The sequence below is a fragment of the Amycolatopsis acidiphila genome (assembly GCF_021391495.1).
GTDB classification, from domain to species: domain Bacteria; phylum Actinomycetota; class Actinomycetes; order Mycobacteriales; family Pseudonocardiaceae; genus Amycolatopsis_E; species Amycolatopsis_E acidiphila.
Map to the genome: position 1 here is coordinate 1,011,797 of NZ_CP090063.1, position 57,671 is coordinate 1,069,467.

The window sequence follows — 57,671 nt, forward strand, 5'->3', positions numbered from 1 at the left end:
TCGCGATCCACTGTGGACCGTCAGGAGACCCTGCGCACCAATCCGGAACGCCTCCTCGCCCGCTGGCCGGAGGCCCAGGTCGTGCTGCTCGACCCCAGGGCCCGCACGCCCGTCCGCGAGGGCGAGAACGTGCTCGCCACGCGGAAGGCGCTGACCTTCGGCGACACCCCGCCGGACGACGCGGTGTTCCTCGGCGAGTGGCAGGGCGCCGACTACTGGTCGCTGCCCGGCGAGCCCGCGGGGGAGCCGGAGCTGCTGGAGGCCGGCGGCAGCTGGGGCTTCACCGAGGAGATCCCGCGGTACGACGGCGAGCTGTGGGTCGACCTGCGTGCGTACGGCGACAAGCTCGACGACACCTCGGCGGGCCTGTTCACCACGGCCCAGGCATTGCGCAACTGGCACCGGGCGGCGCGGTTCTGCGCCCGGGACGGCAGCGCGACCCGGCGGGTTCAGTTCGGCTGGGCCAGCCGGTGCGAAGCGAAGGGGCACGAGGAGTACCCCCGGACCGACCCGGCGATCATCTGTCTCGTGCACGACGAGGTCGGGGTCAACGGAGAGCACGTTCTCCTGGCACGTCAACCGGTCTGGCCGAAGGGCCGGTACTCCGTGCTCGCCGGGTTCGTGGAGGCCGGGGAGTCGCTCGAAGGCTGCGTGACGCGCGAGATCCGCGAGGAGGTCGGCGCCGAGGTGCGCGACGTGCGGTACCTCGGCAGCCAGCCGTGGCCGTTCCCGCGCTCGATCATGCTCGGCTTCGCCGCGCGGGCCGACGCGTCGCGGCCGCTGCGCCCGGCGGACGGCGAGATCGAGGAAGCGCTGTGGGTGTCCCGCGCCGACGTGCGGGCGGCGTTCGCGAACGAGGGCGGGCCGACCCCGATCGGCGACGGCGCGGCGACCATGATGCTGCCCGGCAACTCCTCGATCGCGCGGGTCATGCTCGAAGCCTGGGCGCACGCGGAGTCCGGGGCGTGACGTGCGGCTGGTGAACGACGGCCTGGCGTTCCTGCTGGAGCTGCTCGCGCTGGCCGCGCTGGCCTACTGGGGTTTCACCACCGGCGACGGGATCGCGCTGAAGCTCGTGCTGGGCATCGGCGCGCCCGTGCTGGCGGCGGTCGTGTGGGGGCTGTTCGCGGCGCCACGCGCCACGTTCGGGCTGCCGCGGGTCGCCGTGGTGGTGGTGAAGGTGCTCTGGTTCGGGGCGGCGGTCACCGCGTTGTGCGTGACCGGGCATCCCGTGCTGGGCGCGGCCCTGGCCGTCCTCGCCGTCGCGAACCTGGGTTACGCGACGGCGAAGAAGATGGCGACAGCCTGAGCCGAGGATGCGCAGCTAGAAGATCGCGCCCAGTGGCAGCAGCAGGGCGATCGCCACCACGGAGATCACCGTCTCCATCAGCGACCAGCTCTTGATCGTCTGCCCGACCGAGAGCCCGAAGTACTCCTTCACCAGCCAGAACCCGGCGTCGTTGACGTGCGAGAAGAACAGCGAGCCCGCCCCGATCGCGAGCACCAGCAACGCCGAGTGCGTCGGGTCGAGGGTCGCCGCCAGCGGCGACACGATGCCGGCCGCGGACACGGTGGCGACCGTCGCCGAACCGGTCGCCAGCCGGATCGCGACCGCGACCAGCCAGCCGAGCAGCAGCGCCGGAATCGACGCGCCGGTGGCCAGCTGCGTGATGACGTCGCCGACCCCGGCGTCCACGAGGGTCTGCTTGAACCCGCCTCCCGCGGCGACGATCAGGATGATCCCGGCGATCGGACCGAGCGAGTCGCCCACCGTCGAGGACAGCCGGTCCCGGGTGAACCCGGCCGCACGGCCGAGCGTGAACATGCCCAGCAGCACCGTCAGCAGGAGCGCGACCAGCGGGTCACCGACGAAGTCGAGCACCCGGCGCACCTCGTTGCCGCTGGCGGCGAGGAGGTCGGAAAGCGCTTTCGCGAGCATCAGCACGACCGGCAGCAGCACCGTGCACAGGGTCGCCGCGAAGCTCGGGCGACGAACCTCGTTCTCGTCCTCCTCGTCGCGCGCGGGCACGAGGCGCTCGGGCGGCGCCGCGTCCGGCAACAGGCGGGCGGCGACCATGCCGAACAGCGGGCCGGCGATGATCACCGTGGGGATCGCGACGAGCAGGCCGAACGCGAGCACGATGCCGACATTGGCGTTCAGCGCGCCCGCCGCCGCGAGCGGGCCTGGGTGCGGCGGCACCAGGCCGTGCAGCACCGAAAGCCCGGCCAGCGCGGGAATCCCGATGAGCATCAGCGGCCGCCCTGTCCGCTTGACGACCAGCAGCACGATCGGGATCAGCAGCACCAGCCCGATCTCGAAGAACATCGGCAGCCCGATCAGCGCGGCCACGAGCGCCATGGCCCACGGCAGCGTGCGGCGCCCGGCCCTGGACACGATGGTGTCCACGATCTGTTCCGCACCACCGGAATCGGCGAGCAGCTTGCCGATCATCGCGCCGAGCGCGATGAGCACGCCCACCGAGGCGACCGTCGAGCCGACCCCGCTGGAGAAGCTCTTCAGCAGCTTGTCGACCGGCATGCCCGCGATGAGCCCGAGCGCGCCGGAGCCGAGGATCAGGGCGAGGAACGCGTGCAGCTTGAACTTGCTGATCAGCACCACGATCAGCGCGATCGCGACCAGCGTCGCGACGATCAACCGGGTGTCGTGCCCGGTCCATCCGGCGGCCAGGGTGGTCACTTCGGCTCCTTTGCCAGTGCGTCGAGGGCGGCGCGCACGATGTCCGCGGGCACCTCGGTGATGTCGGCGACGAGACCGGGCTCGTCGGTTTCCAGTGGTTCGAGGTCGGCGAGCTGGGAGCCCAGCAGGGACACCGGCATGAAGTGCCCCGACCGGCTCTTCATGCGTTCGGCGATCAGCTCCCGCGGCCCGTCGAGATGGAGGAACCAGACGTCGCCGCCGGTGCGCAGCACGTCGCGGTAGCGGCGCTTGAGCGCGGAGGAGGAGACGACCCCGCCGGTGTCCTGGTGCTCCCGGACCCAGTCCGCGATGGCGTGCAGCCACGGCCGGCGGTCCTCGTCGGTCAGGGGATGGCCGGCGGACATCTTCTCGATGTTCGCCTTCGGATGGAAGGCGTCGGCCTCGGCGTAGTCGACGCCGAGCCGCCGGGCCAGGTCGTTGCCGACCGTCGTCTTCCCGGACCCGGCCACGCCCATCACGACGATGACGGTCATCTCGCCCTCCGACTCCCTTGTCCCTCGCAGTAGTGCACACCAAAAGTACTACTTAATCAAGCGACAAGTACTACTTAATCGAAACAGGGGTATACGGTCACGAGCGTGGTTGATGGCAGGCACGCTCGCGTGCTCGACGAACTGGGTACCGCGATCGCTTCGGGGCGAATCCCGGCCGGCACCGTACTGCGGCTCGAACAGCTGCAGGACGAGTACGGCGCCTCCCGCACCGTCGCCAGAGAGGTCGTCCGCGCGCTCGAGGTCATGCGCCTGACCAGCAGCAAGCGCCGCGTCGGGATCACCGTGCGGGACGCGGCCGAGTGGAACCACTTCGACCCGCGCCTGATCGGCTGGCAGCTCGGCGGCGACTGCCGCGAGCAGGCGCTGCGGATGCTGATGGAGCTCCGCTGGGCCGTCGAACCCACGGCCGCGCGCTTCGCCGCGCTGCGCGCGAGCCCCGAGGACCGCGGGCGGCTGCGCGCGCTGGCCAGCCGGCTGGAGACCACGGCCAGGGCGAAGGACCTCGGCACGTTCCTCGAGCACGACATCGCCTTCCACCACATCGTGCTGGCCGCGTCCGGGAACCCGATGTTCTGCCAGCTCTCCGACGTCGTCGCCCAGGTCCTCACCGGCCGCACCGAGCACGGGCTGATGCCGCCGGAACCCCAGCCCGGGGCCGTCGCGATGCACGTCGAGGTCGCGCTGGCCGTGGACGCGGGCGACGCCGGGCGGGCCGAGCACGCGATGCGCGGCATCATGGAGCAGGCGCGCGACGAGGTCGCCGAGCAGTTCGAGTAACGTCGGCCCCCGAAAGTCGACTACGGGGGGCACGAGTGAGTGCGGCGCGGGCGATCGGGCTGCTGCTGGGGGCGGCCGCCGACGGGGTGATCGGGCGAGGCGAACCGGTGGCACTCCTCACGGGCGCGGCTCGGGCGCTCGAACGGAGGCTTCCGGGCGTGGCCGGTACCGGCGGCCTGGTCGGCGGGCTCGTCGTCGCCGGTGTCGTCGCCGAGCGGGTGAGCCGGCGCAGTCCCGTCATGCAGGCGATCGGCACCGCCGTCGCGACCTGGGCGGTGCTCGGCGGAGCCGGGCTCGCCGAGAGCGGCACGGCGCTGGCACGCGACCTCGAAGAGGGCGAACTGGACGCGGCCCGCGGCACGCTCGCCGCGCTCGACACCCGCAGCACCGCCGGGCTCGACGTCATCGGCCTGTCCCGCGCGTCGGTCGAATCGGTCGCCCGGCACACCTCGGACTCGGTCGTCGGGCCGCTGTTCTGGGGTGCCGTCGCCGGGATCCCCGGTCTCGTCGGCGCGCGGGCGCTCAGCCTGCTCCGCGGCTCGGAGCTCACCCGGCGGCTCGACGACCTCGTCAACCTCGCGCCAACGCGGTTCGCCGCGGCGCTGACCGTCACGAGCGCGCCGGTCGTCGGCGGCTCCGCGCGGGGCGCCTGGCGGGCCTGGCAGCGCGACACCGTGGCGCATCCGAGCCCGAACGCGGGCCGGATCGAGGCTGCCTTCGCGGGTGCGCTGGAGATCCGCCTCGGCGGCCGGACGGTGTATCCACACGGGATCGAGGAACGGCCGGTGCTCGGGGACGGGCGCAATCCCGACGCCGGGCACGTGACGCGGGCGGTCGAGCTGTCGCGGGTGGTGGGCTGGCTGACCGCGGTCAGTTCCGCTGTGCTGGCGCTTCTGTCCGGTCTTCGTCGCCGCCCATAGCGGCGTCGGCTTCGTCCTCTTCGTCCTCGGCCAGGATCTGCGCGACGGACTTCCGCTTCCGCGCCTTCTTCTCCTTCTGCCGCTCGCCCATCTCCGCGAGCACGCCACCGGGCTTGAGCTCGCGGATCGTGAAGTACGCGAGGCCGCCCAGCGCCATCACGCCGAACGCGATCCACTGCAGCGCGTAGGAGAAGAACGGGCCGGAGTCGAGCTGCGGCAACGGAAGCGCGTTGAGCACGCCGGGTGTGTTCTGGTCCAGCTGGAAGTAGCCGGGCCGGATGTCCAGCCCGCTTGCGCGGGCGACGACCCGGGAGTCGACGTCGTAGCTCTGCAGCTTGCCGCCGGTGGAGGCATCGGCGAACGCGTCGCGGTGCTTGCCGTCGGTCTCGTCCTGCCGGACCCTGGCCACCACCTCGACCGGCCCGGCGGGCGGCGCCGCGTACGGGGGCACCGCGTTGTGCTCGCCGGGCTGGACGTACCCGCGGTCGATCAGCACGACCTGGCCGGTGGTGGTGCGCATCGGGGTGAGCACCTCGTAGGCGGGCTCGCCGAGGACGGTGCGCAGCCGGGCGACGACCTCGTTCTGCGGCAGGTAGGTGCCGGTGATCGTGACCCGCGTCCACTCGGTGTGCTCGTTGGGCGCGACGCCGGGCGCGAGGACGCTGTCGAGCGGCTTCGGCTCGGCCGTCATGGACGCCTGCACGGCGTCGTTCTGGGCCACCCGCTCGGAGTTGCGGCTGAACTGCCACGGCGAGAGCAGCCAGAAACAGGCGAAAGCGAAAACCAGCACACCGCCGACCAACGCGAGCCAGCTGGGCCGGAGCAAGAACTTCCACCGCACGCATCCACGGTAGCCCGCCGCGCTCAGCGCAGGGTCGCCCGGGCCGCCGTGAGCGCCTGGCGGGCGTATCCGCCGCCGAACACCGCCGCGTGCATGAGCAGCGGAAACAGCTGGTGCAGCGGCACCCGGTCGCGCCAGCCGTCGGCCAGCGGGGCGCCCTCGTCCCGCGCGCCCTCGGCGTACCCGCCGAGGATGTGGCTCAGCTGCGAGGTGCCGAACAGCTGCAGCATGGCGAGGTCCCCTTCGCGGTGCCCGCCGTGCGCCGCCGGGTCGATCAGCCACACCCCGTCGCTCGCCCAGTGCACGTTGCCGCTCCAGGCGTCGCCGTGCACGCGGGCGGGCGGTTCCGGCGGCCCGCCGACCTCGCCCAGCCGGTCGCACAACTGCTCGAACAGCTGCGCCTCGTCCTTGCTGAACAGCTGCTGGTCCACGCAGTCGCGCAGGTACGGCAGGATCCGGTGCTGCGCGTAGAAGGACGGCCAGTCGGGGCCGACCTCGTTGCGCATCGGCGCGACGCCCATCCACGCGTCGGCCGGACCGCCGGGCGGCGGACTGCCGTACCCGTCGGCACCCCGCAGGTGCAGCTTCGCGAGCCTGCGGCCGAAGGTCTCCCCGGCCTCGGGGGAGGGCGAGGCGGGCGGGATGAACTGCATGACCAGCCACTCGTCGTCGTACCCGTGCACCTGCGGCAACGGCACGTCGCCCGACTCGGCGAGCCACCGCAGCCCGGCGGCCTCGGCCGCGGTCGCACGCGGGCCGACGCCCTGCTTGGCGATCACGGCCTCGCCGCCGTCGAGGCTGACCAGGAAGATCGAGCCGCCCCACTGGCGGATCCCGGTGATCTCCCCGCCGCGCAACCGCTCGACGGCTTCGCGGGCATTCACGGCCGGACCTGCGCGAGCAGACCCGGCATCGGGCGTTGCGGGCGGAACACCGGCGCCGCGATGGGTGCGCGGCACGTGTTGCCGCAGCACACGAAGCAGATGTGACTGATCACCCGTGCAGTGTGCCCAGGCCCCTTCGCGTCCAATCGAGCAGGCCGGGCATGGTGCGCTCGATCATGGCGAGCGCGTCCTCGAAGCCGTCTTCGCCGCCGTAGTACGGGTCCGGCACCTCCGCGCCTTCCGGGGCCGACGGGTCGAACTCGCGCAACAGGCGCACGCGCGACGGGTCGTCGATCTTGCGGCGCAGATCGCGCAGGTGCCCGGCGTCGGCGGCGAGCAGCAGGTCCGCGCCGAGGTGCTCCCCGTCGATCTGGGCGGCGACGTGCTTCCCGTCGTAGCCGTGCTGCTCCAGCGTCGCGAGCGCGCGGGCGTCGGCGGGCTCGCCGACGTGCCACGGCCCGATCCCGGCGCTGCTCACCCGTACCTGCCCGGCGAGGCCGTCGCGGCGCAGGTGCTCGCGGAACACGACGGCGGCCATGGGGGAGCGGCAGATGTTGCCGGAACAGACGAAGCAGACGTGCAGGGCAGGTTCGGTCACGCCCGCCAGTGTGCCGCGTCCGTTTCGCGCCGGCCGTGCGACGTGCCCGCACGCTGTTGACCCGGCGCGCCGCGCTGGTGCGAAGATCCCCGTATGCCCGCACTTTCGCAGATCATCGCCGTGATCGAGGACGCCTACCCGCCGGAGCTCGCCGAGAGCTGGGACGCGGTCGGGCTCGTCTGCGGTGACCCGGCGGAGGACGTGGACCGGGTACTGGTGTGCGTGGATCCTGTCGGGGCGACCGTCGACGAGGCGATCGAGCGCGGCGCCCAGCTGGTCGTCGCGCACCATCCGCTGCTGTTGCGCGGGGTGCACGGGGTCGCGGCGGACACGACCAAGGGCCGCCTGGTGCACCGGCTCATCCGCGCCGGGATCGCCCTCTACTGCGCGCACACCAACGCCGACTCCGCCGACCCCGGCGTCTCGGACGCGCTCGCCGGGGCGATCGGGCTGCGCGTGCTGCGCCCGCTGGACCCGAAGGGCGAGACCACCGGGATCGGCCGGATCGGCGAGCTGCCCGAGCCGGAGCCGTTCGCCGTGTTCGTCCAGCGGGTCGCGGAGGCCCTGCCGGAGACCGAGCCGGGCGTGCTCGGCGCCGGGGACCCGGACCGTCCGATCAGGACAGTCGCGGTGTCCGGCGGCGCGGGTGACGGCTACCTCGCGGCGGTCACCGAAGCGGGGGTGGACGCCTACGTGACCGCGGACCTGCGCCATCACCCCGCCGGCGAGCACCTCGAAGCCGGCGGGCCCGCCCTGGTCGGCGTGACGCACTGGGCGAGCGAATGGCCGTGGTGCGAGCAAGCCTCGGCGGTTCTGCGGAAGGCCTTTGCGGGTAACGTCGACATCCACGTGTCCACCCGTCGCACGGATCCGTGGACCATCCGAACCTCAAGGGAGCGCAACCAGTGAAGGCAGACCCCGCCGTCCAGCGTCAGCTGCTCGACCTCGCGAAGGTGGACGCCGAGCTGTCGCGTGTCGAGCACCGCCGCCGCACGCTGCCCGAGCTGGCCCAGATCGACGAGGCCGAGAAGCTGGTCCGCAACCTGCGGGACAAGCTCGTCTCGACCGAGGCCGCGGCATCGGACCTCGACCGCGAGATAGCGCGGCAGGAGAAGGAGATCGAGTCGGTCCGCGCCCGCGAGGAGCGCGACCGCAAGCTCCTGGAGTCCGGCTCGGTGCAGGCCAAGCAGATGAACGACATCCAGCACGAGCTGGAGACGCTCGCCCGCCGCCAGGCCGCACTCGAGGACGACCTGCTGGAGCTGATGGAGCGCCGGGAGGCGCTGGGGATGGACGCCCAGCGCACCGGTGCCGAGGTCGACAAGGCCGAGCAGGAGCTGGCCGACGCGCAGCGCCGCCGGGACGAGAGCTTCGCCGACTTCGACACCACGCAGGCCCGCCGCGAGGAGGACAGGGCCAAGCTGCTGCCGCGCTTCCCCGAGCCCCTGCTGAAGCTGTACGAGCGGGTGCGCGCGCACAAGGGCATCGGCGCGGCGCTGCTGCGGTCCCGCCGCTGCGGTGCCTGCCAGCTCGACATCGACCGCAACGCGATCTCGGAGATCAAGTCCGCCCCGGAGGACGCCGTCATCCAGTGCGAGAACTGTGGCGCGATCCTCGTGCGCACCCTGGAGTCGGGCCTGTGAAGGTGATCGTCGAGGCCGACGGCGGTTCGCGGGGCAACCCGGGGCCCGGCGGGTACGGCGCGGTGGTCAAGGACGCCGAGTCGGGCTCGGTCCTCGCGGAGCGCAAGGAAGGGCTCGGGGTCACGACGAACAACGTGGCCGAGTACACCGGCCTCGTCGCGGGGCTGACCGCGGCGGCCGAGCTCGGTGCGTCCACTGTGGACGTCCGGATGGACTCGAAGCTCGTCGTCGAGCAGATGTCCGGCCGGTGGAAGGTCAAGCACGCCGCGCTGCAGCCGCTCGCGGAGCAGGCGCGCGAGCTGGCGTCCCGGTTCGAGCGCGTGCGCTACGAGTGGATCCCGCGCGCCCAGAACTCCCATGCCGACCGGCTGGCGAACGAGGCGATGGACGAGCAGGCCGCGCCCGCGCCCAGCTCGCCCGCCCGGTGGACCGGTGCCCGCGGCAAGCCGACCAGGCTGTTGCTGCTGCGCCACGGCCAGACCGAGATGTCGGTCGACCGGCGCTACTCCGGGCGCGGCGACGTGCCGCTGACCGAGCTGGGCCGTCAGCAGGCGGCCGCCGCGGCGAAGCGGCTGGCCGCGATGCCGGAGGTCGTGGTCGGCGGCGAGCCCGCGCCGGTGATCGCCTCGCCGCTGACGCGGACGAAGCAGACCGCGCAGGCGGTGGCGGACGCGATCGGCGCGCGGCTGGAGACCAGCCAGGGTTTGCTGGAGACCGACTTCGGCCAGTGGGAGGGCCTGACCTTCGCCGAGGCCGCCGAGCGGGATCCGGAGCTGCACGGGCGGTGGATCCGCGACGTGTCCGTGCCGCCGCCGGGCGGGGAGAGCTTCGAGCTGGTGCACCGTCGCGTGCTGAAGGTGCGTGACGAGCTGGTCGAGACCTACGCCGGGCGGACGGTGGTGGTGGTCAGCCACGTGACGCCGATCAAGTCGCTGCTGAGGCTGGGCCTGGACGCCGGGCCGTCCCTGCTGTTCCGGCTGCACCTGGACCTGGCGAGCCTGTCGGTCGTGGAGTTCTACCCGGACGGCAACGCCTCGGTGCGGCTCGTCAACGACACCTGCCACCTGGGGTAGCTCACAGCACCAGCCACAACGCCACCACGGAGGCGGCCAGCGTCACCGGGACGGTGAGGGCGCCGAGGCGCAGGAAGTCGCGCCAGCGCGGAGGCTCGCCCGCGCCCGTCAGGACCCGGCGCCACAGCAGGGTCGCCAGCGAACCCAGGTAGGTGGCGTTCGGGCCGAGGTTCACCCCCAGCAGCACCGCCAGCAGCGTCCCCGCCGCGGGATGCGGGCCCAGCACCGACAACAGCAGCAGCGTGGCCGGGAGGTTGTTGACCAGGTTCGCCAGCACGGCGGCGAGCAGCGCGGTCAGCAGCAGCTCCGGCAGGCTCGTGCCGTCCGGCAGCAACGCCCGCAGCGGCTCGCCGAGCAGGTGCCGCGAAACCGCCTCCACCACGACCGCGAGCCCGAGCACGAACAGGCACAGCAGCGGGTTCGCCTCGACGATGAGGGTCCGCACCCGCACGCGCCGCGCCGAGAGGGCCCGCGCGGCGAGCACCACCGCCGCGATCGCCGCGATCACCACCGGTTCGACGTGCACCAGCGGCGCCACCCCGAACCCGGCCAGGGTCACCCCCAGCACCACCAGCGCGAACACCGGGGTCGGCGGGATCTCCCCGGCCTCGGCGCCGGCTCGCCCGCGCAGGTCGCGCGCGAAGAACCGCAGGAACACCCCCAGCTCGACGGCGATCGTCACGAGCCACGGCAACGCCATCAACGCCGTGAACCCCACGAAGCTCAGCCCGGACGCGGAGAACGCGAGCAGGTTCGTCAGGTTCGACACGGGCAGCAGCGTGGACGCCGAGTTCGACAGGTGCGCACATGCGTAGAGATGCGGCCGCGGCGGCAGCTCCAGCCGTTTCGCCGTCAGGAACACGACCGGCGTCAGCAGCACGACCGTCGCATCGAGGCTCAGCACCGCGGTGGTCGCGGCGGCCGCCGCGAAGGTCAGCACCAGCAGCCGTCGCGGCCGGCCCCGGCTGGCTACCGCCAGCCGGGCGCCGAGCCAGGAGAACACGCCGTCGAGGTCGGCCAGGTGGGCGAGCAGCAGGATCGCGGCGAGGAAGCCGAGCGTCGGCAGGATGGTGCGGGCCTGCTGCCAGGCGTCCGGTACGGAGAGCCAGCCCGCGAGCAGGACGATCGCCGCCGCGGGCAGGGCGAGCGTCGCCTCGGGCAGCCCGCGCGGGCGCGCGGTGGCGAACGCCAGCACGGCGACCAGGAGCCCCAGACTCCCGCCCGCCGCCAGCACGCGCCCACGCTAACCGACACGCCTGCCGGGCCGCCGGGTGAACCGTCTACCCTGGTCGGGCGGACGAGTTGGCCGGGCGGCCGCGAGGGCGCGAGCCTTCGAGGAAAGTCCGGACTCCGCAGGGCAGGGTGGTTGCTAACGGCAACCCGGGGCGACCCGCGGGACAGTGCCACAGAAAACAGACCGCCCCAGCTCCGCCGGTGCCTCTGGCGCCGGCGGGCGCGCTTGGGGTAAGGGTGAAACGGTGGTGTAAGAGACCACCAGCATCCCGGGCGACCGGGGTGGCTCGGTAAACCCCACCCGGAGCAAGGCCAAGAGGGCACCTGCACGGTGCCTGCGCAGGCGTTCGAGGGCTGCCCGCCCGATGCCTGCGGGTAGGCCGCTCGAGCCTGCCGGCAACGGCAGGCCTAGATGGATGGCCGCCACCGCGCCTCGGCGCGGGACAGGATCCGGCTTACAAGCCAACTCGTCCGCCTTCATGAACCGCGAAAGGCGGCTCCGCCACTGCACGGCATCGCCTAAGGTGACGGGCGTGGAGAGCGAAGAAGCCCGCGCGCTGGCGTTCAAGTGCCACCGCGTCCTCGACCCGCTGCATTCGGCGATCTATTTCGCCCCGCAGGCCGACGAGCGGCTCGCCACCACCGGGCTCCGCCCGGGGCGGATGACGTACTTCGCCAGCCGTTCGGCGCCGATGGGCGCGGTCACCGCCGGCACGGTCGCCGCCACCTTCTACAACTTCAACCCCACCCTCGTCGCGAAGCACATCCCGCGCGCCTGGACACTCGCCACCCCGGCCGAGGTGCTCGACGCGCGCCTGGAAGCGGCCGACACCGTGCTGCGCCGCCTGCTCGGCGACGCGGTGTCGTCCACCGAGCTCGCCGAGGCAGCCGAACTCGCCCGCGAAGCCAGTGACGCCTGCACGCCGGAGGGGCGCCCGCTCTACGCCGCGCACGCCGGCCTCGACTGGCCGTCCGAACCGCATCTCGTGCTCTGGCACGCGGTCACGCTGCTGCGGGAGTACCGCGGTGACGGGCACATCGCCGCGCTCGTGGTCAACGGCGTCGGCGGGCTCGAAGCGCTGATCACCCACACCGCCACCGGTAAGGGCTTTCTCCCCGCCGCCGCGAAGGCCACCCGGGGCTGGTCCGACGAAGAGTGGGACGAGGCCTGCACGCGGCTGCGGGCCGACGGCGTGCTCGACGCCGAGGGCGGCCTGACCGAGCAGGGACGCGCCCTGCGGGAGCGCGTCGAGGACCAGACCAACGCGGCGGCGTGCGCGCCCTGGCGGCATCTCGGCGCGGAGAAGGCGGCCCGGCTGCACGAGCTGGGCCGCGGGCTGAGCCGGGCGGCCGTTGCCGCCGGCGCGTTTCCGGGCTCCGGGGTCTTCGCCGCGCCGCGTGGCTGAGATGCACGGAAAGTGACGACGACGGGGATGCGTTCATGCGTCCGGTAACCGAGTCATGATCAACTATGCCGGGCGGCCGGTCATCGTCGGGTAGAACTCTTGCCTCCGAACGGGTCATGCCACACTATGACCGCCGGAAATCGAGCGGCGGTTCGACCAACCCAGAGTGAGCAGACCGCTCGCCGACGGGTGAGTTCGCACCCAAACTACGAAATACGGGTGGACGGGGTTAATCCTGAGCGGCCTTGCAACGATGATGGAGGGCGACGAGTTCAGGGAGAGTGGCCGTACTGTGCCTGGTGAGGATCGATTGCCTTTGACGGAGAGCACTTTGACCGTCACGGGTAGTCACGTCATGATGATGTAGACCAGACCGGACAAGCTCAGCCCCGTGGGCCCGCCCGGCGAGACCCACCCGACCACACTCCTCGCACCCGGGAGTACGCGATGACCATGATGACGCTTGTGCAGCACCTCGCACAGGGCGAGATCAAGACACGAGGCGTCCAGCAGTGGATGCTCGACAACGTTATCCCGCTGGTACTGCTGGCCGTCGCGTTGCTGCTGCTCTGGCTGGGCGGCGGTAAGGGCGACAACGCCGGTGTCATGCGCCGGCTGGCGGGCGTCGTGATCGCACTGGCGATCATCGGCCTGGCCGTCAGCGGGCTCGGCGTGAACGTCGGCGAATGGATCGCCGGCCTGTTCACGGGCTGACGGGGACCTCGTGCGGATTCGAACCGATGACGAGGTCTACCGGGTCGACGCGGTGTGGCTCGGCCCGCCGAAGGCGACGTTCCCCTGGCGCGCCCGGTACGTCGCGTGGGGTGTCGGCATCGCGGTCTTCCTGGTGGTGCTGACCGTCGAGCGGCAGCTCGGCGTCGGGTTCGGATTCTTCTCCACCGCGTGGGCGTTCATCGCCACGATCTTGATCACCAGGCTGATCACGAGAAAGATCAGTCACGAGCGCCCGCTCGGCGCGGTGTTCACGATGTGGCTACGGGAGCTGCACGCACCGCGGGAGAGACCACGCGGTGACGGTGGCGCCGTCACCGCCGCCAAGCTCCGGGTCCGCCCGCAGCGTCCGTTGCCCAGGAACAAACGCACTGACAGGTCCCGAGCACGCCGTGGCCGCGGCGCGGTCTCGGCGAGGAGGTAGCTGTTGTTCGGTCGCCGTAAGGACCGGGAGCACGACGCGGGCGGCGCCACCCAGTGGCAGCCGCAGTCCGGCCGTGGCGCGTCGACTGTCAGCCGGCCCCAGCCCAAGCAGAGCCGGCGGTTGCCGGGGGAGCAGGCGATCCCGAGCTACACCCCCTCGATTGCCGCCCGCAGTATCGACGGCCATCTGCTGCGCACGGGCCACGAGGTCTACGCCTGGTACCGGCTGGCGCCGCAGCGCTGGTCGTTCCGGTCCGACTCGCAGCGCCGAGACCTCATCGCCGCGATCGCCGGGCAGTACGCGGAGCTGCAGGGCCGCTGGCTGCACCTGCGCGTCACCACCCGCCCGTACCCGATCCGGATGTGGGCCGAGGCGCACGTGCACAACGCCGTGGGCCGTCCGCCGGACACCCCGGGCACGCTGTCGTTCGACGACTACCTGATCGGCGAGCAGCAGCAGCTCATGGGCCGTTCGATGGCGGAGAAAGAGGTCTACATCGGGGTCCAGGTGCAGACCCGCCGGATGGTGGACCGCGCGGTGGAGAGCGCCGCGCCGCTGTTGCGCAAGATCCTGCCCGAGGCGGTGGACGCGGAGCTGACCGCGCTGGACTCCGAGGTCGAGCACCTGGACCAGGTCATCGGCTCCTCCGGGCTGGAAGGCCGTCCGGCGCACGCCGAGGAGATGTCCTGGCTGATGCACCGGTCCTGCTCCCTCGGCCTGCCCGCGCCCCGCAACCTGCCCGCGGTGCCGGGCACGGAGTGGGAGCCGGAGGACCTGGCGAGCTTCACCGACGCCGCGGACTTCCACGCCGAGCCGTACGCGCCGACGCTGACCGTGCGCGGGCGCACGGGGTCGAACGCCGGGGTCAGCCGGCACGTCGCGGTGCTGACCGTCGGGCAGATGCACGGCCTGCAGATCCCCGAGGTCGACGACCCGTGGGTGCAGCACGCCGACCGGCTGCCGGCCGCGGTGGAGTGGTCCGCGCGGATCTACGTGCGGCGCCCCGAGGAAGTGGCCGGCGAGCTGCAACGGCAGATGAACAAGGTGCGCTCGCAGGTCAAGCACTACACCGACGAGCACGAGCTGGAGCCGCCGCAGTCGCTGGCGCGGCAGGCCTCGCGGGTGCTGGAGATCGACGACGAGATGACGTCCGGCTTCACCGCGCTGGCCACCCGGGTGCGCTCGTGGTGGCGGCTGGCGGTGTCCGGCCCGACCGAGCGCGACGCGCTGCGCCTGGCCCAGCAGCTGCTGGACCTGTACAAGCCGAAGATCGCGATCGAGCACCCCGAGGCGCAGTACGCGATGGCGCGGGAGTTCATCCCGGGCGAGCCGCTGGCCTCCTCGGCGTACATGCGCCGCGGGTCCGTGGTGTGGGCCGCGGCGGCGGTGCCGACGGCGACCGCGGAGGTCGGGGACAGGCGCGGCATCCTGCTCGGCGAGACCGTCACCGCGACGCGGCGCCCGGTCGCCTGGGACCCGTGGATGGCGCAGGAGATCCGCGACGGCTCCGGCCTGACGGCGATGGTCGCCGGCCTCGGTGGTGGCAAGTCCTTCCTCGGTGGCGGCATCGTCTACAAGACCCTGCGCGCCGGCGCGACCTGGACGCTGCTCGACCCGTCGGGCCCGCTGTCGAGGTTGTGCGACCTTCCGGAGATCAGGCCGTATGCGCGGCCCATCAACTTGCTCAATGCACAACCCGGCATCCTGAACCCGTACCGGGTGGTCGCCGAGCCCCTGCTCGAACACTTCCTGGACGAGGAGAACCCGGAGCGCGCGTGGCGGCGCGAGCGGGCGCTGGCCGGGGCCACCCGGCGGCGGCTCGTGCTCGACGTGCTGGCCGGGATCCTGCCGTACGAGGTCGCGCGGATGCCGCAGAGCCGGATCGTGCTGCTGCGGGCGGTGCGCGCGGTCGGCGGCCGCTACGACGCCGACCCGGGCCAGGTCATCGACGCGCTGCGGCGTGACTCCAGCGAGCACCACGAGCACGCCGTCGTCGTCGCGGACTTCCTCGACGAGATGCGCGAGCGGATGTCGCTGCTCATCCCGGAGAACGACGCGGACCCGTACTCCGAGACCCGGGACGACCGGCTCACGGTGCTCACCATGGCCGGGCTGACCCTGCCCAAGGACGGCGTCGGCCGCGAGCACTGGACCGACGCCGAGGCCCTCGGCGTCGAGATGCTGAACCTGGCCGCGTGGCTGACCCAGCGGTCGGTCTACGAGAAGCCGAAGGACCAGCGCAAGGGCGTCTGGATCGACGAGGCGTTCTTCCTGTCCGAGGTGCCGACCGGTCGGGTGCTGATGAACCGCTTCGCGCGTGACTCGCGCAAGTGGAACGTCCGGGTGCTGCTGTCCTCGCAGATCCCGGCGGACTTCCTGAAGATCCAGGGCTTCGTGGCGCTGCTGGACTCGGTGTTCGTCGGCCGCCTCGACGACGACGAGGCGCAGGCGGACGCGTTGCGGCTGCTCAAGGTGCCCGTCGGCGTCGGCTACGAGCAGGTCGTCGCGGCGCTGGGCCGTCGTCCCGGCGCGCACCGGGACGTCGAGCGCGACCGCGAGCCGCGCCAGTTCGTCTTCGGCGACGGCGCGGGCGGCGTGGAGCGCATCCGGGTCGACTTCTCCGGTCCGCATCTGGAACACCTCCGTGCCGCGATGGACACCACACCCGGTTCCAAGGACGCGCTGCCCGCGGACAACCGCGCGGCGCGCGAGGCCGAGCCCCAGCAGGCGCAGCACGTGCCGGTGCCGCCGCCGGACGACGAGCTGGAGCAGGACCTGGAGCTGGCGGCCGAGCGCGAGGTCGGGCTGACCGAGGAGCAGCTGCTCGCCGAGGAGGTCCCCGGCGGGAACGGCACCGAGCCGGACAACGAGCCCGCGACCGCAGGCAAGCGGGGCGGCCACGGCCGGGACGCGGCATGACGCTGCTGACTCTGGGACTCGTGCTGGCCCTGGCCGGGGGTTGGCACGCGTTCAAGGGGTTCGTCCGCCGGGGTGGCTTCCGCGGCAGGAGACCCGGCCGCTGGGCCACCATGTTCGCCGTGGGCCTGCTGCTCGGCCTGCAGGCCGTGGCGACCGCGCCGTCGGCTTCCGCCGCTGCCTGCGGTGAGGCGCCCACGCCGGAACGGCCGGGCTCGGGCATGGTCGGCGCGATCGACCCGCCGGCGACCCACGGCGAGAACGGCAGCGCGTACCTGGACTACAGCTACGCCGGGATGGTCTGGTACGTCTACCAGACCGACTGCGGCCCGCTGTCGGGCATCACGAGCCCCAACTCGACCATCGACACGTGGGCCGGCAACGAGATGTTCAACATCGGCAAGAACATCGTCGGTGCCACCAACTCGCTGCACTACACGGTCATGGAGGGCGGCCTGCTCAACCCGATCTACGGTGCGGTGAAGTCGGGTGCGGAGAAGGTCTACAACAACATCTACGCCCAGCTGTTCGGTCTCGCCGCGTTGCTGCTGGCGATCATGATGTTCCGCAACATCTGGCGCGGCGACCTGTCCGCGGTGTCCAAACGCGCGCTCTACGGGCTCGGCGCGGTGTGGCTGGCCGCGTCCTCGCTCGCGATGCTGCGGTACTTCGATCCCATCGACAAGGCGATCGTCCAGACCACCACGAACATCCAGGCCGGGTTCGTCGACGACTCGGGCAACCGGGTGGTCCGGGAGATCCTGCCGACGGAGCTGCACACCCAGGTCGTCTACGACAACTGGCTGCGTGGGGAGTTCGGCGCGCCCGACGCCGCGCAGGCGACGCAGTTCGGCAGGCCGCTGCTGGACGCGCAGGCGTTCACCTGGGACCAGATCCGCAACGGCGACGACGCCAACCAGGGCGTGGTGGACTCGAAGAAGGCCGCGTACAAGAACATCGCGGGCCAGCTGGGCACCGCGACGCCGTACTTCACCGGCGAGGGCGGCAGCCGGACCGGCGCCGGTTTCCTCGCCCTGCTGCAGAGCCTGGTCTACGCGCTGTTCCAGTTGCTGGCCAAGGCGTCCGTGCTGCTGGCGCAGGTGCTGATCCGGCTGTTCGCGCTGACCGCGCCGCTCATCGGCCTGGTCGCGTTGGTGCACCACGACATTCTCCGCCGGGTGGGCAAGGTGCTGGGCGGGGTCGCGTTCAACCTGATCGTGCTCGCGGTGCTGGCCGGGGTGCACGCGCTGTTGCTGCAGGCGATCTTCGCGGCGGGCAACTCGCTGTCGATGCTGACGCAGATGGTGATGGCGGGCCTGGTGACCGTGCTGCTGTTCCTGGTGGGGCGGCCGGTGCGGCGGCTGTGGCAGATGGTCGAGATGTCCGTGGGCATGGTCGGCTCCTCGATCCCCGCGCCCAGCGGCAGCATCTTCTCGCGGTTCCGCCGCAAGCAGGGGCCGACGCCGCAGGACGAGTTCTGGCAGGGCGTGCGCGACTCCGACGACAGCGACCTCGAGACGCGGGGTCCCATGGGCGCCACCGCGGGCGGTGGCCGCTACCGGCCGGAGGCCACGATCTTCGCCAACTCGCAGCGGCTCGACGGCGCCGGTTCGATGGCCGGGCGGCCCGCCGCGGCGTGGTCGGGCGCGCCCTGGCCGGGCGGGGGAGCGTTGCCCGGCAACGGAAGCCGCCGCGCGCTGCCGGCGGGTGGTGGTCCCGGCGTCCGGCCGGGCTACGCGCCCGCTGCCGGTGGTTCGGACGACTACGTCTACTCGGCCCCGCCGGGGACGATCCGCCGCGCCGACGCCGGCTGGATCCCGCCGCAGCCGCAGAGCCGCCGGGTCGACACCTCGCCGGTGTTCGACCGCGACATCGACCAGGCGGACTCGGTCCTCGTGCCCTCGCGGGTGCGTGCGACCCCGGCCGCCCCACGCGTGCCGAGCGTGTCGCCACCGCGGCGGGCGGAGCGTGAGCTGGTGGGGGGCAGGCCGGTGCACGTCATCTACCGGCCGTCCCGGGGCATCGAAGTGCGCGACACCGACGACGTGGTCCGGTGAGGTGAGCGATGCCGATCAGGACCAATCGCGGGCGGGCCGCGGTCTACCGCAGGCTGTGGGGTTTTCCGCTGCGCTCGCCGCGGCACCTCGCGGGCACGGCGATCGTGGTCGCCATCCTCGTGATCGCGATCGGGATCGTGGTGCCGCAGCTGCTGGGGCCGGGGCCGGGCAACCAGGTGACCCCGGCCCGCATTCCCGACGCGACGTCGTCGGCGGGGCAGCGCCCGGCCGGCGGTTCGTCGGTGCCGATGTCGACCCGGCTCACCGCGCCGCTGGTGCAGCCGACGTCCGCCGCGCCCGACCCGGAGGCGGTGAACGTCGCCAAGCTGTGGGCGCAGGCGTGGGTCAACCACCCGGCGGGCATCACGAACGCGCAGTGGCTGGATGCGTTGCGCCCGTACACCACCGACGAGTTCCTGCCGCAGATGTCCAGTGTGGACCCGGCGAACATCCCGGCGAGCCGGCTCACCGGTGATCCGACGGCCACCCAGTCCTACACCAGTTCCGTCCAGGTCCTCGTGCCCACCGACGGGCCGAAGCTCAGCATCACCGTGTCGCAGACCGCCGCCGGCTGGCGGGTGTCCGATTACGACCAGGCGAGCTGACGATGCGGGTCGGGCTGCTGGTCGGGGTGGTGATCGCCGCGCTGTTCGCGGCGGTGCTGACCACCGGGGTCGTGGCGAAGGTGGTCACCGACCAGCAGGCCGCGCAGGCACAGGCGGTGCAGAACCTCGGCTGCGACGCGGCGATCGGCCCGACGAACGCTGGGCAGGCGCAGAGCGCGCAGGGGCAGGCGGACAACCTCGACCCCGGACAGCGCCAGGTCGTGCAGCAGATCGTCGCCATCGGCAAGCAGCGCGGGCTCTCGCCGCGCGCCTGGCAGGTCGCGATCCAGGCCGGGATGACCGAGTCGGGGCTGCGCAACCTCGCCTACGGCGACCGCGACTCGCTCGGCATCTTCCAGATGCGCCCGTCGATGGGCTGGGGCAGCGTGGCCCAGCTGCAGGACACGGCGTACGAGATCAACAAGTTCTACGACGTGCTGCTCGCCGTGCCGAACTGGGACCAGCAGCGGCCCGGCTCGTCGGCGCAGGACGTCGAGCGCTCGGCGTTCCCGGACCGGTACCACCGCTGGGAGCCGATGGCGGCGTACCTGGTGGAGAACGTCGGCCAGGTGACCGACGTGATCGGCTGCGGCCGGAGCGCGGGGCTGGCGCTGCCGGCGAACCAGGCCGCGGCGACGGCGATCGCGTTCGCGCTGGGGGAGCAGGGGAAGCCGTACGTGTGGGGCGCCACCGGGCCGGACTCCTACGACTGTTCGGGGCTGATGCTGCGGGCGTACGAGGCCGCGGGCATCACGCTCGACCGGGTGTCGCAGGACCAGTACCACGACGGTGCCCTGTTGCCGGCCCGCACGGCACAGCCCGGTGACCTGTTGTTCTGGGCAACGGACCCGTCGAACCCGAACACGATTCACCATGTGGCGATGTACCTGGGCAATGGGAAGATAGTCGAGGCCCAGCAGACCGGCGTGCCGGTGCACGTGCGGTCGGTGTCGTTCGACGAGAACGAGCTCGTGCCGCAGGCCGTGCGGCCGGGTGTGTGACCAACGGAGAGTTCTGTGGCGAAGAAGTTCGGAAAACGGCGCAATCCCGGGAACGATCCGCGGGATCTCTTCGGGGCGCCGCCGCCACCCGCCCGGTCGGCCGCGCGCCCCGCGTCGAGCACCCCGCTGGCCGACTACCTGGCGCCGGACTGGCCAGGGGTGGACGAGAACTACGTCGTGCTGCCGCGTTCGCTCGCCGAGGGCATGTCGTTGCCGTGGCAGCAGCAGATGGCCGCGTTGCTCGGCCACTTCCACCAGGTGCACGGGAACCTGTCGTGGCCGGTGTACCGCGTGGTGCCCTCGCGGTACGAGAACCTGGTCGACCTGGACGAGGAGCAGCTGGCCGAGGCGGGCTACCTGGTCGAGATCGACGCGGACGGCGAGATGGTCTACCGCGAGCGCAGCGGCCGGAAGGTCGAGGACCCGGAGCACACGCGGGTGCTGGTGTCGGTGCTGGACCCGATCCCGCCACGCGGGGCCCGGCGCAGCGAGCCGGCCGAGCCCGCGCCGGAGCGGCCGCGTGCGGCGGCGATGAACATCCCCCCGGCCCCGGTCTGGCGCACGACGCCGACCACGCCGTCGGCGGAGGTGCCGCCGCTACCGGAGCCCGCGCGGAAGCAGCCTCCGGCCGCCACGGGTGCGGTGACCCGGCCGGCCCCCGACCGGCCGTGGGTGCCGCCGCTGGGCTTCGAGGGTGCGGAGCCGGTTCCTGCGGAGCGGCAGGACGCGACCGGCGAGGAGGTCCGCCCGCAGCCACCGGTGGAGCCGCCGGAGGGCGGGCAGCAGGCGCCGCCGAGTCCGCCCGCCGCCTGGGAAGGCGCCGAGCAGCCACCGGCCGAGCCACGGCCGGACGTGGACCACGCCGTTCCCGACGGTGTGGTCGAGGCCTGGACCACGCCGCCCGCGACCGAGGGCGCGGCTCAGCCGCCTGCCGAGCTTCCGGTGCCGACCCCGCCGCCCGCCGTCGACCAGGCCCCGCCGCCTGCCGCCGAGCAAGGGGCCGCACCGGCCGCCGAGTCCTGGGCCGAGCGGCCCGCGCCGCCTGCCGTCGAGCAGCCCGCCGAGTCGTGGAAGGACCGCGCCGCGCGGCTCGAGCCGCAGGACGACGCCGCCGAGGACCGGCCGGACTCCGACACCCCGCCACGCGGCATGCCCGCCGCGGACCGCGGCTGGTTCGACGAGTACCCCGAGGACGACTCGGTCCAGTTCGGCCCTACCGGGCAGCCGACGGAGCTTCCGTACCGCTATCGGCCCTGACCGGCTCCTCCGCGACGTACTTCCCGCCGCGCAGCCACGAAGCGATCGCCGCGACGAGGCAGGCCGCGATGGCGAACCCGAACGCCACGGTCAGTCCCGTCGCGAACGGGCCGGAGATCAGGTCCGGGAAGAACTCGCGCCCGGTGAGGAAGCCGGCGCGCGCGGGGGGAAGCTGGTGCAGCACACCCGGGTCGAGCAGGGTCTGCAGCGGGTTGTACCCCAGTAGCGACGCGAACAGCACCGAGACCGGGGGCAACGCCGCGAGCGCGGCCGCGCTCGAAGCGGGCACACCCTGTGCGACGAGCCCACCGGAGAGCGTCTGCGGCAGGCTGCGGGCGATCCCGGTGATCATCAGGCTGAAGAAGATGCCGATCGAGAGCACCATGGCCGAGTTCTGGAACGTCGTGCTGATGCCCGCGCCGACCCCGCGCCGGTGCGGCGGCAGGCTGTTCATGATCCCCGCCCGGTTCGGCGACGCGAACAGGCCCATGCCCAGCCCGTTGAGCAACAGCGCCAGCGCGAACTGCCAGTAGGCGAAGTTCACCGGCAGCGCCAGCAACCACAGGAAGCTCAGCGCGGCGATGATCATGCCGCCGGTCGCGAACGGCCGGGCGCCGAACCTGTCGGACAGCCAGCCCGACAGCGGACCGGCGACCAGGAAGCCGACCGTCACCGGCAGCATGTAGATCCCGGCCCACAGCGGGGTCGACTCGAAGCTGTAGCCGTGCCGGGGCAGCCAGATCCCCTGCAGCCAGATGATCAGGATGAACTGCAGCCCGCCGCGGCCGAGCGACGCGAGCAGGCTCGCGAGGTTGCCGGCGGTGAACGCGCGGATCCGGAACAGCCGTAGCCGGAACATCGGGTCCGGCACCTTCGTCTCGATGAAGCAGAAGATCCCCAGCACGACGAGCCCGCCGAACAGCGCCGCGAGCACCCACGGGTTGGTCCAGCCCATCGTGTGGCCGCCGTAGGGCTGGATGCCGTAGGTGATGCCGACGAGTACCGCGATGAGTCCGACGGCGAAGGTCAGGTTGCCCCACCAGTCCAGCTTCGCGGGGTTGCGGATGCCGGTGTCGTGCAGCTTCCAGTACGCCCAGATCGTGCCGAACACCCCGATCGGCACGGACACCAGGAACACCGTGTGCCATTCGACCGGCCCGAGCAGCCCGCCGAGCACGAGTCCGAGGAACGACCCGGCGATCCCCGCGACCTGGTTGAGCCCGAGTGCCAGCCCGCGCTGCTCGACGGGGAAGGCGTCGGTGATGATCGCGGTCGAGTTGGCCATCAGCAGCGCGCCGCCGACGCCCTGCAGGATCCGCATGATGATGAGCCACAGTGCGCCGGCGGTGCCGTGCAGCCAGGTCACCGACAGCAGGATCGAGAAGACGGTGAAGACCGCGAAGCCGGCGTTGTACATCCGCACACGCCCGTACATGTCGCCGAGACGGCCGAAGCTCACCACGAGCACGGCGGTGACCACGAGGTAGCCCATGATCAGCCACAGCAGCAGGCTCGTGTTGCCGGGCGCGAGCGGGTCGATCCGGACACCACGGAAGATGTCGGGCAGTGCGATCAGCAGAATGGAGGAGTTGATCGTCGCGATCAGCACGCCGAGGGTCGTGTTGGACAGCGCGATCCACTTGTAGCGAGGGTTCCGCACCGCGACGGCGGCCCGAGCCTGACGATCCACGCCTACCCACTCCCCATTGCTTTCATACCCTAACTAACTATATCTCCGCGGGAACGGCAGCGGGCGGGGGTGACGAAGGCGACGCGTGGGAACCGGCGACGCCGGTGCCCCGGCCGTGGTGGCCGGGGCACCGGTCGGGCGTCAGCAGTCGCGCAGTTCCGGGCTCTGGTTCCGGAGCTGACCGGCGGGGGAGACGAACTCCCGGTACACGTCGCTGTCGACGGCGGCCGGACGGAACGCCGCGACGCGGTGGCAGTTCTGGAAGGCCAGCTTCATGCCGAAGTGCCGCTCCAGGCCGCCGCGGATCGCATCGGAGGCCAGGGCCCGCAGCAGCTGTCCGCGCTCGGCCTCGCTCGGCGGCGGGGTGGCGTGGTCGGCGAAGCCGGTGCCGTCGGCAAGCCCGGCGGCCACCTCGCTGATCACCTGCCACGCGTACGGCAGCGAGCTCCGCACGCACGTCACGAACTCCGCGTCGGTCACCACACCGGACTCGGCGCGCTCCAGCAGGGCGGCGGGTACATCCAGGGACACTTTCTTCTCCTTCTCGTTCAGGCCCGCGCCAGTGCGGCCGGGCCGGGTACGAACTCCGGGTCCACCTGGGCGGCGAGGTCCTGGCCGGTCCGGTCGTTGCCCCACGAGCGCGCGTTGCGCAGGTGGAACTCGACGGCCTGCCGGTGGTACCGCGCCCAGTCCCGCCCCGCCGAGTCCACAGTGGACACCAGCTTCGCCAGCGCGTCGAGGTTGTGCGGCTCCAGGGCGTCGATCGAGCGGACCTGGCCACGCTCGGCCGCGCGAACGTGCCGGGAACCGGTCAGCCAGCACGACAGCGCGTCGCCGAGCTGGTCGCGCAGGAACGCGACGTCTTCGTCGTCGGTCACCTTGTTGCCCACCACCGCGAGCCGCACCCCGAAGTCGCGCGCGTAGTCCGCGTACTGCCGGTACACCCCCACGCTGCGCAACGTCGGCTCGCACACGAGGAACGTCACGTCGAAGCGGGTGAACAGGCCCGAGGCGAACGCGTCCGCTCCGGCGGTCATGTCCAGCACGACGTATTCGCCCGGCTCGTCGATCAGGTGGTTGAGCAGCAGCTCCGCCGCGCCGACCTTCGAGTGGTAGCAGGCGACGCCCAGGTCGTCCTCGGTGAACCGGCCGGTGACGCCCAGGCGCACGCCGCCGATCGTGCGGAAGCACGTCGCGAGCACCGGGTCGTCGTCGGCGAAGGGGCGCAGCAACCGCGAGCCGCGGCCGGGCGGGGTGGTCTTGATCATCGCGTCGGCACTCGCGATGCGCGGGTTGTCCCCGCGCAGGTGCTCCTTGATCAGTGGCAGGTGATCGCCGAGCGTCGGCAGCGCCATCGCCTCTTCCTCGCTCGCGCCCAGCGCGGCCGCCAGGTGCTGGTTGATGTCGGCGTCGATGGCCAGCACCGGTTTCCCGGACGCGACGAGGTGGGCGGCGAACAGGGAGGTCAGCGTGGTCTTCCCGCTGCCGCCCTTGCCGACGAAGGCGACCTTCACGGCGAGCTCCATTTCGGAAACGATATCGATTTTCATTACCGGTAGGGCAAGATACACCCGAGTGGCCCAGCCACGAACGAGGGATCAACAGGGCTCCGGGGCGTTAGGGTGAGTACGTGCCTCGTTTGGCGGCCGGTTCACACTCGGCGGACGGGGGCTTCGGTCACCTGCGCGCCGAATTCGAGCTGCCGGAGAGCTTCCGCGCGGAGGTGCTCGCCGAAGCCGAAGCAGCGGGGATGGACCCGCGCGAGGCCGACCGCGAGGACGCCACCGACCTGCCGTTCGTCACGATCGACCCGCCCGGCGCCAAGGACCTCGACCAGGCCATGGTCCTTTCCCGTCGTGGTGACGGGTTCCGCGTGCAGTACGCGATCGCCGACCTCGGCGCGTTCGTCACGCCGGGCGGTCCGGTGGACCGCGAGGCCCGCCGCCGCGGCCAGACGCTGTACCTGCCCGACGGCAACGTGCCGTTGCATCCGCCGGTGCTGTCCGAAGGCGCCGCGAGCCTGCTGCCCGGTGAGACGGTCCCGGCGGTGCTGTGGACGATCGACCTGGACTCGCGCGCCGAACCGGTCGCGACGAGGGTCCGCCGCGCGTTGGTCCGGTCCACCGAGCAGTTCGACTACGAGACCGTCCAGTTGGCACTGGCGGCGGGCACCGCGCATCCCTCTATCACGGCGTTGGCGGAGCTGGGAAGGCTGCGCCGCGAGCTGGCCGTGCGGCGCGGTGCGGTCGAGCTGCAGCTGCCGGAGCAGGCCATCAACGGCGACGCCGGCGACGGCTGGGCGCTCGGGATGCGGCCGCGCAACGAGGTGGACGCCTGGAACGCCGAGATCTCGCTGCTGACCGGGATGGCGGCCGCGTCGATCATGATCGAGGCCGGGGTCGGTGTGCTGCGCACGCTTCCCGACGCCGACGAGGACTCCATCGAGTGGTTGCGCCGGTCTGCGCAGGCGCTCGGGATCGACTGGCGGCCGGAGGTCTCGGTCTCGGAGCTGCTCGCCGGTCTCGACCCGGCGCTGCCCGAGTCGATGGCGCTCTACACCTGCACCACGAGATTGCTGCGGGGCGCCGGTTACACGTCCTTCGAAGGCCGGCTGCCCCCGTCGACGACACATGCGGGCATCGGCGCGCCCTACGCCCACGTGACCGCGCCGATTCGGCGGCTCGTGGACCGGTTCGCCGCCGAGGTCTGCCTCTCGGTGAGCGCCGACAGCGATGTCCCGGACTGGGTGCGTGCCGCGCTGCCCGAGCTGCCCGTGTTGATGAGCGCGTCGGACTCGCTCGCCGCGCGTGTCGAGCGAGCGTGCATCGACCAGGTCGAGGCGTGGATGCTGGCCGAGCGGATCGGCGGTACGTTCGAGGCGGTGGTGCTGCGTGCGGAGGAGGCCCGCGCGGAGATCCTGGTGGAGGACCCACCGGTGATGGGCAGATGCGTCGGCGCGAACCTGCCGGAGGGCGAGCGGATCACGGTCCGGCTCACGGCGGTGGACGTGGTGAAGCGGAAGGTGTCGTTCGAACGGGCGTGAACGTGGACAACTGGACCGAGGCGGAGCGCGAGCTGGCCGACCGGGTGCGCACCGGCCGCACGGTCGTGGTCAACGTGCGGAAGTCCGGGCCGCACAAGCATCTCGTGCCGTGGCTGGTCGAGCGCGGCCTGCTCACCTACATCGGCCACGCCGGCAACAGGCACTCCTGGCCGGAGTCGGAGTTCGCGAACCCCTTCGTCCGGGAGGCGAAGCTGGACCGGGACGCGATGGTCCGCCACTACCGCGAGTACCTCGAAGGCCGTGCCGACCTGCTCGCCCGGCTGCCGGAGCTCGACGGCCGCGCGCTCGGCTGCTGGTGCGCACCCCAGGCCTGTCACGGCGACGTACTGCTGGAGCACCTGAAATGACCCTGTTCGACGATCTCGGCGAGGACGTACCGTTGCGCGGCGTGCCACGAAGGGTGGTATCGCTCGTGCCTTCGCTGACCGAGGCGCTCGAGACCACGGTGCCCGGTGTCGTGGTCGGCGCGACGGACTACTGCACCCATCCCGCCACCCTGGACGTGCCGCGGGTCGGCGGCTCGAAGTACCCGAAGGTCGACCGCGTCCTCGACCTGCGCCCGGACCTCGTGCTGGCGAACTCCGAGGAGAACCGTCCCGAGGACGTGGAACGCCTGCGCGCCAACGGGTTTCCGGTGTGGGTGACCGAGGCGCCGGCGACGGTGCCACACGCGCTCGCGTCACTGCGGCGGGTGCTGACCCAGGCCTTCGAGGCCGACGAGCCCGAATGGCTCGTGCGGGCCGAGGAGCTGTGGCGGGAGATGCCGCCGGTCCGCAGGCGCGCAGTCGTGCCGGTGTGGCGCAAGCCGTGGGTGATCCTCGGCCGGGACACCTTCGGCGGCGACGTGCTGCGCCGGCTCGGAGTGTCCACTGTGTACGGCGGCCACGCGGACCGGTACCCGCGCCCGAAGCTCGACGAGCTGCGATCGTGGTTCGCCGAGGGCCTTGCGGACCTGCTCGTGCTGCCCGACGAGCCGTACCTGTTCACGGCCGAGGACGGTCCCGAGGCCTTCCCCGGCGTCGCGCACGTGCTCGTGTCCGGACGGTATCTGACCTGGTACGGGCCGTCCCTTGTGGAAGCCCACCGGGAGCTCGGCCGGTTGCGGTGATCAGCAGGGCGATCGTCGAGTCGCCGCAGCGGCGTTCGGCGGCGCGCACGGACCCACGGGCCCGGTACCTGGTGCAACGGCTGTCGGGCGGCACTGCCGGCGGCGGCCGGCTCTGACCCTGCCCCGCGCCGCGGACGGCTTTGCCGTCCGTTCATTTTCGGTCCGGTACCTTCGTCTCCGGATTACCGCGTGGCGTCCAGGGAAAGGTCCTCAATGTCCGCTGTGACGTATTTCGAGGCGATTGTCGTCGGCGCCTTGCAAGGCGTGTCTGAATTGTTCCCGGTGTCCAGTCTTGGGCACAGCATACTGCTGCCTGCGTGGATCGGCGGGAAATGGGCCGACGACCTGAGCATGGGCAAGGACTCGCCCTACCTCGCGGTGCTCGTCGCGATGCACGTGGCCACGGCGATCGCGCTGGTGGTCTTCTTCTGGCGCGACTGGGTGCGCATCATCCGCGGCCTGTGGACCTCGATCCGGGACCGGGAGGTCGCCGACTCCGACCAGCGCCTCGCCTGGCTGCTCGTGCTCGCGACCATCCCCGTGGGCATCGGCGGCCTGCTGCTGGAGAGCGCACTGCGGAACTTCCTCGGCAAGCCCGTGCCCACGGCGATCTTCCTCGCGCTCAACGGTGTCGTGCTCCTGGCCGTCGAGCGGTTCAGCAAAGTCCGCAAGGAGCCCGCGGTGCCCGTCGCGGCCGAGCAGACCATCGACTTCTCCGCCGAGGTGACCATGCCGATGCGCGCGATCAGCGTCGAGGAGGCCTCCGACCGCAGGCTGTCGAAGCTCGGGGTCGGGGAGGCCGTGCTGATCGGCGCGGCCCAGATTCTGGCGCTGTTGCCGGGAATCAGCCGGTCCGGCATCACCATGGTCGCCGGTCTGCGCCGCGGGCTCGACCACGAGGACGCCGCCCGGTTCGCGTTTCTCCTTGCCACGCCGGTGATCCTGGCCGCAGGGGTGCTGAAGATGCCGTCGCTGTTCGCCCCGGAGAACAGCGCGTCGCTCGGGCCGGCGCTCGTCGGCAGCCTGGTCGCGGGAATTGCGGCGTATATCGCGGTGCGATTCCTGACCTCGTATTTCGAGACGCGTACGCTGACACCGTTCGCTGTCTACTGTGTGATCGCCGGAATCGGTAGTTTGGTGTATTTCTTGGCATGAATGTCCCACTTTCCTGGGGAAGAGTGTTCGGAGCCTGGACGCTCGACGTCCCGGCGGTGGTTTTCGTGCTGGTGCTCGGCGCCTGCTACCTGTTCGCGGCCCGGCGCGTGCCGGGCTGGCCGCGCGGGCGCACGGTGGCGTTCCTCGGCGGCCTCGCCACGATCCTGCTGCTGACCTGCTCGTTCCTCGGTGTGTACGACGACGTGCTGTTCTGGGTGCGGGCGGTGCAGGTCGTCGCGCTGCTGATGGTCACGCCGCTGCTGCTGGCGCTGGGCGCCCCGCTGACGCTCGTGCTGGCGACGGCGCCGTTCGCGGACCGCCTGCGTGCGCTCGGCCGCGGTGTCGTCGCGCGGACCCTGACCTTTCCGCTCGTGATCACCGTGTTGCTGATCGTTCCGCCGTTCCTGATCTATTTGACCCCGTTGTACGAACTCACCCTGCGGCATTCCGCGATCGACGAGATCGTCCGGTTCGGACTGGTCTGCTGCGGGTTCGGCTATTTCTGGACCCGGCTGCGCCTCGACCCGACCCCACGTGAGGACCACCACCTGGTGTCGTTCGCCATCAGCTTCGCCGAAGTCGTCGTCGACGCGGCGCTCGGCCTCGTCCTGTGGCTGGGGCCGTTGCGCGCCGCGGACTACTACCACGCGCTCGCCCGCGCCTGGGGCCCTGACCTGCGCACCGACCAGGTCGTCGGCGCCGGCATCCTGTGGATCGGCGGCGACCTGGCCGGCCTGCCGTTCGTCGGCGCGCTGTTCACCCGCTGGATGCGCGACGACGACCGGCAGGCCGAGCAGATCGACCGCGAGCTCGACGAGCAGGAGGACACGGGCGGCCTCTGGTGGGAGAACGACCCGCAGCTGGCGCAGCGTTTCAAGCGGAAATGACAGCTGCGCGAAGGGTGTCCGTCGAGGGTGGCGGTGGGGAAGTGACCGGCCTAATGGAAGGCGTGCTCCGGCGCGGGGAACTCGCCCCGCCTGACCTCGTCGGCGAACGCCGCCGCGGCCCCGGAGAGCGCGCCCGCCACGTCGGCGTAGCGCTTGACGAACCGCGGCGCCTTCCCGCGCCGCAACCCCGCCATGTCCTGCCACACCAGCACCTGCGCGTCGCAGTCCGGTCCGGCGCCGATGCCCACCGTGGGTATCTTCAGCTCGTGCGTGACCTGCTTCGCGACCTCGGCCGGCACCATCTCCATCACTACCGCGAACGCACCGGCCTCCTGCAGCGCGAGCGCGTCCGCGATCAGCGCCGCACCGGCTTCGCCGCGGCCCTGAACCCGGTAGCCGCCCAGGTTGTGCTCACTCTGCGGGGTGAACCCGATGTGTCCCATCACGGGGACACCGGCACCGGTCAGCGCCTCGACGTGCGGCGCGAACCGGCGGCCGCCCTCGAGCTTGATCGCGTGTGCCCGGCCCTCCTTCATGAACCGCACGGACGTGGCGAGCGCCTGCTCCGGCGAGAGCTGGTAGGAGCCGAACGGCAGGTCGGCGACCACGAGCGCCCGCTTGGCCGCCCGGGTCACCGCACGCACCAGGGGGAGCAGCTCGTCCACCGTCACCGGCAGCGAGGTGTCGTAGCCGAACACGTTGTTCGCGGCGGAGTCGCCGACGAGCAACACGGGAATGCCCGCCTCGTCGAAGAGTTCGGCGGTGTACATGTCGTAGGCGGTGAGCATCGGCCACGGCTCGCCGCGGTCCTTGAGCTGCTGCAGATGATGAATGCGCACCTTCTTCGCGGGCGCGGTGTGCTGCGGGCCGCTGCCGTAGGGCGCAGCCGTCTCACCAGTGGGGGTGGACATCGTCGTCGACCAACCTTCCCTCGAGGCCCTCGTCGGGTCCCCGGGTCGTGGATCTGGGAACACCAGCGTCGCACCGCGGGACCGGCCTGCCCAAGCGCCTGCGACGAGCTTCACACGAGGTGGTGAGCATGGTTCCGCGATGGCGGCGTAAGGCCGGTGGCGTGGTCGCGACGGTCGTCCAGTTGGGCGCGCTCATGTCGGTCGCCCTGCTGTTGTGGGGTGGTGACCACGGGTTCTACCGGTGGACGGTGGGGTTGTTCAGCCTGGTCAACATTCCGGCTGATGCGAACATCCTGATCGCGCTGGTGCTCGCCGTACTCGGCGGAGCGTTGCGGCGGCGCAAGCGGGCGGCGTTGGACACGTTGATTCTGTTCCAGTTCGGCGGTCTGCTGATGACGGTGGCGTTTGAGGCGACCTTGGTGTGGGCGCCGCAGGTGTTGGTCCGGGAGCGGCATCCGCATCTTCCGGTGGCGTTGTGGGCGTTGACCGGCGCCGAGGTGGTTTCGGTGGGGTTGATTGTGTTGTTGTTCGCGTTGCGGCCTGCTTTTCCGGCTCGGCTGGCACCCGGTGCGGGGCGGCATGCGCTGGTCATCGGCGTGTCCGGGATTGTGGGGGTGACTCTTGTCGGTTGGGGGTTGCTGGTGGTTTGGCCGGGCACGTTGGGTGGGCTGGGTGACAGCTTCGTGTGGGCGGCGAATCACGCGACTGGTGAGCTGGTGCAGTTGCGGCGGTTGGGTGTGCGGGAGGGTCCGGCGTGGATCGATCTGCTGTTGGATCTGGGTGGTGCCACGGTGGCGGTGACGACGTTATGGGTGTTCTTCCGGGGGGTGCGGAGTCGGCGGCGGCGCAGTGATGAGGAGGAGTTGAAGCTGCGGGTGCTGCTGGCCGGGCATGGTGAGGATGATTCGCTGGGGTACTTCGCCACCCGGCGGGACAAGAGTGTGATTTTCGCGCCGAACGGTCGTGCCGCGGTGACTTACCGGGTGCTTGCGGGTACGAGCATCGCGAGCGCGGATCCGATCGGGGATCCGCAGGCGTGGCCGCAGGCGATCGAGGCCTGGTTGGGTGAGGCGCATACCTATGGCTGGGCGCCTGGTGTGTTGGGTGCGAGCGAGCGTGGTGCGCGGGCGTATGCCAGGGCCGGGTTGAAGGCGCTGGAGCTGGGCGATGAGGCGGTGCTGGATGTGCGCGAGTTCAGCCTGTCGGGCCCGGAACGGCGGTCGGTTCGGCAGGCGGTCAGCCGTATCGAACGTGCCGGGTATACCGCGCGTGTGCGGCGGCACAGCGAGCTCACCTCGTCGGAAATGGACGGGCTGCTCGAGCGGGCGCAGCAGTGGCGGGGCGCGGAGACCGAACGTGGTTTCTCGATGGCGTTGTCGCGGCTGGGCGATCCGAGCGACGGTCGTTGTGTGATGGCTGAGGCGTACGACGCGTCGGGCGAGCTGCGGGGGTTGCTGTCGTTCGTGCCGTGGGGCCGGCGTGGGCTGTCGCTGGACCTGATGCGTCGTGACCGGGACGCCGAGAACGGGTTGAACGAGTACCTGGTCGCGCAGGTGGTGGCGCAGGCCGGGCGGTTCGGCGCGCAGCGGATCTCGTTGAATTTCGCCATGTTCCGTGCGGTGTTCGCGGCGGGGGAGCGCATCGGCGCAGGTCCGGTGCTGCGTTCGTGGCGCGCGGTGCTGGGGGTGGCGTCGCGGTTTTTCCAGCTGGAGTCGCTGTACCGGTCGAACGCGAAGTACGGCCCGGAGTGGGAGCCGCGTTTCCTCTGCTACACCTCGGCACGGCGGCTGGCCCGGATCGGCCTGGTCGCGGGTGCGCTGGAGGGCTTCCTCCCCTCGAGCTGGCGGTCTGCGCGGCGCGCGATCGCGGGCGGCGGTGTGAGCGAGGAGTTCCTCGCGCGGGTGCGGGAGATCGACGAGATCCGGACCGAGCCGCGGCCGGTGCGCCGTCCCGAGCAGGTGCGGGTGCGGATCGCGAAGCTGGACCGGTTGCGGGCGGCGGGGATCGACCCGTATCCGGCGGGGTTCGCCCGCGACACGACGCTGGCGCAGGTGGCCGCCGAGTTCGCGGGGCTGGCTCCCGATAGCAGGACCGGGCGCGAGGTGCGGGTCGCCGGCCGGGTGGTGGCGCTGCGTGACCTGGGCGGGGTGTGTTTCGCGCGGTTGCGGGACGTCAGCGGCGAGCTGCAGCTGATGCTGGGCGAGGACGAGCTGTGGCGCTGCGGGGTCGATCTCGGTGACCACGTGGGCGTGCGGGGTGAGGTGGTGACCTCCCGCCGCGGTGAGCTGTCGGTGCTGGTCGCCGGGTGGACCGTCACCGCGAAATGCCTGCATCCGTTGCCGGACAAGCGGAAGGGGCTCGCCGACCCGGAGACCCGGGTGCGCCGCCGCTACCTCGACCCGGACCTGCCGCAGTTGCTGCGGCTGCGCGCCACGGTGCTGCGCGCGCTGCGGGAACGCTTGCACGACAAGGACTTCCTCGAGGTCGAGACCCCGATGCTGCAGGCGGTGCACGGCGGTGCGAACGCGCGGCCGTTCGTCACCCACATCAACGCCTACGACATGCGGATGTACCTGCGGATCGCGCCGGAGCTGTACCTGAAACGGCTGTGCGTGGCGGGCATGGAGCGGGTCTTCGAGCTGAACCGCAACTTCCGCAACGAGGGCGTGGACGCGACACACAATCCGGAGTTCACGATGCTGGAGGCCTACCAGGCGTACGCCGACTACGACTGCATGCGGGTCCTGACCCGGGAGCTGGTGCAGCAGGCCGCGATCGCCGCGTACGGCGCCCCGGTGCTCCGCCGCCCGGATGGCGAGCACGACATCTCGGGCGACTGGCCGGTGGTGACCGTGCACGACGCGGTCGCCAAGGCCCTGGGGGAGCCGGTCACCCCGTCGACGACATCGGCCGAACTGCGCTCCTTCTGCGCGGCGGCGGGCGTCCCCTTCGCCGACGACGCCGGGCGGGGCGAGCTGGTCCTGGCCGCGTTCGACCAGCTCGTCGAGCCGGCCACGGTCGGCCCCACGTTCTACACCGACTACCCCAGGGACGTCTCGCCGCTGACCCGGGAACACCGCTGGGACCCGCGACTGGCCGAGCGCTGGGACCTGGTCGCCTTCGGCGCCGAAATCGGGACGGCATACACCGAGCTGACCGACCCGTTGGAGCAACGCCGCCGCCTGGAAACCCAGTCGCTGCGGGCCGCGAGCGGGGACGTCGAAGCAATGGAACTGGACGAGGACTTCCTGCAGGCGCTGGAACACGGCATGCCCCCAACCGGCGGCCTGGGCCTGGGCATCGACCGCGTACTCATGCTGCTCACCGGCGCCCCCATCCGCCACACCGTGCCCTTCCCCTTCACCCGCCCCCGCCGCTGAGCCGGGGCCGCCCTGACGGGCAACTTTCCTTGCCCCCCAACAAAATCCCAAAACTGTCAGTACCCGATGCGAGTATGTCCCCAACAACCGCATCCCCCGAAGGAGCACCAGATGTCCGGCAACGTCCGCCCCGTCCGCGACGAGCGCGACGGCCTGCTCGCCTTCCTCGCCCAGCAGCGCCACATCCTGCGCGTGGCCGCGCACGGCCTGACCGACGAGCAGGCCCGCCTCGTGCCCAGCCGCAGCGCGCTGAGCATCGGCGGCCTGCTCAAGCACGTCGCGAAGACCGAGTGCGGCTGGATGGACACCGTCCTGCAACGCAAACCTGCCGGCACAGTCGAGGAAAGAGCGAGCGCCTACCTGGAAGACTTCCGGTTCACCGAACAGGACACCCTGTCCGAGGTCATCGCCGAGTACGAGCAGGTCGGCCGCGAGACGGAGGAGATCATCTCCGGTATCCCGGACCTCGGCGCGCCCGTCCCCGTGCCGAAGGGCGTCCCGTGGTTCCCGTCGGACGTCGACGCCTGGTCGGTGCGCTGGGTGCTGTTGCACCTGATCCAGGAGACCGCCCGCCACGCCGGTCACGCGGACATCATCCGGGAGCACATCGACGGTGCGACGGCCTTCCCCCTCATGGCCGCGGCCGAGGGCTGGCCGGAGTCGCCGTGGATCAGGCCCTGGCAACCAGAACCGGTCTAGCAACGCGGACGTCAGCCGAGCCGGTCAGCGCTAGAAAAGCGTCGGCTCGTCCGGCTGCGCGCCTTCGATCACCAGCATCCTGCGCTTGGTCTCCACGCCGCCCGGCGCGGAGAACCCGACCATCCTGCCGTTGGCACCGAGCACCCGATGGCAGGGCACGACAATCGGAAAGGGGTTGCGTCCCAGGGCTTGTCCCACTGCCTGCGCCGAACCCGGCATGCCCAGCAGGTTCGCCACATCGCCGTAGGTGAGCGTCTTCCCGGGCAGGATCGCCCGCGCGACTTCGTAGACGCGGCGGTGGAAGTCCGGCACGCCGTTCAGGTCGAGCCGGATCTCCGCCAGGTCGCGCGACTCACCGTGCAACAACGCGACGATCTCGGCGATCGCCTGCTGGACATGCTCCGGCGGCTCTGTCTCGGTGGCTCCGGGAAAGTTCGCCAGCAACCGCGCGCGGGTGAGCCCGGCACTCCCGTCGGGCAGGCGCACGCTCACCACGCCGCGTTCGCTCCAGGCGATGCCGCAGTGTCCGATGGCGGTGGGGAACACCGCGAACCCTTGGGCGGTCATGGGCCCTCGATTCTCGGGCAGGAGCGGGTGAGTCCGGTAGTCCTGTCGGGCACGCTCACCACGCCGCGTTCGCAGTGTCCGATCGCGGTGGGGAACACCGCGAAGCCTTGGGCCGTCATGACCGCTCAATTCTCGGGCAAGAGGCAGAAGGGGTGGCCTTCGGGGTCGGTGAGCACGGTCCAGTCGCCGCCGTCCGGCTGGAACTCGGGCCTGGCCGCTCCGAGCGCCAGCAGTTCCTGAACGGCCGTCTCGACGTCGGCCACGCTGAAGTCGAGACGGACGTGCTTGCCGTCGTCGGGCCAACCCGGCGCGGGGTAGTTCTCGATCCGCTGGAAGCCCAGCTGGGTCGTTCCGTTGCCGCTCAGATAAGCGGTGTCCGCATCGCTGGAGGTGATGTCCCATCCGGTGACCTTCGAATAGAACCCGGCGAGCGTGCCCGGGTCGGCGCAGTCGATCACGACGGCGGAAAGTACGGCTGCCACGGCAACTCCTGGTTGTTGTGTTCGGCTTGGGTGACAGCCTGCCGTCCCCAGCGCGATGGGTATTGAAGATTCTTGCGGGCCCGGAATCGTCGTCCCCCTGGCGTAGCTTGCGCGGTATGCGTTGCGCCGTCGAGTTGGCTGCCCGGCCGGAGTTCGCCGTGCACACGGTGTCGTGCCGAGACGACCACCGGGGATGGTCCGCGCCCGAAGTCCGCACGCGCCACGGCCTGGTCCTGGTGCGCCGCGGTCGTTTCCGCCGCCGCGCGGCAGGCGTGAGCACCGACGTCGATCCGACCGTCGGCTACGTCAGCCTGCCCGGCGACGAGGAGCACTTCGCGCACCCCGCCGGCGGTGACGTCTGCACATCGATCAGCCTCAGCCCGCAACTGTGGCAATCGCTGACGCACGACCGCCCGCCGCCGAACCTCTACGTCGACGCGCGGCTCGACCTCGCCCACCGAAGGTTCTTGGCAGCGTCCGCAAGCGGCGATGTCGACTACGCGCTGGCGGAACAGCTGCTCGCCCTCGTAGCCACGGCGTTGCGCCGTCCAGAGACTGCGGGTCCGGGAACCGACGAGGCCCGCGCCACCACAGGGTTGAGCCGTCCCGGGACCGCCAGTCCGGGAACTGACCAGGCCCTCGCCGCCACGGCGTTGAGCCTCCCGGCGACCGCCAGTCCGGGAACTGACCGTGCCCTCGCCGTCCCAGCGCTGAGCTCTCCCGAGACCGGCAGCCCGGGAACTTACCGCGCCCTGGTCTCCGCGGCGCCGAGCCCCGAGACCGCGGGCCCAGGAACTGACCAGGCCCTCCCCTCCACAGCGCTGAGCCGTCCGGCGACACGAGGCCCGAGAACCGACAGCGTCCTCGTAGCCCAAGCCCGCGCCGCGATCCAGGCCGATCACCCGGCGTCGAGCGGCCTGTTCCCGCTCGCCGAGCTGTTGGCTGTCTCGCCGTACCGATTGAGCCGCGCTTTCTCTCGCGAGCTGGGGATCTCGCTGACCCGCTATCGCAACCGCGTGCGGGTGAGCCGCGCCCTCGACCGCCTCGAAGACGGCGAGCCGGACCTGGCGGGCCTGGCTGCGGACCTGGGCTTCGCCGACCAGGCCCACCTGACCCGGACGGTCCGCACCCACTGCGGCCACACCCCCGCGGCCCTCCGCCGCCTCCTCACGGGAGCGCCGTGAGGTGCGTCCCGGCCTGCGTGGCTCAGGACTGAACTTCCGGCGGGGCACGGGCTCAGCCCGCGCCCACCAGTTCGGCCGACTAAACCGTCGCCCCGGCAATCCCCACCACCCGCGACCCCACCGCGACCCGAGCCCGAGCCGCGCCACATCCGCGCCCGCGCCTCACCGGGACTCACCGAACCCGAGTCACACCCGACCCCGGCCCACCGAACTAAGCCGCACCCAGCTCTGACCCAGCGAGCCTTGCCTCATCGAGCCCGAGCCGCACCAACGTCCGCGACCCGAGCCTCGCCGAGACCCGCCCAGTGAGCTTCTGGCCACCAGGACCGGACTCAGCGAGTTCCGGCCTCGCCCTATCCCGAGCCGCCCACCGAACCGAATCACCGAGCTCCCGACCCAATGCGCCTCGGCCGCATCGAACACAGCCACCGGGCCCGAGCCTCGCCGAGCCCAACCCGCCGAGTTCAACCCAGCGCAACCGCGCCTCCCTGAGCCCCGGCCACCGAACCCGGCCAATCGCGACCTGGCTCACCGAGCCGCGGACCACCGAGCCCAACCGACCGAACCGTGCCACCGAGCCCGAGCCTCACCAAGTCCCGCCCACGAAGCCCGAGCCCCAGACCGCCGGGCCAACCCACCGAACCGGGCCACCAATTCCGAGCCCGGCCCACCGACCCCAGCCCCGCCGGGCGCGAGTCCCACTGGACGCGAGCCCCACCGACCCGAGCCCTGGACCGCCGAGCCCAACCGACCGAACCGTGCCACCGAGCCCGAGCCTCACCAAGTCCCGCCCACGAAGCCCGCGCCCCAGACCGCCGGGCCAACCCACCGAACCGGGCCACCAATTCCGAGCCCGGCCCACCGACCCCAGCCCCGCCGGGCGCGGGTCCCACTGGACGCGAGCCCCACCGACCCGAGCCCCAGACCGCCGAGCCCAACCCACCGGACCGGCCACCAGCCCGAGCCCCGGCCCAGCGCGCCCCAGCCCGCCGGACCGCGGGCCCCACCGCGCCCCAACCCCACCGGACCGCGGGCGCCACCGACCCAACCCCCAGCCCCGCCAAACCACGGGCCCACCGACCCGACCCCACCCAACCCCCCGAAAACCCTCAAACCTCAACCCCGCTGATCGCCCTCCCGCCAGCCGTTCGTGATGGGCAGCCGGCGGTCGCGGCCGAAGGCCTTGAACGTGATCTTCGTGCCGATCGGGTACTGGCGCCGCTTGTACTCCGCCCGGTCGACCATCCGGATCACCCGGTCGATCGTCTCCGCGTCGAAGCCCGCCGCGAGCAGGTCCGCGTACCCGCGGTCGCCCTCGACGTAGTCGTCGAGAATGTCGTCCAGCAGCGGGTAGTCCGGCAGCGAGTCGGTGTCCAGCTGCCCCGGGCGCAGCTCCGCCGACGGCGGCTTCGTGATCGAGTTCTCCGGGATCGGCGGCGTCTCGCCGCGCTTCTCCGCCTCCGCGTTGCGCCACCGCGCCAGCTCCCACACGTGCGTCTTGAACACGTCCTTGATCGGCGCGAACCCACCGACCGCGTCCCCGTAGATCGTCGAGTAGCCGACCGCCAGCTCGGTCTTGTTCCCCGTCGCCAGCACCAGGTGACCGTCCAAATTGGACAGCGTCATCAGCAGCATCCCGCGCACCCGCGCCTGGATGTTCTCCTCCGCGAGCCCGGTCCCCGCGAGCTTCAGCTGGTCGACGTACACCCGCACCATGTCCTCGACCGGCTCGGTCCGGAAGTGGCAGCCCAGCCGCCGCGCGAGCTCCGCCGCGTCCGACCGCGAGTGCTCCGACGAGTACGCGGACGGCATCGAGACGCCGTACACCGCGTCCGCCCCGAGCGCGTCCGCAGCGAGCGCCGCCGTGATCGCCGAGTCGATGCCGCCGGAGAACCCGAACGTCACCGACCGGAACCCGTTCTTCTGCACGTAGTCCCGCAGCCCCACGACCAGCGCCGACCACACCTCGGCCTCGTCGGACAGCGGCTCGCAGATCGGCGCCTCCGCGATCCGCTCGTACGCCGGCACCGGCTCGGTGCCCAGCGTCCGCCGGCGCACCGTCAGCCCGGAGAACGACCCCTCGGCGCTGTGCCCGCCCGCGGGCAGGTCGAGGTCGACCACCAGCAGGTGCTCGACGAACTGCGGCGCCCGCCCGAGCAGCTCACCGCCCGCGCCGACGACGATCGAGTCGCCGTCGAACACCAGGTCGTCCTGTCCGCCGACGAGGTTGGAGTACACCAGCGGCGCCTTCGCCTCGGCCGCGCGCCGCGCCACCAGCGGCAGCCGGATGTCGTCCTTGGACCGCTCGTACGGCGACGCGTTCGGCGCGACGACGAGATCGACGCCCGCTTCGCCCAGCGCGGTGACCGGCCCGCCGTCCTGCCAGATGTCCTCGCAGATCACCATGCCGATGTCGAGCCCGTGCAGCCGGACCACGTCGAGCGTCTGCCCGGCCTTGAACCACCGCTGCTCGTCGAACACGCCGTAGTTCGGCAGGTGGTGCTTGAACTGCCGCCCGACGACTTCGCCCCCGTACAGCGCGGCGGCGGCGTCGCGCGGCCCGGCCTCGTCGGAGTCGAGGTACCCCAGGTACACGAGCAGCTCACCGCAACCGGCCTCGACGAGCCGACGCGCAAGGTCGTCGACGGCCTGGCGGGACCCCTGCGCGAACGTCTTGCGCAGCGCGAGGTCCTCGACCGGGTAACCGGTCAGGGACATCTCCGGGAACACCACGACGTGCGCGCCCGCTTCGGCGGCCTTCCGGGCCCAGTCGACATGGAGCTGCGCGTTGCCCGCGAGGTCGCCCACGGTCGAGTTGATCTGGGCCAGCGCGATCCTGAGTTGCGGCATGAACACATTCTCACCCACCCCGGGGCGGCCCACAGCCGAATGTGCGCAAGGGCAACCCCGGAGCGGGCGGGACTCAGTCCTTGCCGCGCTTGATCAGGCTGCGGACCTGCTTGAGCGTCTGCTCGAAGTCCGAGTCGAACGGGTTGTCGTGCACCAGGTAGGTCCAGGTCGAGCTGGGCCGCCGCACGCCGGAGGCCGACAGGTCGACCCCGTTCTCGCCGATCTCCGCCTCTTCGAGCGTCTTCACCGAACGCTCCTCGATCGCCGGGATGATCTTGTGGAACTCGGGGATCGCGAGCCGGTGGAACTCGTCCAGCGGCGTCTCACGGGCGATCGCGCGCAGGTGGATGCTCTCCCGCACGTCCGTGAGGTACGCCAGGTGGTCCGACCACAGCTCGTCCAGGTGGAAGAGCACGATCTCCCGGCACGTCTGCTCCAGCGCCTCGTCGTCGAGCGCCTCCGCCAGCTCCTCGTACTGCTTCGGCGCCGCTTCCTTCAGCGTCTCCGCCGCGAGCGCGGTCCGCAGCAGCTTGTCGCGGTGCGCCAGCAGCTCACGCCGCTGGTGCTCGATCAGCCGCGTGTACCGCCAGGTGTTGCGGTGGATCTCCAGGTGCACGCCCTCGGCGACCCGCTGCGCGTGGTTGATCTGCCGCTGCGCCGCGGGGTCGGTGATCTCGCCGGTCTCGTCGTCGGCGGCGATGCCTTCGGGCACGTCCGGCGCGTTCGACAACACGAGCTCGTCGTTCAGCGACGCGAAGAACACCGCGCTGCCCGGATCGCCCTGACGGCCGGACCGGCCACGGAGCTGGCCGTCCAGCCGGCTCGACGGGTACCGCGCCGTGCCGATCACGTGCAGCCCGCCCAGCTCGGCGACCCGCTCCCGGTCCTTGCCGTCGGCGCCGCCGAGGCGGATGTCGGTGCCGCGGCCGGCCATCTGGGTCGACACGGTGACCGCGCCGTAGGTGCCGGCCTCGGCGATGATCCCCGCTTCCTCGGCGTCGTTGCGCGCGTTCAGCACCACGCACGGCAGGTCGATCTTCGCCAGCTTCTCCGCCAGCTCCTCGGACTCGGCGACGTCCTGGGTGCCGACGAGGATCGGCCGGCCGGTCTCGTGCACCTCGCGGATCTCCGCCTCGATCGCGCGCAGCTTCTGCGACGGCGACGCGAAGATCCGGTCCGGGTGGTCCTCGCGGACGTTCGGCTTGTTCGGCGGGATGACCGCGACCTCGAGCTTGTAGAACTCGCGCAGCTGCTCGGCGACCGCGACCGCGGTACCGGTCATGCCCGCCACCTGCGGATACCGCGCGAGCAGTGCCTGCACGGTGATCGAGTCGAGGATCTCGCCGCGGTCGGTCGCGGGCAGCTGCTCCTTCGCCTCGACCGCGGCCTGCAGGCCGTCCGGCCAGCGCTGCAGCTCGGCGACCCGGCCGCGCGAGGCGTTGATCAGCTGGACCTTGCCGTCGCGCACCAGGTAGTCGACGTCGCGGGTCAGCAGCGCGTGCGCGTGCAGCGCCACGTTCACCGCCGCGAGCCGGTCGGACCCGGACTCGCCGTACAGGTCGATCCCGCCGAGCGCCTTCTCGACCACGGAGGCGCCCGCGGTGGTCAGCCACGCGTTGCGCCCGTCGGAGTCGGTCTCGTAGTGCAGGCCGAGCCGCAGCCGGCGCACCACGTTCGCGACCTCGACGTCGGCGACCGCGTGGTCCACCGAGCCCGCCATCACCAGCGGCACGCGTGCCTCGTCCACCAGCACCGAGTCCGCCTCGTCGACGATCGCGACCTCGGGGTCGGGCTGCACCAGGTCCTCGACGCGGGTGACCAGCCTGTCCCGCAGGACGTCGAAGCCGATCTCGCTCACCGCGCCGTAGGTGATCTCCCGCGCGTACGCCTCGCGCCGCTCCCCGCGGGTCAGTGACGGCTCGATCCAGCCCACGGACACGCCGAGCAGGTCGTACACCGGCTTCATCCATTCGGCGTCACGCCGCGCCAGGTAGTCGTTGACCGTCGTGACGTGCACCCGCTTGCCCTGCAGCGCGTATCCCGCCGCGGCCAGCGCGCCGGCCAGCGTCTTGCCCTCACCGGTCTCCATCTGCACGACGTGCCCGGTCAGCAGCCCCATCGTGCCCAGCAGCTGCACGTCGAAGGCGCGCTCGTCGAGAGCGCGGCGCGCGGCCTCCCGGCCCAGCGCACAGAGCTCGACGAGCTGGGGGTCGGCGAACTCCGCCTCGAGCCGGAGCTTGCCCGCCCGCTCGGTGAGCTCGGTGTCGGTGAGCTCTTCCAGCTCGGCCTCGAGCTCGCCGATGGCCGGCAGCAACGCCTCGTACCGGCTCAGCTCGGCGCTGCCCGGCCGCTCCATGAGCCTGCGTAGTCGCTTGCCCATCCGGGTGATCAGTGCTGGCACCCTGGTCTCCTGTCTCTTCCTGCAGTCCACCCGCCAACGAGGTGGTGGGGTCCCGTGTTCCCCGCCAGGATGGCACGATCACGCCGTGTCCTTCCTACAGCGAGCCCGGTCGCGAACCGCGCGAGTGGCTGTCCTCGTCGGCGTCTGCCTGCTGGCTCCGCTCGCCGGGTGCACCTCCGAGCAGCCGAGCACGCCGCAACCGCAGAGCGAGACCGAGACGAAGGGACCGGCGGGGCCGGTGCCCGCCGGGCTCGACAGGTTCTACGCGCAGCCGTTGACCTGGTCCGACTGTGGACCCTACGCGACTTCGGACGACGCCAGATCCCTCTTGAGTACCAAAGGCCTGCAGTGCGCGCGGCTGACCGTGCCGCTGGACTACGCGGCGCCGCAGGGCGACACGATCACGATAGGCGTGCTCCGGCACAAGGCTTCGGGTGACCGCATCGGCGCGCTCGTGCTCAACCCCGGCGGGCCCGGCGCGTCCGGCATCGTCGCCGCGGCGAGCCTGGCCGGACAGGTCTCGAGCAGTGAGCTCGGGCAGCGGTTCGACCTGGTCGGTTTCGACCCGCGGGGCATCGGCGCGAGCCAGCCGGAGGTGTCCTGCCTGACCGACCAGGAACGGGACACCGAGCGCACCGAGGACCTCGACACCGACGGCTCGCCCGCGGGCGTCGCGAAGCAGGAGGCCGAGGCGAAGGACTTCGCCGTCAAATGCGCCCAGCGGACCGAGCACGGCGCGGCGATGCTGGCCAACATCGGCACCCGTGACGTCGCCAAGGACATGGACGTCCTGCGTTCTGCCCTCGGCGAACAGAAACTCACGTACCTGGGCTACTCCTACGGCACGCGGATCGGCTACACCTACGCCGAGGCCTTCCCCAAGAACGTCCGCGCGATGATCCTCGACGGCGCGCTCGACCCGAACCAGGACGAGACGGACTCCCTCGTCGCGCAGGGCGCCGGATTCGGCGTGGCGTTCAACCAGTTCGCCGCCTGGTGCGCGGCGCGCCCGGACTGTGCGCTGGGCCCGAACCCGGCCGGCGCCACCAAGGCGTTCCAGGATCTGGTCCGGCCACTGCTCGACAATCCGGTCAGACTGAACGACGGCCGCGAGCTCACCTTCGACGACGCGACGATCGGCGCGATCCAGGCGCTGTACACCCAGCAGCTGTGGCAGCCGCTGAACTCCGGCCTCAACGAGCTGAAGTCCGGCCGCGGCACCACGCTGATGGCGCTGGCCGACCAGTACAACGAGCGCGACTCGAGCGGCCACTACACGAACACCCAGGACGCCTTCACCGCGATTCGCTGCGTCGACGACCCGCGCATCACGAACAAGACGGAGATCCTCAACGCCGAGAACCGGTACGACCAGGTCGCGCCGTTCCTCGACGACGGCAGGCCCAACGGCGCGGCGCTCGACTCGTGCGCGTTCTGGCCGGTGCCCAACACCTCGGAGCCGCACGAGCCGAAGGTCACCGGTGTCCCACCGGTGCTGGTGATCTCGACCACGAACGATCCCGCCACTCCGTACGAGGCCGGGGTGAACCTCGCGAAGGCGATGAACGGGGCGCTGCTGACGTTCGAAGGCACACAGCACACCGTTTTCCTGCAAGGGATTCCGTGCGTGGACCAGGCCGGCACCGACTATCTGGTGAACGGAACCCTCCCGCCGTCCGGGAAACGCTGTGCCGGACAGTGACGGGACTGGCACGATGTGACAGGTGCCTTTCCGTCGTAGCCGGCTGCCGACCGTCCTCGGCCTGGTGCTGTGCCTGTGCCTGCTGATCGCATGCACGCCGGTCCAGGCTCCGCCGCGGCCCGGGCCCACGCCCGTGTCCGACGTCCATGCCCTGGACCGGTTCTACGACCAGCAGCTGTCGTGGGGTGACTGCGCGCCCTACGCGACGGGGGCGCAGAGCCAGGACGCGTTCCACACGCCCGGCGTGGAGTGCGCGCGGCTGACGGTCCCGCTGGACTACGCGCGGCCGCACGGCGAAACGATCACGGTCGGTGTGCTGCGGCACAAGGCGTCCGACCCGGCGGACCGCATCGGCTCGCTGGTCATGAACCCCGGTGGTCCCGGCGGTTCGGGCATGGAGGCCGCCGCGCACCTGGCGCCCACGGTCGCGAGCACGGCGATCGGCCTGCGTTTCGACCTGGTCGGCTTCGACCCGCGAGGCGTCGGCGCGAGCGAGCCACGCGTCCGCTGCCTCACCGATGCCGAACGCGACGCGGAGCGTGCGAACCATCCTGGCGACGGCATCTCGCCGGAGTCGGCGGCGGCCTGGACGGCGGAAGCGCGGGATTTCACCGCGAAATGCGTGCAGCGCACGGAGGACGGCGCCGACCTGCTGGCGAACGTCGGCACCCGTGACGTGGTCAAGGACCTCGACATCCTGCGGGCCGCGCTCGGCGACAAGAAGCTGAGCTACCTGGGCTACTCGTACGGCACGCAGATCGGCTACAGCTACGCGGAGGCGTTTCCGGCGAACGTCCGCGTCATGCTCCTGGACGGGGCGATCGACCCGACCGAGGACGAGACACACTCGCTGGTCGCACAGGGCGAAGGCTTCGCCCACGCCTTCGGCCTCTTCGCGACCGAGTGCGCGAAGCACGCCGGTTGCGCGGTGGGGCAGGATCCGGCCAAAGCCGTCGCCACGTTCGACAACCTGACACGCCCGCTGCTCGCCACACCGGCCCGGGCGGGCGGCGGCCGCACGCTGTCCTACGACGACGCGATGACATCCGTCGTCGAGGCGATGTACTCGCAGCAGTCCTGGCCGATCCTCAACACCGGGCTCAACCTGCTGAGAGCAGGCGACGGCAGCGCGCTGCTGCAGCTCGCCGACAGCTACTACGAACGTGGTGCGGACGGGCGTTACTCGTCCCTGCAGGACGCCTACTACGCCGTTCGCTGCATCGACAACCCGCGTGAGCAGGGGCCCGCCGCGGTCACCGCGACCCACCAGCGGATGCTCGCCGCCGCGCCGTTCCTCGGCGGCGGCCGCCCGGACGAGGGCGAGCCCGACATCTGCGCGTCCTGGCCGGTGCCGAGCACGTCCCAGCCGCACCGCCCGTTCCTGCCCGGAGTGCCGCCGCCGCTGGTCATCTCGACGGTCGACGACCCGGCGACGCCGTACCAGGCCGGGGTGACCCTGGCCGGCGAGATGGGTGGCGGCCTGCTGACCTACGAGGGCGCGCAGCACACCGCGTTCCTGCACGGCAACCAGTGCGTCGACGTCAACGGTCTCGCGTACCTGGTCGACGGCACGCTGCCACCGCCCGGCACCCGCTGCCAGGTCTAGGGGGTGTCCTCAGCTTCCGGGCGCGCTGCTCGGCGGCGTGTTCACCCCGGAAAGCCCCAGCTCCAGCATCACGGCACCCTCGTTGGGCTGGCGCGGGGGAACCTGCATCCACACCCGGACGAGCGTGCGCGGTTCGGTCTGCGTGACCCAGAACTTCACGTCGACATCGGCCTGGATCTGCGGTACGACGCTCGCGATCGCGTCCTTGCCGAGCTCGCCGGTCACCCGGTACGTCTCGACGCCCTTGACGTCTTCCTTCGTCTCGGTCTTCAGCCCGGTCGCGCTGGTCAGCAGCTTCGGCAGCCCGCGCCCTTCCGCCAGCAGCGCGGCGGGGCTGTACTCGGCGGGCACCGGCTCCTGCGTCCGCGTCCCGTGCTGGTCGGTGAGCACCAGCTGGTTCCCGGTGATCTCGTACTTCAGCTCGAACCGGTTGGTCGACTCCTGCATGTCCGCCTGCCCGATGGCCGACCCCGCCGGGCCGCCCGCCCGGCTCGCCCAGCCCTTGACCTCGCGCACGTCCAGCCCGGGGATGATGCCGCTGATGCTGAAATCGAACTGCACGCTGGAGATCTTCCCGAGCGTGGCCGCGGCGGCGGTGACCAGCTCGGCCCCGTCGGGCACGGGACCGCGCGTGTCGGGCGAGGTGGCGCAACCACTGGCGAGCGCCAGGATCAGCAGAAGGACACCCGCGGTGCGGCGGCGGAGCATGTCGATAACCGTAGCGTTGCCGGTCAGGACGACGCCGGTACACCCGGCACGGAATGGCCGGATCTTTGCCGAGAATGGCGCACCGGCCACTCGCCGAGGCGCCCGTGATCTCGGAAGCTGATCGGGTGACAACTCGACCACGGCTCCACCGCGCCTGGCCGGTGGCCTTCGCCGCCTTCGTCGCGCTCGTCGGGGCGGCCGGTTTCCGGGCGACCCCGAGCGTGCTCATCGACCCCCTGCACGACGAGTTCGGCTGGTCCACGGCCACGATCTCGTCCGCGGTCTCGATCAACCTCCTGCTCTACGGGCTGACCGCGCCGTTCGCCGCGGCGCTGATGGAGCGGCTCGGGATGCGCCGGGTGGTCACCGGGGCGCTGGTCCTGGTGGCCGCGGGTAGCGGGCTGACCGTGTTCATGACGGCGAGCTGGCAGCTGCTGTTGTGCTGGGGCGTGCTCGTGGGGCTCGGGACGGGGTCGATGGCGCTGGCCTTCGTCGCGACCGTCACCGCGCGCTGGTTCGTCCGGCACCGCGGTCTCGTCAGCGGCATCCTGACCGCGGCGGGCGCGGCCGGTCAGCTGGTGTTCCTGCCGGTGCTCGCGGCACTGGCCGGCCACGACGGCTGGCGCACGGCGTCCCTGGTGGTGGCGTTCGCCGCGCTGGCGGTCGTGCCCATCACGCTGATCTTCCTGCACGATCACCCCGCCGACGTCGGCACGACGGCGTACGGCGCGACCGAAGCGGAAGAGAAGCCGCAGCCCGCTCGCGGGACCGCGCGCCGAGCGCTGACCGCCCTGCGCGACGCCGCGAAGACGAGAGTGTTCTGGCTGCTCGCCGGCGGCTTCGCGATCTGCGGCGCGTCGACGAACGGCCTGGTCGGGACCCACTTCGTGCCGGCCGCACACGAGCACGGGATGCCGCCGACGACAGCGGCCTCGCTGCTCGCGCTGGTCGGGATCTTCGACGTCGCCGGCACCATCGCCTCGGGCTGGTTCACCGACCGCGTCGACCCGCGCCGCCTGCTCGGCGGGTACTACATCCTGCGCGGCATCTCGCTCCTGCTGCTGCCGCACCTGTTCGCGCCGACGACGCAGCCGCCGATGTGGGCGTTCATCATCTTCTACGGCCTGGACTGGGTCGCCACGGTGCCGCCGACGGTCGCGCTGTGCCGGGAGCGGTTCGGCCTCACCGGCCCGATCGTCTTCGGCTGGGTGTTCGCCTCGCACCAGGTGGGCGCGTCGATCGCCGCGGTCGGCGCCGGGGTGATCCACGACCAGCTCGGAAGTTACGACCTCGCGTGGTACCTGGCGGGCGGTTTGTGCGCCCTTGCAGCGGTGTTCTCACTGGCGATTCCCTCGGTCGGGGCACGCGGAAAGCGACGAAACATGGCGTTAACACAGCGGCCGTAGGGTGCGCCCATGGATCGCCAGCAGGAGTTCGTGCTGCGCACGCTGGAAGAACGTGACATCCGCTTCGTCCGACTCTGGTTCACCGACGTACTGGGATTTCTCAAGTCGGTTGCCGTCGCCCCCGCGGAGCTCGAGGGCGCGTTCAGTGACGGGATCGGGTTCGACGGATCGGCCATCGAAGGCTTCGCGCGCGTCTACGAATCGGACATGATCGCCAAGCCAGACCCGTCCACGTTCCAGGTGCTGCCCTGGGAGACCGAGGAGGGCGGCCACTACTCCGCGCGGATGTTCTGCGACATCGCGATGCCCGACGGGTCGCCGTCCTGGGCCGACCCGCGCCACGTCCTGCGCCGCCAGCTGTCCAAGGCGGGGGAGGCCGGGTTCACCTGCTACGTGCACCCGGAGATCGAGTTCTTCCTGCTCTCCGACCTGCGCGACGACGGCAGCGAACCCGAGCCCGCGGACAACGGCGGGTACTTCGACCAGGCCAGCCACGCCCGCGCGACGCACTTCCGCCGGCACGCGATCGAGACGCTCGAGGCGATGGGCATCTCGGTCGAGTTCAGCCATCACGAGAACGCGCCGGGTCAGCAGGAGATCGACCTGCGCTACGCCGATGCGCTGACGATGGCCGACAACGTGATGACGTTCCGCTACGTGATCAAGGAGGTCGCGCTGACCCAGGGGGTCTACGCGAGCTTCATGCCGAAGCCCTTCACGAACCAGCCGGGCTCGGGCATGCACACCCACGTCTCCCTGTTCGAGGGCGACCGCAACGCCTTCCACAACCCGGAGGACCCGTTCGAGCTGTCGGAGACGGGCAAGGCCTTCGTCGCCGGCCTGCTCTATCACGCACGTGAGATCTCGGCGATCACCAACCAGTGGGTCAACTCGTACAAACGGCTGATCAGCGGAGGTGAGGCGCCGACGACGGTGTCGTGGGGCCGGGCCAACCGCTCCGCGCTCGTGCGGGTGCCCAACTACTCCCCGGGCAAGGCGAGCTCGCGCCGGGTGGAGATCCGCACGATCGACTCGGCCTGCAACCCGTACCTGGCCTATTCGGTGGTGCTCGCCGCCGGGCTCAAGGGGATCGAGAAGGGCTACGAGCTCCCACCGCCCGCCGAGGACAACATCTGGTCGCTGACCGACGTCGAGCGCAAGGCGGCCGGCTACGAGCAGTTGCCGCAGAACCTCGGTGAGGCGCTCGCGGAGATGGAGCGTTCCGAGTTGTTGCCCGAAGCGCTGGGCGAGCACGTCTACGACTTCTTCATCCGCAACAAGCGGGTGGAGTGGGACAACTACCGCAGCGCGGTGACGCCGTACGAGCTGAAAACCCTGCTTCCTGTGCTCTGACCAGGGGTTTCACCGGTAAGTGACCCCCCTGTTTCAGGGGTGTTCCGGCGCGTGTAATCTTCTCTTCGTCGCCAGGGAAACCGGGCGGACGGGGCCGAAAGCCCCGGCCGACGGAAGCCAGGGTCGGGCGGTTGACACCGCGAACCGAACCGGGTAATGTACTGCGACGGTCCTGAGGTGGAGCCGCCAACAACCACTACGAATGAGTAGCGGTAGAAGCAGCCCTCCTTCGGGTAAACAAAAAGCGTGAATGCGGTTTCGGTTGTGTGTTGTTTGAGAACTCAACAGTGTGCTAGTGAACTAAGCCAGTAGAGCTTTGTTTTTGAACCCGTTTTGGGTTCCTTTGAGATTGACTATTTTTGGTGAGTCGATCGGATTTTCTGACATTGTTGGAGAGTTTGATCCTGGCTCAGGACGAACGCTGGCGGCGTGCTTAACACATGCAAGTCGAACGCTGAAGCCACTTCGGTGGTGGATGAGTGGCGAACGGGTGAGTAACACGTGGGTAATCTGTCCTGTACTTTGGGATAAGCCCTGGAAACGGGGTCTAATACCGGATACGACCATCTCAGGCATCTGGGGTGGTGGAAAGTTCTGGCGGTACAGGGTGAGCCCGCGGCCTATCAGCTTGTTGGTGGGGTGATGGCCTACCAAGGCGACGACGGGTAGCCGGCCTGAGAGGGTGACCGGCCACACTGGGACTGAGACACGGCCCAGACTCCTACGGGAGGCAGCAGTGGGGAATATTGCACAATGGGCGCAAGCCTGATGCAGCGACGCCGCGTGAGGGATGACGGCCTTCGGGTTGTAAACCTCTTTCGCCAGGGACGAAGCGCGAGTGACGGTACCTGGAGAAGAAGCACCGGCTAACTACGTGCCAGCAGCCGCGGTAATACGTAGGGTGCGAGCGTTGTCCGGAATTATTGGGCGTAAAGAGCTCGTAGGCGGTTTGTTGCGTCGGCCGTGAAAACTGGAGGCTTAACCTTCAGCTTGCGGTCGATACGGGCAGACTTGAGTTCGGTAGGGGAGACTGGAATTCCTGGTGTAGCGGTGAAATGCGCAGATATCAGGAGGAACACCGGTGGCGAAGGCGGGTCTCTGGGCCGATACTGACGCTGAGGAGCGAAAGCGTGGGGAGCGAACAGGATTAGATACCCTGGTAGTCCACGCTGTAAACGTTGGGCGCTAGGTGTGGGCGACATCCACGTTGTCCGTGCCGTAGCTAACGCATTAAGCGCCCCGCCTGGGGAGTACGGCCGCAAGGCTAAAACTCAAAGGAATTGACGGGGGCCCGCACAAGCGGCGGAGCATGTGGATTAATTCGATGCAACGCGAAGAACCTTACCTGGGCTTGACATGCACTGGAAACCGGCAGAGATGTCGGCCCCCTTGTGGCCGGTGTGCAGGTGGTGCATGGCTGTCGTCAGCTCGTGTCGTGAGATGTTGGGTTAAGTCCCGCAACGAGCGCAACCCTTATCCTGTGTTGCCAGCGCGTAATGGCGGGGACTCGCGGGAGACTGCCGGGGTCAACTCGGAGGAAGGTGGGGATGACGTCAAGTCATCATGCCCCTTATGTCCAGGGCTTCACACATGCTACAATGGCTGGTACAGAGGGTTGCGATACCGCGAGGTGGAGCGAATCCCTTAAAGCCGGTCTCAGTTCGGATCGTAGTCTGCAACTCGACTGCGTGAAGTCGGAGTCGCTAGTAATCGCAGATCAGCAACGCTGCGGTGAATACGTTCCCGGGCCTTGTACACACCGCCCGTCACGTCATGAAAGTCGGTAACACCCGAAGCCCACGGCCCAACCCCGTAAGGGGAGGGAGTGGTCGAAGGTGGGACTGGCGATTGGGACGAAGTCGTAACAAGGTAGCCGTACCGGAAGGTGCGGCTGGATCACCTCCTTTCTAAGGAGCACAACACATCCGGCATTCTCGTGTCCCCTCTTTTGGGGTCGCGGTGGTGGCGGGGTGGCCAGGCTGAACATCCGTTCGTGGTGTTGTCTGGACGCTCAAGGAATTGTGGAGCTACTGGTTGAGGTTCGTCTGCTGGCTTGCTGGCGGCTTCTAGTACTGCTCTCTTCGGGGGGTGTGGAACGGGGTGCGTTGGGGTTGGTGGGGGAATGTTCCTGGCACGCTGTTGGGTCCTGAGGCAACACGCCTCTGGGTGTGGTGTTTGAGAACTGTAGAGTGGATGCGAGCATCTTTGTGGTCAAGTTGTTATGGGCGCATGGTGGATGTCTTGGCATCAGGAGCCGATGAAGGACGTGGGAGGCTGCGATAAGCCTCGGGGAGCTGTCAACCGAGCTGTGATCCGAGGGTGTCCGAATGGGGAAACCCAGCACCTGTGATGAGGTGTTACCCGCCGTTGAATGTATAGACGGTGTGGAGGGAACGCGGGGAAGTGAAACATCTCAGTACCCGTAGGAAGAGAAAACAAAAGTGATTCCGTGAGTAGTGGCGAGCGAAAGCGGAGGAGGCTAAACCGCGTGCATGTGATACCTGTCAGGGGTTGTGTGCGTGGGGTTGTGGGACCCATCTTCCAGAGACTGACATCTCTGGCATGATGCTGCATGGTTAGTGGAACCGCCTGGGATGGTGGACCGGAGTGGGTGAGAGTCCCGTACGCGAAAACTGTGTGGGTGTTGTGTGGTGGTGTTCCCGAGTAGCAGCGAGCTCGTGGAATTTGCTGTGAATCTGCCGGGACCACCCGGTAAGCCTAAATACTTCCTGGTGACCGATAGCGGACTAGTACCGTGAGGGAAAGATGAAAAGTACCCCGGGAGGGGAGTGAAAGAGTACCTGAAACCGTGTGCCTACAAGCCGTCAGAGCCTGGCAGTCGTTTCGACGACAGGGTGATGGCGTGCCTTTTGAAGAATGAGCCTGCGAGTTAGTGCTGCGTGGCGAGGTTAACCCGGGTGGGGTAGCCGTAGCGAAAGCGAGTCCGAATAGGGCGATTGAGTCGCGTGGTCTAGACCCGAAGCGGAGTGATCTACCCATGGCCAGGGTGAAGCGCCGGTAAGACGGTGTGGAGGCCCGAACCCACCAGGGTTGAAAACCTGGGGGATGAGTTGTGGGTAGGGGTGAAAGGCCAATCAAACTCCGTGATAGCTGGTTCTCCCCGAAATGCATTTAGGTGCAGCGTCGTATGTTTCATGGTGGGGGTAGAGCTACTGGATGGCCTAGGGGCCTTACCGGGTTACCGAAGTCAACCAAACTCCGAATACCATCATGTGAGAGTACGGCAGTGAGACGGCGGGGGATAAGCTTCGTCGTCGAGAGGGAAACAGCCCAGAACACCGGCTAAGGCCCCGAAGTGTGTGCTCAGTGGGAAAGGATGTGGGATTGCCCAGACAACCAGGAGGTTGGCTTAGAAGCAGCCACCCTTGAAAGAGTGCGTAATAGCTCACTGGTCAAGTGGTCCTGCGCCGACAATGTAGCGGGGCTTAAGCACACCGCCGAAGCCGTGTCATTGACACATATAGATCGATGATCGCTCATGCAGTGATCATCCAGTCGTGTTGATGGGTAGGGGAGCGTCCTGCATCCGGGGAAGCCGTGGCGGAAGCTAGCGGTGGAGGGTGTGGGAGTGAGAATGCAGGCATGAGTAGCGAATGCAGAGTGAGAACCTCTGCCGCCGGATGACCAAGGGTTCCTGGGTCAAGTTAATCTGCCCAGGGTGAGTCGGGACCTAAGGCGAGGCCGACAGGCGTAGTCGATGGACAACGGGTTGATATTCCCGTACCCGCGTATGTTCGCCCATAGCGAGGCTGGTGATACTAACCACCCGAACTTGCCGAGACCTTCGGGTTGAGGTGAGGGAGCGTGGAGCCTGAGCCAGTAGTAGTTAAGCGATGGGGTGACGCAGGAAGGTAGCTCCGCCAGTGAGTGGTTGTACTGGTGTAAGCGTGTAGGCCGAGTGGTAGGTAAATCCGCCGCTCATGAAGGTTGAGACGTGATGCGTAGCCGTTGAGGCGAAGTAGAGTGATCCTATGCTGCCGAGAAAAGCCTCTAGCGAGAACATGTGCGGCCCGTACCCCAAACCGACACAGGTGGTCAGGTAGAGAATACCAAGGCGATCGGGTGAACTGTGGTTAAGGAACTCGGCAAAATGCCCCCGTAACTTCGGGAGAAGGGGGGCCAAAGCACTTGAAGCCCTTCGCGGGCTAGGGTGAGTTGGCCGCAGAGACCAGCGGAAAGCGACTGTTTACTAAAAACACAGGTCCATGCGAAGTCGTAAGACGATGTATATGGACTGACGCCTGCCCGGTGCTGGAACGTTAAGAGGACCGGTTAATCCCTTCGGGGGTGAAGCTGAGAATTTAAGCGCCAGTAAACGGCGGTGGTAACTATAACCATCCTAAGGTAGCGAAATTCCTTGTCGGGTAAGTTCCGACCTGCACGAATGGCGTAACGACTTTCCGGCTGTCTCAACCACAGGCCCGGCGAAATTGCATTACGAGTAAAGATGCTCGTTACGCGCGGCAGGACGGAAAGACCCCGGGACCTTTACTATAGCTTGGTATTGGTTTTCGGTTCGGTTTGTGTAGGATAGGTGGGAGACTGTGAAGCCCTCACGCTAGTGGGGGTGGAGTCGTTGTTGAAATACCACTCTGACCGGATTGGGAATCTGAACCTCGGACCGTGATCCGGTTCAGGGACAGTGCCTGGTGGGTAGTTTAACTGGGGCGGTTGCCTCCCAAAGAGTAACGGAGGCGCCCAAAGGTTCCCTCAGCCTGGTTGGCAATCAGGTGGTGAGTGTAAGTGCACAAGGGAGCTTGACTGTGAGACTGACAGGTCGAGCAGGGACGAAAGTCGGGACTAGTGATCCGGCACCTCCTGGTGGAAGGGGTGTCGCTCAACGGATAAAAGGTACCCCGGGGATAACAGGCTGATCTTGCCCAAGAGTCCATATCGACGGCATGGTTTGGCACCTCGATGTCGGCTCGTCGCATCCTGGGGCCGGAGTAGGTCCCAAGGGTTGGGCTGTTCGCCCATTAAAGCGGCACGCGAGCTGGGTTTAGAACGTCGTGAGACAGTTCGGTCCCTATCCGCCGCGCGCGTAGGAGACTTGCGGAAGGCTGTCCCTAGTACGAGAGGACCGGGACGGACGAACCTCTGGTATGCCAGTTGTCACGCCAGTGGCATGGCTGGTTAGCTACGTTCGGAAGGGATAACCGCTGAAGGCATCTAAGCGGGAAGCCTGTTCCAAGATGAGGTCTCCCACCCTTCATGGGTTAAGGCCCCCTAGAGACGATGGGGTTGATAGGCCAGAAATGGACGCACAGTAATGTGTTTTCGAGTTGACTGGTACTAATAGGCCGAGGACTTGCCCACGAAGACGCTACGCATCCACTCTACAGCTCTGAAACACCACACACCCACACCACCATTTCGGTGGGTGTGGGGCCGTGTGTGATCGCAGTGTTTCGGTGGTCATGGCGGTGGGGAAACGCCCGGTCCCATTCCGAACCCGGAAGCTAAGCCCACCAGCGCCGATGGTACTGCACCCGCCAGGGTGTGGGAGAGTAGGACACCGCCGAACTCAATTTAGGTCCTCGAGGCCCTGGTTGAGATCCCGTAAGGGGTCTCCCAGGGCCTCGAGGCATTTCCGGGGTAAACCCACCGAGCCCGTATCCTGAATTCGTGAACGTGCCCCGCATTCTGGTGATCCAGCCCGACGCGAGCGACCCGGTCGGCCCGCTGGGCGACTGGCTCACCGCGGCCGGCGCCGAGCTCGACATCCGGCAACCGCCGGGCGACGAGCTTCCGGCGGGCCTCGACGATTACCAGGCACTCGTCTGTCTCGGCGGCGGCATGAACGCCGAGGACGACTCGGCCCACCCGTGGCTGAAACCCGTCCGCGACCTCTTGGCCACGGCGACGCACAACGGCCTGCCGACGCTCGCCATCTGCCTCGGCGCACAGCTCCTCGCGGTCGCCACCGGTGGCCGGGTGGTCCAGGGCGACAAGGGACCGGAGGTCGGCGCGTACCTGGTTTCGAAGAAGGACGCCGCCTGGACCGACCCGCTGTTCGCGGAACTGCCGCTGATGCCGGACGTGCTGCACTTCCACGAAGACGAGATCAGCCGCCTGCCGGCGAACGCGGTACTCCTCGCCTCAGCTCCCAAGTACGTCAACCAGGCGTTCCGCCTGGGGCGCTGCGCCTACGGCCTGCAGTTCCACATCGAGACCACGCCCGAAGTCGTCCAGTCGTGGGCGGAGGACGAGCCTGACATGGCCGCCACCGCCAAGCCCGGGACGTTCGAGACATCCACTCTCAGTCGACTCCATGAAGACCTCGCCGACACCTGGCAGCCCTTCGCGGCCCGGTTCGTCCAGCTGGCCGGTGGAGCACTCAAGACCGCGGCTCCCACACCCAGGAACACCCTTCCCCTCGCCTGACTCCGGATCCCCGGCGAAAAACCTCCCGAGGGCTACGGTGGAAGCTGATGGTTGAGCAAGCACGAGGGGCCGCATCCCCCGCACGGTACGGCTTCACCGACGACCGGGCCGGCGCACTGTTGCGCGCCGCCGGATGGTGGGACGACGCGGGGCCCGACGAGTCGAGCAGCGGCGTCCTCGTCGCGCTCTCGCGTGCTGCCGACCCCGATCTCGCACTGCGCGGTCTCGACCGGATCCGGGAAGCGGACGAGGCTGGCTGGGCTGCCCTGTCGGAAGCCCTGTGTCAGGACAAGGCGTTCCGTGGACGGCTCATCGCGGTGCTCGGCACCTCAAGCGCACTCGCGGACTTCCTCGTCGGCTCGCCGGGGGAGTGGCGCAGGCTCGCGCGCGACAAGTGCACCGAAACGGACTGCTTCGCCGACGAGCTCCTCGCCGCGGTCCAGGCGAACCAGCCGGACGCGCTCACCGGGACAGCCGCCGAGCAGGCGTTGAAGGCGGCGTACCGGGGCGTGCTGCTCGAGATCGCGGCCGCGGACCTCGGACACGTCGTGGAACCCACGCTCGACGCTCCCTCCTACGCCGAGGTGACCGGCCGGCTCACCGCGCTCGCCGAAGCGGCGCTCGTCAGTGGTCTCACCGTCGCCCACGCGGAACTGGCGGCCAAGGATGTCGACGACACCCGGCTCGCGATCATCGCCATGGGCAAATGCGGTGGGCGCGAGCTGAACTACGTGAGCGACGTCGACGTCATCTTCGTCGGCGATGGCGACCTGCAGCTCGCCATCCGACTAGCCAGCACGACCATGCGCGTTGTCGGCAACGCCTGTTTCGAGGTCGACGCGGCCCTGCGCCCGGAAGGCAAGGCCGGTGCGCTCGTCCGGACTCTCGAAGGGCACACCGCGTACTACCAGAAATGGGCTCGCACCTGGGAGTTCCAGGCGCTGCTCAAGGCCCGCGCGGTCGCCGGGGACGCGGAGCTCGGCCAGCGGTACGTCGAAATGGTCGACGACATCGTGTGGTCCGCCGCCGAGCGCGAGAACTTCGTCGAGGACGTGCAGCAGATGCGCCGGCGCGTGGAGAAGCACGTGCCCTCCGACCTCGTGGATCGCGAACTGAAACTCGGCCGCGGCGGGTTGCGGGACGTCGAGTTCGCCGTGCAGCTCCTGCAGCTCGTCCACGGCCGCGCGGACACGAGCCTGCGCTCGGCATCCACAATGGACGCTCTGCAGGCACTGGGGGAAGGCGGCTACGTCGGTCTCGCCGACGCCGCCGACCTCGAGACGTCGTACGAGTTCCTGCGCACCGTGGAGCACCGCCTGCAGCTTCGGCGGCTGCGCCGCACGCACCTGTTCCCCGACGCCTCCGAGACCGCCGAGCTGCGGACCCTCGCCCGTGCCGTCGGTATCAAGCCCGAGCGTGGTCGTGGGGAGGACGAGGTCCTCGTCGCGGACTTCCGCCGGTACGCGCAACGCATCCGCAGGCTGCACGAGAAACTGTTCTACCGCCCCCTGCTGCAGTCCGTCGCCGGCGTGCCGACGGAAGCCCTGCGGCTCACCACGAAGCAGGCGGCGATGCGGCTGGCCGCGCTGGGATACGCGGCTCCGGACGGCGCACTGCAACACATCAAGGCGCTCACCGCGGGCGTGTCCAGGCGGGCTTCGATCCAGCACGCCCTTCTGCCCGTGATCCTCGACCTGCTCGCCGACACCCCGGACCCGGACGGTGGCCTGCTCGCGTACCGCAAGGTGTCCGAGGCGCTGGAGGAAACCCCGTGGTACCTGCGGGTGCTGCGGGATGAAGGTGCCGTCGTCGAGCGCCTGGCGCTCCTGCTCGGCACCTCCAAGCTGGTGCCCGACCTGCTGGTGCGGGCACCGGAGGTCCTGCAACTGCTCGGCGACCCGGGGCGGCTCGCCGGCCGGGAGCCGGCCGAGGTCGCGAAGTCCTTGCGTGCCACGGTCCGACGCCAGCCTGGGGTGAAGGCGGCGGTCGCTGCGGCGCGCTCGTTGCGGCGGCACGAGATGCTCAGGGTCGCGGCCGCGGACCTGCTCGGTCTGCTGGATGTGCGCGCGGTCTGTGAAGCACTCTCGAGCGTCTGGGTCGCGGTCCTGCAGAGTGCGCTCGCGGCGGCGACCAGGAAGCGCCAGGCCGAGCTGGGCCGCAAACCGGCGAACATCGCCGTCATCGGCATGGGACGACTCGGCGGTGCGGAACTCGGCTACGGGTCTGACGCCGACGTTCTCTTCGTCTGCGAAGCGAACGAAGGTGCCGAAGACGGCGAAGCGGTTCGTTTCGCTTCGTCGGTCGCGGAGACGGTTCGTCAGATGCTCGGGCAACCCAGCGCAGACCCGCCACTGCAGGTGGACGCCGATCTGCGGCCCGAAGGCCGGGGCGGCCCGCTGGTCCGCACGCTCGAGTCGTATCGCGCCTACTACGCGCGCTGGGGCGAGGTCTGGGAGGCCCAGGCCCTCCTGCGTGCCCGCTACATCGCCGGCGACGACGACCTTGGCGAGCGGTTCATCGAGATGATCGACAA

At 70.0% G+C, this 57,671-nt stretch carries 45 protein-coding genes, 3 rRNA genes and 1 other RNA gene (2 of these 49 running past the window's edge); 33 read left to right on the forward strand and 16 right to left on the reverse strand.

Annotated elements, in window-relative coordinates:
* Both nudC and LWP59_RS05020 read left to right on the forward strand, forming a co-directional pair.
* A protein-coding gene (nudC, locus tag LWP59_RS05015) for an NAD(+) diphosphatase (RefSeq protein WP_144643168.1) crosses the window boundary here: on the forward strand, positions 1-969 show its 3' portion. 39 nt of this gene lie to the left of the window's left edge; 969 of the gene's 1,008 nt are visible here — the last part of the coding sequence; its start codon lies off the left edge, out of view; its stop codon occupies positions 967-969.
* A 10-nt stretch (positions 970-979) separates the two neighbouring features.
* On the forward strand, positions 980-1,309 hold the full coding sequence (locus LWP59_RS05020; RefSeq protein ID WP_229858159.1) for a YrdB family protein: 330 nt from the start codon (positions 980-982) through the stop codon (positions 1,307-1,309).
* Positions 1,310-1,324: 15 nt separating this feature from the next.
* On the opposite strand, the gene LWP59_RS05025 is transcribed toward LWP59_RS05020, so the two are convergent.
* Together LWP59_RS05025 and LWP59_RS05030 are read right to left on the reverse strand one after the other, a co-directional pair.
* The gene (locus tag LWP59_RS05025; RefSeq protein ID WP_144643164.1) at positions 1,325-2,698 is read right to left on the reverse strand and encodes a GntT/GntP/DsdX family permease; all 1,374 of its coding nucleotides are present in this window, start codon (positions 2,696-2,698) and stop codon (positions 1,325-1,327) included.
* The gene (locus LWP59_RS05030) at positions 2,695-3,192 is read right to left on the reverse strand and encodes a gluconokinase (RefSeq protein ID WP_144643162.1); all 498 of its coding nucleotides are present in this window, start codon (positions 3,190-3,192) and stop codon (positions 2,695-2,697) included. The genes LWP59_RS05025 and LWP59_RS05030 overlap by 4 nt, the downstream gene beginning before the upstream one ends.
* Positions 3,193-3,297: 105 nt before the next feature.
* On the opposite strand from LWP59_RS05030, the gene LWP59_RS05035 reads away from it, so the two are divergent.
* Complete coding sequence (locus LWP59_RS05035) at positions 3,298-3,990, forward strand: FadR/GntR family transcriptional regulator (protein ID WP_186383453.1); 693 nt, start codon at positions 3,298-3,300, stop codon at positions 3,988-3,990.
* A gap of 35 nt (positions 3,991-4,025) precedes the next feature.
* Positions 4,026-4,910 (forward strand): cobalamin biosynthesis protein CobD/CbiB, encoded by an 885-nt coding sequence (locus LWP59_RS05040; protein ID WP_144643161.1) that lies wholly within the window; start codon positions 4,026-4,028, stop codon positions 4,908-4,910.
* Here LWP59_RS05040 and LWP59_RS05045 read toward each other — a convergent pair.
* From LWP59_RS05045 to LWP59_RS05055, 4 genes are read right to left on the reverse strand one after another with little or no spacing between them, the layout of a single operon-like run.
* A complete protein-coding gene (locus tag LWP59_RS05045) occupies positions 4,861-5,751 on the reverse strand; it encodes an SURF1 family cytochrome oxidase biogenesis protein (RefSeq protein WP_144643160.1) in 891 nt (296 codons plus the stop codon). The genes LWP59_RS05040 and LWP59_RS05045 overlap by 50 nt on opposite strands.
* Before the next feature lie 23 nt (positions 5,752-5,774).
* Entirely contained in the window at positions 5,775-6,635 is an 861-nt protein-coding gene (locus LWP59_RS05050) for a fructosamine kinase family protein (RefSeq protein WP_144643158.1), read from the reverse strand.
* Positions 6,632-6,748, reverse strand: a complete 117-nt coding sequence (locus LWP59_RS41355; RefSeq protein ID WP_444541914.1) for an arsenate reductase/protein-tyrosine-phosphatase family protein — start codon at positions 6,746-6,748, stop codon at positions 6,632-6,634. The genes LWP59_RS05050 and LWP59_RS41355 overlap by 4 nt, the downstream gene beginning before the upstream one ends.
* A complete protein-coding gene (locus LWP59_RS05055; RefSeq protein WP_144643156.1) occupies positions 6,745-7,233 on the reverse strand; it encodes a low molecular weight protein-tyrosine-phosphatase in 489 nt (162 codons plus the stop codon). Before LWP59_RS05055 ends, LWP59_RS41355 begins: the two co-directional genes overlap by 4 nt.
* 93 nt (positions 7,234-7,326) lie before the next feature.
* Between LWP59_RS05055 and LWP59_RS05060 the strand changes: the two genes are divergently transcribed.
* From LWP59_RS05060 to LWP59_RS05070, 3 genes are read left to right on the forward strand one after another with little or no spacing between them, the layout of a single operon-like run.
* The gene (locus LWP59_RS05060) at positions 7,327-8,142 is read left to right on the forward strand and encodes a Nif3-like dinuclear metal center hexameric protein (protein ID WP_144643154.1); all 816 of its coding nucleotides are present in this window, start codon (positions 7,327-7,329) and stop codon (positions 8,140-8,142) included.
* Complete coding sequence (locus tag LWP59_RS05065; protein ID WP_144643153.1) at positions 8,139-8,876, forward strand: zinc ribbon domain-containing protein; 738 nt, start codon at positions 8,139-8,141, stop codon at positions 8,874-8,876. The genes LWP59_RS05060 and LWP59_RS05065 overlap by 4 nt, the downstream gene beginning before the upstream one ends.
* A 2-nt stretch (positions 8,877-8,878) precedes the next feature.
* Positions 8,879-9,949 (forward strand): bifunctional RNase H/acid phosphatase, encoded by a 1,071-nt coding sequence (locus LWP59_RS05070; protein ID WP_144643190.1) that lies wholly within the window; start codon positions 8,879-8,881, stop codon positions 9,947-9,949.
* A gap of 1 nt (position 9,950) precedes the next feature.
* On the opposite strand, the gene LWP59_RS05075 is transcribed toward LWP59_RS05070, so the two are convergent.
* Positions 9,951-11,183, reverse strand: coding sequence for an SLC13 family permease (locus LWP59_RS05075; protein WP_144643152.1), 1,233 nt, complete (start codon positions 11,181-11,183; stop codon positions 9,951-9,953).
* 64 nt (positions 11,184-11,247) lie between these two features.
* Between LWP59_RS05075 and rnpB the strand changes: the two genes are divergently transcribed.
* The 9 genes from rnpB to LWP59_RS05120 all read left to right on the forward strand — a co-directional run bounded on the left by rnpB (position 11,248) and on the right by LWP59_RS05120 (position 21,580).
* Positions 11,248-11,656: RNase P RNA component class A (gene rnpB / locus LWP59_RS05080), an RNA gene on the forward strand.
* Positions 11,657-11,715: 59 nt separating this feature from the next.
* Positions 11,716-12,588 (forward strand): SCO6745 family protein, encoded by an 873-nt coding sequence (locus LWP59_RS05085; RefSeq protein WP_144643151.1) that lies wholly within the window; start codon positions 11,716-11,718, stop codon positions 12,586-12,588.
* A gap of 447 nt (positions 12,589-13,035) precedes the next feature.
* On the forward strand, positions 13,036-13,302 hold the full coding sequence (locus LWP59_RS05090; RefSeq protein WP_144643150.1) for a hypothetical protein: 267 nt from the start codon (positions 13,036-13,038) through the stop codon (positions 13,300-13,302).
* A gap of 10 nt (positions 13,303-13,312) precedes the next feature.
* The gene (locus LWP59_RS05095; RefSeq protein WP_144643149.1) at positions 13,313-13,744 is read left to right on the forward strand and encodes a hypothetical protein; all 432 of its coding nucleotides are present in this window, start codon (positions 13,313-13,315) and stop codon (positions 13,742-13,744) included.
* 3 nt (positions 13,745-13,747) lie between these two features.
* Complete coding sequence (locus LWP59_RS05100; RefSeq protein ID WP_373299835.1) at positions 13,748-16,663, forward strand: ATP-binding protein; 2,916 nt, start codon at positions 13,748-13,750, stop codon at positions 16,661-16,663.
* Positions 16,660-18,717: a magnesium transporter gene (locus LWP59_RS05105; RefSeq protein WP_144643148.1), complete on the forward strand. Its 2,058-nt coding sequence runs from the start codon at positions 16,660-16,662 to the stop codon at positions 18,715-18,717. Before LWP59_RS05100 ends, LWP59_RS05105 begins: the two co-directional genes overlap by 4 nt.
* A gap of 8 nt (positions 18,718-18,725) precedes the next feature.
* Complete coding sequence (locus LWP59_RS05110) at positions 18,726-19,322, forward strand: hypothetical protein (RefSeq protein WP_144643147.1); 597 nt, start codon at positions 18,726-18,728, stop codon at positions 19,320-19,322.
* 2 nt (positions 19,323-19,324) lie between these two features.
* A complete protein-coding gene (locus LWP59_RS05115) occupies positions 19,325-20,323 on the forward strand; it encodes a C40 family peptidase (RefSeq protein ID WP_144643146.1) in 999 nt (332 codons plus the stop codon).
* Between the two features lie 15 nt (positions 20,324-20,338).
* Positions 20,339-21,580 (forward strand): hypothetical protein, encoded by a 1,242-nt coding sequence (locus tag LWP59_RS05120; protein WP_144643145.1) that lies wholly within the window; start codon positions 20,339-20,341, stop codon positions 21,578-21,580.
* Here the strand turns inward: LWP59_RS05120 and LWP59_RS05125 are convergent.
* The 3 genes from LWP59_RS05125 to LWP59_RS05135 all read right to left on the reverse strand — a co-directional run bounded on the left by LWP59_RS05125 (position 21,537) and on the right by LWP59_RS05135 (position 24,784).
* A complete protein-coding gene (locus LWP59_RS05125; protein ID WP_229858161.1) occupies positions 21,537-23,270 on the reverse strand; it encodes an MFS transporter in 1,734 nt (577 codons plus the stop codon). The two genes, LWP59_RS05120 and LWP59_RS05125, sit on opposite strands and share 44 nt — an antisense overlap.
* A 141-nt stretch (positions 23,271-23,411) precedes the next feature.
* A complete protein-coding gene (locus tag LWP59_RS05130; protein WP_144643144.1) occupies positions 23,412-23,801 on the reverse strand; it encodes an SCO5389 family protein in 390 nt (129 codons plus the stop codon).
* Between the two features lie 17 nt (positions 23,802-23,818).
* A complete protein-coding gene (locus tag LWP59_RS05135; protein WP_144643186.1) occupies positions 23,819-24,784 on the reverse strand; it encodes an ATP-binding protein in 966 nt (321 codons plus the stop codon).
* 116 nt (positions 24,785-24,900) lie between these two features.
* On the opposite strand from LWP59_RS05135, the gene LWP59_RS05140 reads away from it, so the two are divergent.
* The 5 genes from LWP59_RS05140 to LWP59_RS05160 all read left to right on the forward strand — a co-directional run bounded on the left by LWP59_RS05140 (position 24,901) and on the right by LWP59_RS05160 (position 29,484).
* Complete coding sequence (locus LWP59_RS05140) at positions 24,901-26,313, forward strand: RNB domain-containing ribonuclease (protein ID WP_229858164.1); 1,413 nt, start codon at positions 24,901-24,903, stop codon at positions 26,311-26,313.
* A complete protein-coding gene (locus LWP59_RS05145; RefSeq protein WP_373299838.1) occupies positions 26,310-26,681 on the forward strand; it encodes a DUF4326 domain-containing protein in 372 nt (123 codons plus the stop codon). Before LWP59_RS05140 ends, LWP59_RS05145 begins: the two co-directional genes overlap by 4 nt.
* Positions 26,678-27,442, forward strand: coding sequence for a helical backbone metal receptor (locus LWP59_RS05150; protein ID WP_144643143.1), 765 nt, complete (start codon positions 26,678-26,680; stop codon positions 27,440-27,442). Before LWP59_RS05145 ends, LWP59_RS05150 begins: the two co-directional genes overlap by 4 nt.
* 213 nt (positions 27,443-27,655) lie before the next feature.
* On the forward strand, positions 27,656-28,597 hold the full coding sequence (locus LWP59_RS05155) for an undecaprenyl-diphosphate phosphatase (protein WP_144643142.1): 942 nt from the start codon (positions 27,656-27,658) through the stop codon (positions 28,595-28,597).
* A gap of 23 nt (positions 28,598-28,620) precedes the next feature.
* Positions 28,621-29,484, forward strand: coding sequence for a cytochrome c oxidase assembly protein (locus LWP59_RS05160; protein ID WP_229858168.1), 864 nt, complete (start codon positions 28,621-28,623; stop codon positions 29,482-29,484).
* Positions 29,485-29,534: 50 nt separating this feature from the next.
* On the opposite strand, the gene panB is transcribed toward LWP59_RS05160, so the two are convergent.
* Positions 29,535-30,395 carry a 3-methyl-2-oxobutanoate hydroxymethyltransferase gene (gene panB / locus LWP59_RS05165; RefSeq protein ID WP_144643140.1) on the reverse strand — a complete coding sequence of 287 codons (861 nt, stop codon included), beginning with the start codon at positions 30,393-30,395 and terminating at the stop codon, positions 29,535-29,537.
* A 128-nt stretch (positions 30,396-30,523) separates the two neighbouring features.
* Here panB and lysX point away from each other — a divergent pair, with 128 nt between their 5' ends.
* Entirely contained in the window at positions 30,524-33,775 is a 3,252-nt protein-coding gene (gene lysX, locus LWP59_RS05170) for a bifunctional lysylphosphatidylglycerol synthetase/lysine--tRNA ligase LysX (protein ID WP_233921974.1), read from the forward strand.
* A gap of 111 nt (positions 33,776-33,886) precedes the next feature.
* A complete protein-coding gene (locus tag LWP59_RS05175; RefSeq protein WP_144646327.1) occupies positions 33,887-34,474 on the forward strand; it encodes a DinB family protein in 588 nt (195 codons plus the stop codon).
* Between the two features lie 30 nt (positions 34,475-34,504).
* On the opposite strand, the gene LWP59_RS05180 is transcribed toward LWP59_RS05175, so the two are convergent.
* Positions 34,505-35,041, reverse strand: a complete 537-nt coding sequence (locus LWP59_RS05180; protein WP_144646325.1) for a methylated-DNA--[protein]-cysteine S-methyltransferase — start codon at positions 35,039-35,041, stop codon at positions 34,505-34,507.
* A 125-nt stretch (positions 35,042-35,166) separates the two neighbouring features.
* Positions 35,167-35,523, reverse strand: coding sequence for a VOC family protein (locus LWP59_RS05185; protein WP_144646323.1), 357 nt, complete (start codon positions 35,521-35,523; stop codon positions 35,167-35,169).
* A 116-nt stretch (positions 35,524-35,639) separates the two neighbouring features.
* On the opposite strand from LWP59_RS05185, the gene LWP59_RS05190 reads away from it, so the two are divergent.
* Complete coding sequence (locus LWP59_RS05190) at positions 35,640-36,707, forward strand: helix-turn-helix domain-containing protein (protein ID WP_229858624.1); 1,068 nt, start codon at positions 35,640-35,642, stop codon at positions 36,705-36,707.
* 1,116 nt (positions 36,708-37,823) lie between these two features.
* On the opposite strand, the gene LWP59_RS05195 is transcribed toward LWP59_RS05190, so the two are convergent.
* Together LWP59_RS05195 and secA2 are read right to left on the reverse strand one after the other, a co-directional pair.
* On the reverse strand, positions 37,824-39,557 hold the full coding sequence (locus tag LWP59_RS05195; protein WP_144645932.1) for an NAD+ synthase: 1,734 nt from the start codon (positions 39,555-39,557) through the stop codon (positions 37,824-37,826).
* 73 nt (positions 39,558-39,630) lie between these two features.
* Positions 39,631-41,958, reverse strand: coding sequence for an accessory Sec system translocase SecA2 (gene secA2 / locus LWP59_RS05200; RefSeq protein WP_144645930.1), 2,328 nt, complete (start codon positions 41,956-41,958; stop codon positions 39,631-39,633).
* Between the two features lie 124 nt (positions 41,959-42,082).
* Between secA2 and LWP59_RS05205 the strand changes: the two genes are divergently transcribed.
* Both LWP59_RS05205 and LWP59_RS05210 read left to right on the forward strand, forming a co-directional pair.
* Positions 42,083-43,660, forward strand: coding sequence for an alpha/beta hydrolase (locus LWP59_RS05205; protein ID WP_373300084.1), 1,578 nt, complete (start codon positions 42,083-42,085; stop codon positions 43,658-43,660).
* Between the two features lie 22 nt (positions 43,661-43,682).
* Positions 43,683-45,266 carry an alpha/beta hydrolase gene (locus tag LWP59_RS05210; RefSeq protein ID WP_229858627.1) on the forward strand — a complete coding sequence of 528 codons (1,584 nt, stop codon included), beginning with the start codon at positions 43,683-43,685 and terminating at the stop codon, positions 45,264-45,266.
* A 9-nt stretch (positions 45,267-45,275) separates the two neighbouring features.
* Here LWP59_RS05210 and LWP59_RS05215 read toward each other — a convergent pair whose 3' ends face one another.
* Positions 45,276-45,974, reverse strand: a complete 699-nt coding sequence (locus tag LWP59_RS05215; RefSeq protein WP_144645928.1) for an LppX_LprAFG lipoprotein — start codon at positions 45,972-45,974, stop codon at positions 45,276-45,278.
* A 74-nt stretch (positions 45,975-46,048) separates the two neighbouring features.
* On the opposite strand from LWP59_RS05215, the gene LWP59_RS05220 reads away from it, so the two are divergent.
* From LWP59_RS05220 to LWP59_RS05250, 7 genes are all read left to right on the forward strand, one after another.
* Positions 46,049-47,380, forward strand: a complete 1,332-nt coding sequence (locus tag LWP59_RS05220) for an MFS transporter (protein ID WP_144645926.1) — start codon at positions 46,049-46,051, stop codon at positions 47,378-47,380.
* 9 nt (positions 47,381-47,389) lie between these two features.
* On the forward strand, positions 47,390-48,733 hold the full coding sequence (locus LWP59_RS05225; protein WP_144645924.1) for a glutamine synthetase family protein: 1,344 nt from the start codon (positions 47,390-47,392) through the stop codon (positions 48,731-48,733).
* A gap of 386 nt (positions 48,734-49,119) precedes the next feature.
* Positions 49,120-50,640: ribosomal RNA gene (locus LWP59_RS05230) — 16S ribosomal RNA — on the forward strand.
* 302 nt (positions 50,641-50,942) lie between these two features.
* Positions 50,943-54,070: ribosomal RNA gene (locus LWP59_RS05235) — 23S ribosomal RNA — on the forward strand.
* Positions 54,071-54,161: 91 nt separating this feature from the next.
* A 5S ribosomal RNA gene (gene rrf / locus LWP59_RS05240) occupies positions 54,162-54,278 on the forward strand.
* The 16S, 23S and 5S rRNA genes sit together here, the layout of an rRNA operon.
* A 107-nt stretch (positions 54,279-54,385) precedes the next feature.
* A complete protein-coding gene (locus LWP59_RS05245) occupies positions 54,386-55,138 on the forward strand; it encodes a type 1 glutamine amidotransferase (protein ID WP_144644836.1) in 753 nt (250 codons plus the stop codon).
* 47 nt (positions 55,139-55,185) lie between these two features.
* On the forward strand, positions 55,186-57,671 hold the 5' portion of the coding sequence (locus tag LWP59_RS05250) for a bifunctional [glutamine synthetase] adenylyltransferase/[glutamine synthetase]-adenylyl-L-tyrosine phosphorylase (RefSeq protein ID WP_144644827.1). Its footprint extends 496 nt past the window's final position; 2,486 of the gene's 2,982 nt are visible here — the first part of the coding sequence; the start codon lies at positions 55,186-55,188; its stop codon lies off the right edge, out of view.

Coding starts and splice junctions, on each gene's coding strand:
- LWP59_RS05060 (WP_144643154.1), top strand. CDS start 7,327: ATGCCCGCACTTTCGCAGATCATCGCCGTGATCGAGGACGCCTACCCG.
- LWP59_RS05215 (WP_144645928.1), bottom strand. CDS start 45,974: ATGCTCCGCCGCCGCACCGCGGGTGTCCTTCTGCTGATCCTGGCGCTC.
- LWP59_RS05195 (WP_144645932.1), bottom strand. CDS start 39,557: ATGCCGCAACTCAGGATCGCGCTGGCCCAGATCAACTCGACCGTGGGC.
- LWP59_RS05105 (WP_144643148.1), top strand. CDS start 16,660: ATGACGCTGCTGACTCTGGGACTCGTGCTGGCCCTGGCCGGGGGTTGG.
- LWP59_RS05180 (WP_144646325.1), bottom strand. CDS start 35,041: ATGACCGCCCAAGGGTTCGCGGTGTTCCCCACCGCCATCGGACACTGC.
- lysX (WP_233921974.1), top strand. CDS start 30,524: ATGGTTCCGCGATGGCGGCGTAAGGCCGGTGGCGTGGTCGCGACGGTC.
- panB (WP_144643140.1), bottom strand. CDS start 30,395: ATGTCCACCCCCACTGGTGAGACGGCTGCGCCCTACGGCAGCGGCCCG.
- LWP59_RS05030 (WP_144643162.1), bottom strand. CDS start 3,192: ATGACCGTCATCGTCGTGATGGGCGTGGCCGGGTCCGGGAAGACGACG.
- LWP59_RS05155 (WP_144643142.1), top strand. CDS start 27,656: ATGTCCGCTGTGACGTATTTCGAGGCGATTGTCGTCGGCGCCTTGCAA.
- LWP59_RS05115 (WP_144643146.1), top strand. CDS start 19,325: ATGCGGGTCGGGCTGCTGGTCGGGGTGGTGATCGCCGCGCTGTTCGCG.
- LWP59_RS05175 (WP_144646327.1), top strand. CDS start 33,887: ATGTCCGGCAACGTCCGCCCCGTCCGCGACGAGCGCGACGGCCTGCTC.
- LWP59_RS05110 (WP_144643147.1), top strand. CDS start 18,726: ATGCCGATCAGGACCAATCGCGGGCGGGCCGCGGTCTACCGCAGGCTG.
- LWP59_RS05150 (WP_144643143.1), top strand. CDS start 26,678: ATGACCCTGTTCGACGATCTCGGCGAGGACGTACCGTTGCGCGGCGTG.
- LWP59_RS05225 (WP_144645924.1), top strand. CDS start 47,390: ATGGATCGCCAGCAGGAGTTCGTGCTGCGCACGCTGGAAGAACGTGAC.
- LWP59_RS05090 (WP_144643150.1), top strand. CDS start 13,036: ATGACCATGATGACGCTTGTGCAGCACCTCGCACAGGGCGAGATCAAG.
- LWP59_RS05190 (WP_229858624.1), top strand. CDS start 35,640: ATGCGTTGCGCCGTCGAGTTGGCTGCCCGGCCGGAGTTCGCCGTGCAC.
- LWP59_RS05220 (WP_144645926.1), top strand. CDS start 46,049: ATGGCGCACCGGCCACTCGCCGAGGCGCCCGTGATCTCGGAAGCTGAT.